Source organism: Microbacterium sp. NPDC055521 (assembly GCF_053619695.1).
Window position 1 is genome coordinate 173015 of the sequence record NZ_JBSHJX010000005.1, and the last position, 51729, is coordinate 224743.

43 protein-coding genes (1 of these 43 running past the window's edge) are annotated in these 51729 nt (G+C 69.8%); 31 read left to right on the plus strand and 12 right to left on the minus strand.

From position 1 onward, the window contains the following. The 3 genes in view from ACWGSM_RS07400 to ACWGSM_RS07410 are tightly spaced (at most 40 nt apart) and all read right to left on the minus strand, a layout consistent with a single transcriptional unit that may run on beyond the window. Nucleotides 1-507, minus strand: partial view of an ABC transporter ATP-binding protein gene (locus ACWGSM_RS07400; RefSeq protein ID WP_452322280.1) — the 5' portion only. Its footprint begins 468 nt before the window's first position; only the first 507 of its 975 coding nucleotides appear in the window; it begins with the start codon at nucleotides 505-507; its stop codon lies off the left edge, out of view. 40 nt (nucleotides 508-547) lie between these two features. After that, complete coding sequence (locus ACWGSM_RS07405; protein WP_313356595.1) at nucleotides 548-1525, minus strand: branched-chain amino acid ABC transporter permease; 978 nt, start codon at nucleotides 1523-1525, stop codon at nucleotides 548-550. Between the two features lies 1 nt (nucleotide 1526). Then, nucleotides 1527-2876 (minus strand): ABC transporter permease subunit, encoded by a 1350-nt coding sequence (locus ACWGSM_RS07410; protein ID WP_452322281.1) that lies wholly within the window; start codon nucleotides 2874-2876, stop codon nucleotides 1527-1529. Nucleotides 2877-3150: 274 nt separating this feature from the next. Here ACWGSM_RS07410 and guaB point away from each other — a divergent pair, with 274 nt between their 5' ends. The 5 genes from guaB to ACWGSM_RS07435 all read left to right on the plus strand — a co-directional run bounded on the left by guaB (nucleotide 3151) and on the right by ACWGSM_RS07435 (nucleotide 8691). After that, on the plus strand, nucleotides 3151-4653 hold the full coding sequence (guaB, locus tag ACWGSM_RS07415) for an IMP dehydrogenase (protein ID WP_452322282.1): 1503 nt from the start codon (nucleotides 3151-3153) through the stop codon (nucleotides 4651-4653). A 182-nt stretch (nucleotides 4654-4835) separates the two neighbouring features. Then, nucleotides 4836-5111: a DUF2277 domain-containing protein gene (locus tag ACWGSM_RS07420; protein WP_313356592.1), complete on the plus strand. Its 276-nt coding sequence runs from the start codon at nucleotides 4836-4838 to the stop codon at nucleotides 5109-5111. An 88-nt stretch (nucleotides 5112-5199) separates the two neighbouring features. After that, the gene (locus ACWGSM_RS07425) at nucleotides 5200-5751 is read left to right on the plus strand and encodes an OsmC family protein (RefSeq protein ID WP_452322283.1); all 552 of its coding nucleotides are present in this window, start codon (nucleotides 5200-5202) and stop codon (nucleotides 5749-5751) included. 142 nt (nucleotides 5752-5893) lie between these two features. Beyond that, complete coding sequence (locus tag ACWGSM_RS07430) at nucleotides 5894-7249, plus strand: MFS transporter (RefSeq protein WP_452322284.1); 1356 nt, start codon at nucleotides 5894-5896, stop codon at nucleotides 7247-7249. Continuing rightward, a complete protein-coding gene (locus tag ACWGSM_RS07435; protein ID WP_452322285.1) occupies nucleotides 7246-8691 on the plus strand; it encodes a pyridoxal phosphate-dependent decarboxylase family protein in 1446 nt (481 codons plus the stop codon). Before ACWGSM_RS07430 ends, ACWGSM_RS07435 begins: the two co-directional genes overlap by 4 nt. A gap of 242 nt (nucleotides 8692-8933) precedes the next feature. Here ACWGSM_RS07435 and ACWGSM_RS07440 read toward each other — a convergent pair whose 3' ends face one another. Beyond that, nucleotides 8934-9779: an endonuclease domain-containing protein gene (locus ACWGSM_RS07440; protein WP_452322286.1), complete on the minus strand. Its 846-nt coding sequence runs from the start codon at nucleotides 9777-9779 to the stop codon at nucleotides 8934-8936. Between the two features lie 320 nt (nucleotides 9780-10099). Here ACWGSM_RS07440 and ACWGSM_RS07445 point away from each other — a divergent pair, with 320 nt between their 5' ends. From ACWGSM_RS07445 to guaA, 5 genes are all read left to right on the plus strand, one after another. After that, nucleotides 10100-11218, plus strand: a complete 1119-nt coding sequence (locus tag ACWGSM_RS07445; protein ID WP_452322324.1) for a GuaB3 family IMP dehydrogenase-related protein — start codon at nucleotides 10100-10102, stop codon at nucleotides 11216-11218. After that, the gene (locus ACWGSM_RS07450) at nucleotides 11215-12018 is read left to right on the plus strand and encodes an SURF1 family protein (RefSeq protein ID WP_452322287.1); all 804 of its coding nucleotides are present in this window, start codon (nucleotides 11215-11217) and stop codon (nucleotides 12016-12018) included. The genes ACWGSM_RS07445 and ACWGSM_RS07450 overlap by 4 nt, the downstream gene beginning before the upstream one ends. 158 nt (nucleotides 12019-12176) lie before the next feature. Further along, nucleotides 12177-16790, plus strand: coding sequence for an ExeM/NucH family extracellular endonuclease (locus ACWGSM_RS07455; RefSeq protein ID WP_452322288.1), 4614 nt, complete (start codon nucleotides 12177-12179; stop codon nucleotides 16788-16790). Nucleotides 16791-16870: 80 nt separating this feature from the next. Continuing rightward, entirely contained in the window at nucleotides 16871-17353 is a 483-nt protein-coding gene (locus ACWGSM_RS07460) for a DUF3817 domain-containing protein (protein ID WP_452322289.1), read from the plus strand. Further along, nucleotides 17350-18936 (plus strand): glutamine-hydrolyzing GMP synthase, encoded by a 1587-nt coding sequence (guaA, locus tag ACWGSM_RS07465; RefSeq protein ID WP_452322290.1) that lies wholly within the window; start codon nucleotides 17350-17352, stop codon nucleotides 18934-18936. The genes ACWGSM_RS07460 and guaA overlap by 4 nt, the downstream gene beginning before the upstream one ends. 300 nt (nucleotides 18937-19236) lie before the next feature. Here the strand turns inward: guaA and ACWGSM_RS07470 are convergent, their stop codons facing one another. Together ACWGSM_RS07470 and ACWGSM_RS07475 are read right to left on the minus strand one after the other, a co-directional pair. Next, nucleotides 19237-19509 (minus strand): GlsB/YeaQ/YmgE family stress response membrane protein, encoded by a 273-nt coding sequence (locus ACWGSM_RS07470; RefSeq protein ID WP_452322291.1) that lies wholly within the window; start codon nucleotides 19507-19509, stop codon nucleotides 19237-19239. A gap of 174 nt (nucleotides 19510-19683) precedes the next feature. Next, complete coding sequence (locus ACWGSM_RS07475; RefSeq protein WP_452322325.1) at nucleotides 19684-20616, minus strand: Bax inhibitor-1/YccA family protein; 933 nt, start codon at nucleotides 20614-20616, stop codon at nucleotides 19684-19686. An 87-nt stretch (nucleotides 20617-20703) separates the two neighbouring features. Here ACWGSM_RS07475 and ACWGSM_RS07480 point away from each other — a divergent pair, with 87 nt between their 5' ends. Then, nucleotides 20704-21705, plus strand: coding sequence for a glycerophosphodiester phosphodiesterase family protein (locus tag ACWGSM_RS07480; protein WP_452322292.1), 1002 nt, complete (start codon nucleotides 20704-20706; stop codon nucleotides 21703-21705). On the opposite strand, the gene ACWGSM_RS07485 is transcribed toward ACWGSM_RS07480, so the two are convergent. Continuing rightward, on the minus strand, nucleotides 21695-22087 hold the full coding sequence (locus ACWGSM_RS07485) for a YccF domain-containing protein (protein WP_452322293.1): 393 nt from the start codon (nucleotides 22085-22087) through the stop codon (nucleotides 21695-21697). The two genes, ACWGSM_RS07480 and ACWGSM_RS07485, sit on opposite strands and share 11 nt — an antisense overlap. Nucleotides 22088-22137: 50 nt before the next feature. On the opposite strand from ACWGSM_RS07485, the gene ACWGSM_RS07490 reads away from it, so the two are divergent. Beyond that, nucleotides 22138-23103 carry an ABC transporter ATP-binding protein gene (locus ACWGSM_RS07490; protein WP_452322294.1) on the plus strand — a complete coding sequence of 322 codons (966 nt, stop codon included), beginning with the start codon at nucleotides 22138-22140 and terminating at the stop codon, nucleotides 23101-23103. Further along, the gene (locus ACWGSM_RS07495; protein WP_452322295.1) at nucleotides 23100-24119 is read left to right on the plus strand and encodes an ABC transporter permease; all 1020 of its coding nucleotides are present in this window, start codon (nucleotides 23100-23102) and stop codon (nucleotides 24117-24119) included. Before ACWGSM_RS07490 ends, ACWGSM_RS07495 begins: the two co-directional genes overlap by 4 nt. 23 nt (nucleotides 24120-24142) lie before the next feature. Here ACWGSM_RS07495 and ACWGSM_RS07500 read toward each other — a convergent pair whose 3' ends face one another. Next, nucleotides 24143-24541 (minus strand): pyridoxamine 5'-phosphate oxidase family protein, encoded by a 399-nt coding sequence (locus ACWGSM_RS07500; RefSeq protein WP_452322296.1) that lies wholly within the window; start codon nucleotides 24539-24541, stop codon nucleotides 24143-24145. Between the two features lie 71 nt (nucleotides 24542-24612). Between ACWGSM_RS07500 and ACWGSM_RS07505 the strand changes: the two genes are divergently transcribed. The 3 genes from ACWGSM_RS07505 to ligD all read left to right on the plus strand — a co-directional run bounded on the left by ACWGSM_RS07505 (nucleotide 24613) and on the right by ligD (nucleotide 29655). Further along, a complete protein-coding gene (locus ACWGSM_RS07505) occupies nucleotides 24613-27090 on the plus strand; it encodes an ATP-dependent helicase (RefSeq protein ID WP_452322297.1) in 2478 nt (825 codons plus the stop codon). A gap of 64 nt (nucleotides 27091-27154) precedes the next feature. Then, on the plus strand, nucleotides 27155-28294 hold the full coding sequence (locus tag ACWGSM_RS07510; protein WP_452322298.1) for an SseB family protein: 1140 nt from the start codon (nucleotides 27155-27157) through the stop codon (nucleotides 28292-28294). A gap of 299 nt (nucleotides 28295-28593) precedes the next feature. Continuing rightward, complete coding sequence (ligD, locus tag ACWGSM_RS07515) at nucleotides 28594-29655, plus strand: non-homologous end-joining DNA ligase (RefSeq protein ID WP_452322299.1); 1062 nt, start codon at nucleotides 28594-28596, stop codon at nucleotides 29653-29655. Between the two features lie 42 nt (nucleotides 29656-29697). Here the strand turns inward: ligD and ACWGSM_RS07520 are convergent, their stop codons facing one another. Continuing rightward, a complete protein-coding gene (locus ACWGSM_RS07520; protein ID WP_452322300.1) occupies nucleotides 29698-30732 on the minus strand; it encodes an ATP-dependent DNA ligase in 1035 nt (344 codons plus the stop codon). A gap of 85 nt (nucleotides 30733-30817) precedes the next feature. Here ACWGSM_RS07520 and ACWGSM_RS07525 point away from each other — a divergent pair, with 85 nt between their 5' ends. After that, nucleotides 30818-31321 (plus strand): hypothetical protein, encoded by a 504-nt coding sequence (locus ACWGSM_RS07525; RefSeq protein WP_452322301.1) that lies wholly within the window; start codon nucleotides 30818-30820, stop codon nucleotides 31319-31321. Between the two features lie 14 nt (nucleotides 31322-31335). Here the strand turns inward: ACWGSM_RS07525 and ACWGSM_RS07530 are convergent, their stop codons facing one another. Next, a complete protein-coding gene (locus ACWGSM_RS07530; RefSeq protein WP_452322302.1) occupies nucleotides 31336-31995 on the minus strand; it encodes a TetR/AcrR family transcriptional regulator in 660 nt (219 codons plus the stop codon). A 141-nt stretch (nucleotides 31996-32136) separates the two neighbouring features. On the opposite strand from ACWGSM_RS07530, the gene sucC reads away from it, so the two are divergent. The 5 genes from sucC (at nucleotide 32137) to ACWGSM_RS07555 (ending at nucleotide 36875) form a co-directional block, all read left to right on the plus strand. Then, on the plus strand, nucleotides 32137-33303 hold the full coding sequence (sucC, locus tag ACWGSM_RS07535) for an ADP-forming succinate--CoA ligase subunit beta (protein WP_452322303.1): 1167 nt from the start codon (nucleotides 32137-32139) through the stop codon (nucleotides 33301-33303). A 32-nt stretch (nucleotides 33304-33335) separates the two neighbouring features. Next, nucleotides 33336-34238, plus strand: coding sequence for a succinate--CoA ligase subunit alpha (gene sucD / locus ACWGSM_RS07540; RefSeq protein WP_452322304.1), 903 nt, complete (start codon nucleotides 33336-33338; stop codon nucleotides 34236-34238). 99 nt (nucleotides 34239-34337) lie between these two features. Beyond that, nucleotides 34338-34943, plus strand: a complete 606-nt coding sequence (locus ACWGSM_RS07545) for a hypothetical protein (RefSeq protein WP_452322305.1) — start codon at nucleotides 34338-34340, stop codon at nucleotides 34941-34943. A 118-nt stretch (nucleotides 34944-35061) separates the two neighbouring features. After that, nucleotides 35062-35634 (plus strand): copper chaperone PCu(A)C, encoded by a 573-nt coding sequence (locus ACWGSM_RS07550; RefSeq protein ID WP_452322306.1) that lies wholly within the window; start codon nucleotides 35062-35064, stop codon nucleotides 35632-35634. Continuing rightward, nucleotides 35634-36875: a Dyp-type peroxidase gene (locus ACWGSM_RS07555; protein ID WP_452322307.1), complete on the plus strand. Its 1242-nt coding sequence runs from the start codon at nucleotides 35634-35636 to the stop codon at nucleotides 36873-36875. The genes ACWGSM_RS07550 and ACWGSM_RS07555 overlap by 1 nt, the downstream gene beginning before the upstream one ends. 78 nt (nucleotides 36876-36953) lie before the next feature. Here the strand turns inward: ACWGSM_RS07555 and ACWGSM_RS07560 are convergent, their stop codons facing one another. Next, nucleotides 36954-38393, minus strand: coding sequence for an NCS2 family permease (locus ACWGSM_RS07560; protein WP_452322308.1), 1440 nt, complete (start codon nucleotides 38391-38393; stop codon nucleotides 36954-36956). A 92-nt stretch (nucleotides 38394-38485) separates the two neighbouring features. Here ACWGSM_RS07560 and ACWGSM_RS07565 point away from each other — a divergent pair, with 92 nt between their 5' ends. The 8 genes from ACWGSM_RS07565 to ACWGSM_RS07600 all read left to right on the plus strand — a co-directional run bounded on the left by ACWGSM_RS07565 (nucleotide 38486) and on the right by ACWGSM_RS07600 (nucleotide 48877). Continuing rightward, a complete protein-coding gene (locus ACWGSM_RS07565; RefSeq protein WP_452322309.1) occupies nucleotides 38486-39754 on the plus strand; it encodes a cell division protein PerM in 1269 nt (422 codons plus the stop codon). Between the two features lie 4 nt (nucleotides 39755-39758). Next, complete coding sequence (gene purN / locus ACWGSM_RS07570) at nucleotides 39759-40340, plus strand: phosphoribosylglycinamide formyltransferase (protein WP_452322310.1); 582 nt, start codon at nucleotides 39759-39761, stop codon at nucleotides 40338-40340. Nucleotides 40341-40379: 39 nt separating this feature from the next. Beyond that, nucleotides 40380-41987, plus strand: coding sequence for a bifunctional phosphoribosylaminoimidazolecarboxamide formyltransferase/IMP cyclohydrolase (gene purH / locus ACWGSM_RS07575; protein WP_452322311.1), 1608 nt, complete (start codon nucleotides 40380-40382; stop codon nucleotides 41985-41987). 94 nt (nucleotides 41988-42081) lie between these two features. Next, nucleotides 42082-43596 (plus strand): DNA-3-methyladenine glycosylase 2 family protein, encoded by a 1515-nt coding sequence (locus ACWGSM_RS07580; protein WP_452322312.1) that lies wholly within the window; start codon nucleotides 42082-42084, stop codon nucleotides 43594-43596. Further along, nucleotides 43593-44132 carry a methylated-DNA--[protein]-cysteine S-methyltransferase gene (locus ACWGSM_RS07585; RefSeq protein ID WP_452322313.1) on the plus strand — a complete coding sequence of 180 codons (540 nt, stop codon included), beginning with the start codon at nucleotides 43593-43595 and terminating at the stop codon, nucleotides 44130-44132. Before ACWGSM_RS07580 ends, ACWGSM_RS07585 begins: the two co-directional genes overlap by 4 nt. Before the next feature lie 211 nt (nucleotides 44133-44343). Next, entirely contained in the window at nucleotides 44344-46224 is a 1881-nt protein-coding gene (locus tag ACWGSM_RS07590) for an ABC transporter ATP-binding protein (protein WP_452322314.1), read from the plus strand. Beyond that, the gene (locus ACWGSM_RS07595) at nucleotides 46221-48029 is read left to right on the plus strand and encodes an ABC transporter ATP-binding protein (protein ID WP_452322315.1); all 1809 of its coding nucleotides are present in this window, start codon (nucleotides 46221-46223) and stop codon (nucleotides 48027-48029) included. Before ACWGSM_RS07590 ends, ACWGSM_RS07595 begins: the two co-directional genes overlap by 4 nt. 86 nt (nucleotides 48030-48115) lie before the next feature. Beyond that, nucleotides 48116-48877, plus strand: a complete 762-nt coding sequence (locus ACWGSM_RS07600; RefSeq protein ID WP_452322316.1) for a hypothetical protein — start codon at nucleotides 48116-48118, stop codon at nucleotides 48875-48877. A gap of 12 nt (nucleotides 48878-48889) precedes the next feature. Here the strand turns inward: ACWGSM_RS07600 and ACWGSM_RS07605 are convergent, their stop codons facing one another. Beyond that, nucleotides 48890-49348 (minus strand): GNAT family N-acetyltransferase, encoded by a 459-nt coding sequence (locus ACWGSM_RS07605; RefSeq protein WP_452322317.1) that lies wholly within the window; start codon nucleotides 49346-49348, stop codon nucleotides 48890-48892. A 128-nt stretch (nucleotides 49349-49476) separates the two neighbouring features. Between ACWGSM_RS07605 and ACWGSM_RS07610 the strand changes: the two genes are divergently transcribed. Further along, nucleotides 49477-51693: an NADP-dependent isocitrate dehydrogenase gene (locus ACWGSM_RS07610; RefSeq protein WP_452322318.1), complete on the plus strand. Its 2217-nt coding sequence runs from the start codon at nucleotides 49477-49479 to the stop codon at nucleotides 51691-51693. Nucleotides 51694-51729: the final 36 nt, after the last annotated feature.

Genomic DNA, 51729 nt, shown 5'->3' on the forward strand with positions numbered 1-51729 from the left:
CTCCTTGGCGTCGAGCTTGAAGCGGCGCAGCAGCTCGCGGGCGCGCTCCTCGATCTCCGCCTCCTGCCGGCGCCAGAGCGCCGGGATCAGGCTCGTCCAGAAGCCCTCGCCGCGCTGCTTCGTGGCGCCGAGCTTCATGTTCTCGAGCACCGTCAGCAGCGACAGCGACTTGGTGAGCTGGAAAGTGCGCACCTGACCCATCCGGGCCACCTTGAAGGAGGGGATGCCCGACAGGTTCTTCCCGTCGAAGCTCCACGTGCCGCTGTTCGGCTTGTCGAAGCCGCAGAGCAGGTTGAACAGGGTCGTCTTGCCTGCACCGTTCGGGCCGATCAGCGCCGTGATGGCGCCCCGGGGCACTTCGACGTGCTCGACATTCACCGCGGTCAGTCCGCCGAAATGCCGCTCCACGGCATCCACGACCAGGATCGGGTCGACCTTCGCCACACCGGGCGCGGCCGGGCCCTTCGCGAGCCCGGTCGTCTTCGGACGCCGGACGCTGCCGGTCACCGGTGCCGCATCGGCACCGGAAACCTGCTCGGGGGTGTTCTCACTTGACAAAGGTCATCTCCCTCTTGTCTCCGAGGATGCCCTGCGGGCGGAAGATCACGAGCAGCATCAGCGCCACGCCCACGAAGATGAACACGAGGGTCGACGCCTGGCTCGACGACATCGGCAGGATGCCGGTGCGGGCCATGCTCGGCAGCACGTTGGCGAGGAACGCGAAGACGACCCAGAACAGGATCGCGCCCAGCGTCGGGCCGAAGACGGTCGCGGCGCCGCCGAGCAGCAGGATCGTCCACAGGAAGAAGGTCAGCGAGGTCGTGTAGCTGCCGGGCACGACGGCCGAGGGGAGCACGAAGACGATGCCGCCCGCGGCGCCGATCACACCGCCGACCACGAGCGCCTGCATCTTGTACGCGAACACGTTCTTGCCGAGCGAGCGCACGGCGTCCTCATCCTCGCGGATGCCCTTGAGCACGCGACCCCACGGGCTGCGCATGAGCGCCCAGACCAGCAGCACGGCGACAGCCAGCAGCACCACGCCGAACACCCGGTTCCACAGGTCGTTCGCCGTGTACGTCCACGGGCCGAAGCCGTAGGTGCCGTCGGGGAACGGGTTGGCGTCGCGGAAACCGCCGTTGTACTGCGCGAGACCGTCGGCCGAGTTCGTCCACTCGTCGAACACCTGCGTGGTGAACAGCAGCCGCACGATCTCGCCCGCCGCGATGGTCGCGATGGCGAGGTAGTCGGCGCGCAGACGCAGGGTCGGGATGCCGAGCAGCACGGCGAACAGGGCGCCGCCGAGCAGGCCGATCAGCATGCCCACCCACCACGGCAGGCCGAAGCTGAGCACCGAGATCGCGTACCCGTAGCCGCCGACCGCCATGAACGCCGCCATGCCGAAGTTCAGCAGGCCGGCGTAGCCGAAGTGCACCGCCAGGCCGGTCGCGGCCAGCGCGTACGCGATGGTGACAGGGCTGAACAGATAGACGGCCGTGTTGGAGAAGATGCTTCCGAAGTCCATGTCAGCCCAGCCTTTCCTTGCGTCCGAGCAGACCCTGCGGCCTGACCAGCAGGATCACGATGAGCACGACGAGAGCGCTCGCGTACTTGAGGTCCGACGGGATCCACAGCGTCGACACCTCGACCGCCATGCCGACGATCAGTGAGCCGACCAGAGCGCCGAACGCGGTGCCGAGACCGCCGAGCGTGATCGCGGCGAAGATGAGCAGCAGCATCTGCATGCCCATGTCCCACTTCACGCCGGGGCGGAAGTACGCCCACAGGATGCCCGAGATGGCCGCCAGCAGACCCGACAGGATCCACACGTAGCGGATCACCCGGTCGACGTCGATGCCCGAGGCCGCCGCGAGCTGCGGGTTGTCGGAGATGGCCCTGGTCGCCTTGCCGATGCGCGTGCGGGTGAGGAACCATGCGACGGCGAGGATGACGACGATGCTCACGCCCATCGCGACGAGGTCGATGTACGACAGCGAGACCGGGCCGAACTGGATCGGCGCGGGGCTCGAGCCGGGCAGCTGGCGGGTTCCGCCGCCGATGAGGTACTGGAAGAGGTACCGCAGCGCCAGCGAGAGGCCGATGCTCACGATCATGAGCTGCACGACGCCGAGACCGCGACGGCGGAGAGGGCGCCACAGGGCGGCATCCATTCCCCAGCCCAGCAGCCCGCCCGCGATCACCGCGGCGATGATGCCGATCCAGAGTGGCGCCTGCCACACCGTCGTCGTCACGAGCGCGACCAGGCCGCCCCACGTCACCATCTCGGCGTGCGCGAAGTTCGACAGGCGCGTCGTGCCGTAGATGAGCGCCGCGCCCATGGATGCCAGTGCGAGCAGCAGTCCGAAGTTCAGGCCGCCGACCAGGCGCGAGAGCAGCTGGTCGAGCAGCGACACCGTGATGCGCTCGCCCTCGCCGAGGAACAGGTTGACGATCTTCGTGCCGGTCAGGCCGAACTCCGCCTCGAACTCGCCGCTCGTGCCGGCCACCGGCTCGACGCCGTCGGGCAGGTTCTCGGCATCGACGATCGCGCCTTCCGGAAGCGTGTCCTCGTCGACCGCGATCGTGTACTTGTCCTTCTCGGGCACGTACAGCCGCCACTTGCCTTCGGCGTCGGTCTCGGTCTCGCCCTCGAAGCCGCCGCCCTTCACCGACAGTCCGACGCCCTCGATGGGCTCGTCGTCGTAGGTGATGTTGCCGGCGAAGTAGAAGTCGGTGACCTCCTGGCCGTCCGGTGTCGTCTCCGCGTGCGCGGCACCGGCCGGCGCACCGAAGACGAGGAAGGCGGCGAGCAGCGTCGCGAGCAGCGCGAGCACACCGTTCCGGGGGCGCTGAAGCGCCACAGTTCTGAGTCCCACGCATCCTCCACATCGAGTGCATCGAGCGACTTCGGGTCGTCGCTCCGCTTGGACGTCGCACTGAGCGTATCCCCTCGTCGGCACGGAGCACAGCATCCGTGTCCTGATCGGAATGTCGGGAGTGTCACCTCGACGGCGTTCACGGCGTTCTCGGAATAACACGGCCCCCGGCGCGCTTAGAATCTATACACCGCGGGTCACGCCACCTCCGGTCGCAGACGTCCCCGCGAACTCGCCATTCGATCGCGCCTCCGGCGCAGAGGAGCACGCTTCCATGCAGCAGCACGACCCGTTCGGTTTCGTCGGACTCACCTACGATGACGTGCTTCTCCTTCCCGGGCACACGGACGTCATCCCCAGCGAGGCCGACACCTCGTCGCGGATCACGCGGCGCATCTCGGTGGCCACCCCGCTGCTCTCCAGCGCGATGGACACCGTGACCGAGGCGCGCATGGCGATCGCGATGGCGCGTGAGGGTGGTATCGGCATCCTGCATCGCAACCTGTCGATCGCCGATCAGGCGTCGCAGGTCGACCGTGTCAAGCGCAGTGAGTCGGGCATGATCACCGACCCGATCACGACCACCCCCGACGCGACGGTCGAAGAGGTCGACAACCTGTGCGCCCGCTACCGCATCTCCGGTCTGCCGGTCGTCGACGAGGCCGGGCACCTGGTGGGCATCATCACCAACCGCGACATGCGCTTCGTGTCCGGCTTCGAGCGTCAGACCACCCTCGTCAAGGACGTCATGACGAGCGAGAACCTCGTCACCGCTCCGGTCGGAGTCGCCGCCGGCGAGGTGATCGCCCTGTTCGCGAAGCACCGCGTCGAGAAGCTGCCGCTGATCGACGCCGACGGAACGCTCGCCGGCCTCATCACGATCAAGGACTTCGACAAGAGCGAGAAGTACCCGCTCGCCACCAAGGACGACCAGGGCCGTCTGCGCGTGGGGGCGGCGATCGGCTTCTTCGGCGACGCGTGGGAGCGCGCCGAGGCGCTTCGGGATGCCGGTGTCGACATCCTCGTCGTCGACACCGCCAACGGCCAGTCGCAGGGCGTCATCGAGCTCGTCAAGCGGCTCAAGGCCGACCCGACCTTCGAGCACATCGACGTCGTCGGCGGCAACGTCGCGACCCGCGAGGGCGCGCAGGCTCTCGTGGACGCCGGTGTCGACGCCGTCAAGGTCGGCGTGGGCCCGGGCTCGATCTGCACCACGCGGGTCGTCGCCGGCGTCGGCGTGCCGCAGGTGACCGCGGTCTACGAGGCATCCCTCGCCGCCGGCCCCGCTGGCGTGCCGGTGATCGCCGACGGCGGTCTGCAGTACTCCGGTGACATCGCCAAGGCCCTCGTCGCCGGTGCCGACGCCGTCATGCTGGGCTCGCTGCTCGCCGGCACCGACGAGTCGCCGGGCGAGATCGTCTTCCAGTCGGGCAAGCAGTTCAAGCAGTACCGCGGCATGGGCTCGCTGGGCGCCATGCAGACGCGCGGCAAGCAGACCTCGTACTCGAAGGACCGCTACTTCCAGGCCGACGTCCCCAGCGATGACAAGCTGATCCCCGAGGGGATCGAGGGCCAGGTGCCGTATCGCGGGCCGCTCTCGGCCGTGGCGTACCAGCTGATGGGTGGTCTGCGTCAGTCGATGTTCTACGTCGGCGCCCGCACCATCGACGAGCTCAAGACCCGCGGCCGCTTCGTGCGCATCACCGCCGCCGGGCTCAAGGAGTCGCACCCGCACGACGTGCAGATCGTCGTCGAGGCGCCCAACTACAAGAAGTGAGCCGACCGCGGGTCACGGCCGCGAAGCGAACGTGACGCTGGTCGGCTCCGGCTGGGCGAGCGGAGCGAGTCGACACTCTCATTCCGCACGAAGCGAGTCGACGCGTCGTCTGACGGAAGGGGGCGGATGCCACGGCATCCGCCCCCTTCCGCATGCGCGGACGCGGGCGTACCGTGAACGACATGTGCCGCAGCATCCACACCCTCCACAACTTCGAGCCGGCGGCGACCACTGACGAGGTGCACGCCGCAGCCCTGCAGTACGTGCGCAAGATCGCCGGTACGACGAAGCCCTCGAAGGCCAACCAGGAGGCCTTCGACCGCGCCGTCGCCGAGATCGCGCACGCGACCAGGCATCTGCTCGACGACCTGGTCGCGACCCGCCCTCCGAAGAACCGCGAGGAGGAGGCGGCGAAGGCCCGCGCGAAAGCCGTCGCGTCCGGCCGCTACGCCGCCTGAAGGACTGTCATGACGCCGGGTGACGCCATGTTGCCCGGTGTGACGGGCGACGTGGCGGGGCATCCGGATGCCGGATTACGGTCGCCGCATGACTCTTCTGCGCGACCAGCCCACGACGATCTCCGATGTCACCGCCGACGAGCGCGCCGAGCGTCTCGCCCGGGCGGGCGCTGCCTGGAGCGAGCGCATCGCCCGCGACGCGGCGAACGCCGCCCTCACCTCGACGGTGACCGGACGCGGAGTGGGCGCCGTGGGCACCGAGATCCGGGCAGGCCGGCACCGCTTCCTCGTCGACGAGCCGGCCGGGCTGGCGGGCGACGACGCCGGGCCGAGCCCCGTCGAGTATGCGCTCGGAGCGCTCGTGTCGTGCCAGGTCGTGGTCTTCCGCCTCTACGCCCAGGCTCTCGGTCTGACCATCGACGACATCGAGATCACCGCCGAGGGCGACCTCGACGTGCGCAAGCTGTTCGGCATCGACGAATCCGGGCGTGCCGGCTTCCACGACGTCCGGGTGCGGGTCGACATCACCGGACCGAACACCGCTGAGGAGTACGAGCGGCTGCGCGCTGTCGTCGACGAGCACTGCCCCGTGCTCGACCTGTTCGCGAACACCGTCCCGGTGCGGGGCGCCCTCGTCTGAGGCCGGCCCTCCGGCTCGGGTGGGCCCGATCGGCTGCATCCGGGCGCGGGAGGCGGCCATCTGGGCCCACCCGACGGGTCAGGTGCAGCCCCGCGGGCTGCGCGGCCGAAGTGTGCCGCGGCCCACCACTAGAGTGAGCCGCATGCGCTCAGCGTCGAACACGCTCACTCGCGGCCAGATCACCCGCTACTCCGCCGGCTCGCTCGGCACAGGGGGATTCGCCACGCTGCCCGGACTCGTGCTGGTCTACTACCTCACCGACTCGCTGGGCGTGACGGCGCTCGCCGCCGGAGCGATCGTCACCGGTGCCAAAGTGTGGGACGTGCTGATCGACCCGGTGATCGGCGGACTCAGCGACACGGCGCTGGCCCGGACGGGATCGCGTCGCGGGCTCATGCTGATCGGCTCGATCGGGCTGCCGGTCGCGTTCGTGCTGACCTTCGCCGTGCCCGCGGGAATCGGTCCGGTGGCATCGGCCATCTGGGTGCTCGTCGCGTTCATGCTCGCAGCGACATGCTTCAGCCTCTTCCAGGTGCCATACATCGCGCTGCCCGCCGAGCTGACCGACGACTATCGCGAGCGCACGCGACTGCTCACCTGGCGCGTGGTCGTGCTGACCGTGGCGATCCTGCTGTTCGGCGCGGGCGGGCCCGAGATCCGCGGCATGTTCGACGACGACCCGCTGCTCGGCTACCTCGTGATGGCGGCGGTGGCCGCCGTACTGCTCGGCGTAGGGCTGTTCGTCGCCTCGACCGTCGCCCCCACTCGTCCGATGCTGCCGGTGCGCCCCGGCGCGTCGGTCGCGACGCACTACCGCGACGGGATCGACGCGCTGCGCGAGAGTCAGCCGTTCCGCGTGCTGCTCGGCACCTTCATGCTGCAGGGGCTCGCGACGGGGCTCATGCTCGCCGCGGCTCAGTTCGTGGCGCGCTGGGTGCTGGGCGACGAGGGCGCGGTGACACCGCTGTTCGTCGCGCTGATCGCTCCGGCCCTGCTGATGGCCCCGGTGTGGAAGCTCGTCGCCGACCGCGTCGGCAAGGAGCGCGGGTTCCGGGTCGCGAGCTCGATGTTCCTCGCCGCCACGGCGGTGCTCGGGCTGATGGTCTGGATGCCCGGATGGTGGATCCTCGCGCCGGTCGCTCTCGCCGGCGCGGCGTACGCCGGCATGCAGACCCTGCCGATGGCGATGCTGCCCGACGTCATCGCGCACGATCGCACGGCCGGCGGTCGCGACAATCGCTCCGGGGTGTTCAGCGGCGTGTGGACGGCGGGTGAGACGACGGGCATGGCGCTCGGCGCGACCGTGCTGTCGATCGTCCTCGCGGTGACCGGATACATCGAGACCACGGCCACGGTGGAGGTCGCGCAGCCGGACGCCGCCGTGACCGGGATCGCCGTGGCGTTCAGCCTGCTGCCCGCGGCGCTCATGCTGCTCAGTCTCGTCGCCCTCGCCCGCTACCGGCTGCGGGAGCACGACATCGTCGGGACGTCTGCGTGAGCGACATCCTCGATCGGCTGCGCCGGATGCGCGCCGGCGACGCGCCCACGCACGGCGGCCGCGTGCTGTCGTACGTGTACGACTCAGGCCTCGGCGAACTCGATGAACTGGCCGATGCCGCCGCCCGTCTCGCGCGACCGCTGAACGGACTCGACCCCACGGTGTTCCCCTCGATCGCGGCCATGGAGCGCGACGTGATCGGCTTCACCCGCCGGATGCTGCACGGCGACCGATCCGTCGTCGGCACCGTCACCAGCGGCGGAACGGAGAGCTGCCTGCTCGCCGTGAAGACGGCACGCGACCTGTGGCGACGCGCTCATGCCGGGTCGGTCGGCCGTCCGCGGCTCGTGGCTCCGGCCACCGCGCACGCCGCGTTCATCAAGGCGGCGCAGCTGTTCGATCTCGAGTTCGACGCGGTGCCGTGCTCGCCGGACGGCGTGGTCGCGGCATCCGACCTGATCGACCGTCTCGACGACGATGTCGCCCTCGTCGTCGTGTCGGCGCCGTCGTACCCCACCGGCATGCTCGATCCGATCGCGGAGGTCGCAGCCGCGGCATCCGCTCGGGGCATCTCGTGCCATGTCGACTCGTGCTTCGGCGGATTCGTGCTGCCGTGGTGGCCGGGCCTTACGGCGTGGGACTTCCGGGTGCACGGGGTCACGAGCATCTCGGCCGATCTGCACAAGTTCGGCTACGCACCCAAGGGCGTGTCGGTGCTGCTGCAGCGCGGTCGGCGCCGCCACCGCGCGCAGTTCTTCGCCACGACCGGCTGGGCGGGCTATCCGGTCGTGAACCCGACTCTGCTCGGTTCACGTTCGGCGTCCCCGCTCGCGGCGGCATGGGCGATCACCCAGCATCTCGGAGACGACGGGTACCGGCGCCTCACGGGCTCGATCCACCGGCTCGCGCTCGCCGTCACGGCCGCGGTCGACGGCATCCCGGGTCTGCGGGTGATCGGCGACCCGATCGGGCCGGCGATCGCACTCGGCTCGGACGACGGGGTGCCCGAAGCCGAGCGGGTCGACCCGCACCGAGTCGCCGACGCGATGGTGGGGCACGGATGGAAGATCCAGCCGCAGCCGGGACTCGTGCAGACGGACGGGGTGCGCATCGCGCACAGCGCGCACCTCACTCTCACGCCGGTGCTCGAGCCGCAGGTGCGCGAGTTCACGCGCGCACTCGTGGAAGCCGCGGCCGAGGTGCGCGGCCGGCCCGCCGCCGATCCGAGGATGATGCTGGCGGCGCTGCGCGTGCTGGGGTACGGCGAAGGTGGGCGCGTTCCCGGACCTGCTGCGGCGTGGCGGCTGCTGCGGCTCGCGGGCGCGGGGTCGGTGTCGGCGGATCGGCCGATGGCGATGCTCATGGCGCTGGTCGAGCGGGCGCCACGACCCGTGGCCGAGGCGCTGCTGACCGAGCTGCTCGCGCGCCTGTCCGAGCCGTGAGGTGGGTGCCTGTCGCTGGGGGACGACCGGGCCGGCCTCGGCGCGCTGGCTGGCCACGCTGCGGAGGTAGGCGACCGCGCGCAGGTAGGCGAATATCCGCTGAATCGGCCTACGTCGGTGTGTTCGCCTGCGTTGGATGCCCTGGATGCCCTGGATGCGCCGGATGCGCCGGATGCGCTGGAGGCGCCGGATGCGCGGGATGCGCTGGATGCCGGATGCGCTGGAGGCGCCAGAGGGGTCGCTCAGCGACGGGATGCGAGATGCAGACCCTGCGCGATCGCATTCATGAGCGTTTCCATCACGTATCGCGCGTCGAACATGATCTGCTGGTAGTCGAATCGGAGCACGGTGTAGCCCAGCAGCGCGAGCCGGGCATCCTGGCGCAGATCGCGCCGCCTGTCCTTGGCCTTGCTGTGGAACTCGAAGCCGTCGAGCTGCACGACGAGTCGCTCGCCGATCAGGGCATCCACCGGATGTCCGTCGATGACGACCTGCTGGCGCACCTCGACGCCGCAGGTCAGCGCGATCCGCACGAACGTCGTCTCGACGCCCGAGTCCGACAGCGCGCCGACCATCTCGAGCACCTGCGCCGGTCGCAGGGCTCCCCACTGCGTCCGCCGCAGCTGGGTGAGGGTCACCGATCCGGCTCTCAGCGCCGATTCCCACACCGTGGCCGCTTCGGCGGGGTCGAGGCATCTCGCGACGTGGAAGAGCACGTTCAGCAGCGGCTCCTCGGTGCTGAACCGCGCGACTGGCAACGGGCCCTGCGCCCAGTGCACCTGCAGGCCCTCGCGTGCGTGGCGGGATGCCGTCGGCGCGACGGCGACGTGAGTCTTCTCGGCAGCCGGAACCCAGAGTCCTTTCTCGCGCGCTGCAGTGACGCACGTGATCCGGCCACCGGCCCGCGCGGCCGCGCGGCGCTGCGGTGTGCAGTCGGCGCTGACCAGCCACGACCGGCGCACCCGTTCGAGGGTTCCCGCCTCGATCGTGGCGCGCACGGTCCAGGCGGAGTAGCCCGCCGCGCGCACCTCCGAGCTGTGCGCGACGCCATGCCGCTGTTCCATCCACGTCAGCAGAGGAGTTCTCATGACGTATGACCCTGCCCGCCTCGGGCATCCGACGGCCCCGGAAAGGCCGAATGTGGACGGAATGCGCGTACGCGGCTGTTGTGCAGGAAGAGTGGGCCCCCGGTGCACTCGGCCGAGGTAGGTGAACACCCCGGCGCAGGTGGATGAGCCCTCCCTGCGACCGACCTCCGCGTGTTCGCCTACCTCCGGCGGGCGGCGGGCGGCGGGCGGCGGGCGGCGGGCGGCGGGCGGCGAGAGGCGGGCGGCGGTCGCGGCGGGCCCGGCACACGTCGGCCCACACCGGGCCACCCTGGTGCCACCGGTAGGCTGGACGGGTGAGCATGGACATCGAGATCGGCCGAGGCAAGCGCGCGCGCCGCGCGTACACGTTCGACGACATCGCGGTGGTCCCATCGCGACGCACCCGCAACCCCTCCGACGTCTCGACCGCGTGGACGATCGACGCGTTCTCGTTCGACATCCCCGTGCTCGGCGCCCCGATGGACTCCGTCGTCAGCCCGGCGACCGCCATCGCGCTCGGCAGGCTCGGCGGCCTCGGCGTGCTCGACCTCGAAGGTCTGTGGACCCGCTACGACGACCCGCAGCCGCTGCTCGACGAGATCGCCGCCCTTCCGGCCGAGACCGCGACCGTGCGCATGCAGCAGCTGTACTCCGAGCCGATCAAGCCCGAGCTCGTCAAGCAGCGCCTCGCCGAGATCCGCGAGGCGGGCGTCACCGTCGCGGGCTCGCTCACCCCGCAGCGCACCCAGGAGCTGTACGAGACCGTCGTCGCCGCCGGCGTCGACCTGTTCGTCATCCGCGGCACGACCGTCTCGGCCGAGCACGTCTCCAGCGCCGTCGAGCCGCTGAACCTGAAGAAGTTCATCTACGACCTCGACGTGCCGGTCATCGTCGGCGGCGCCTCCACCTACACCGCGGCCCTGCACCTCATGCGCACCGGCGCCGCGGGCGTGCTCGTCGGCTTCGGCGGGGGAGCGGCGTCGACCACGCGCGTGACCCTGGGCATCCACGCCCCGATGGCGACCGCCGTGTCGGACGTCGCCGCAGCCCGCCGCGACTACCTCGACGAGTCGGGCGGGCGGTACGTGCACGTCATCGCCGACGGCGGCGTCGGCACGTCAGGCGACATGGTCAAGGCGCTCGCGATGGGAGCGGATGCCGTGATGCTCGGTGTCGCGCTTTCGCGCGCGACGGATGCCCCTGGACAGGGCTTCCATTGGGGCGCCGAGGCGCACCACCCCGAACTCCCCCGCGGGCGTCGCGTCGCCGTCGACCGCGTCGCCGACCTCGAGCGGATCCTGTTCGGCCCGGCCCCGGTCGCCGACGGGACCGCCAACCTCATCGGCGCACTGCGCAAGTCGATGGCGACCACCGGGTACTCCGACCTGAAGGAGTTCCAGCGCGTCGAGGTCGTGCTCGCGCCGTACGAGCTGGGATGACCGAGCAGCAGTCCGCCGCGGCGCAGGAGTTCCCGCCCACGCTGCGCGAGGTGATGCTGCGGGGGCGCTGGATCGGCGTGCTCCTGCTCTGCCTGGTGATCGCCGGTGTCTTCGCCTGGCTCGGACAGTGGCAGCTTGCTCGCGCGATCGACACCGATCCGCCGCCCCCCGGTGCGACCGAGCAGGTGCGCCCGCTGAGCGACGTGATCGAACCGGGCCAGTACCTGCCCGAACCGCTCGGCGGACAGAAGGTCACCACGAGCGGCGAGTGGATCGCCGAGGACTTCATCGTGATCTCGTCCCGGTTCAACGGCGACGACGAAGAGGGGTACTGGGTCACCGGTCAGCTGCGGGTGACCGAGCGCACGTCGCTCGCCGTCGCGCTCGGCTGGGCGCCGACCCGCGAGCGGGCGGTTGCCGCTGCCGACGCCCTCGCACGGCAGGATGCCGCCGAGGTCGAGCTCACGGGGCGGCTGATCGACGATGAGGGTGTCGAGCTGCCGCCTGCCGACGACATCCACGCACTGACGCGGATGTCTCCCGCGGCGCTTCTCGGCCAGTGGCACGATGTCGACCGGCTCGACGTGTACCGCCCGTACCTGGCATCCCTCACCGCTCCCGCCGGACTCGTCGACATCGACTCCCCGGCCCCCGAGGAGAAGTCGCCGGTCAACTGGCTGAACGTCTTCTACGCGGCCGAGTGGGCGATCTTCGCCGGCTTCGCCTTCTACCTCTGGTACCGCCTGGCGAAGGATGCCTGGGAGCGCGAGGTCGAGGCCTTCGAGGACGCGCGGGCCTGAGGCGACGGAGCGGTGACCATCCGACGACGCTCGGGTGAATCCTCTTGCCGGATGTCGCACGTGCGGCCTATGGTCGCATTCATGCGCGAGCACTGGCTCGCGCGTCTGACGGCCGATCCACAAGATGTCAGGCCAACCCAGAATGAGGAGACGCATTCATGATGCACACCCCTGCCGATCGGAACGCCGCTGTTCCGGTCGCCCACAAGAGGAAGCGGGGGCGCATCGCCGCGCTCGCTCTGACCACGGCGTTCACGATGAGCATGGGCACGCTCATCGCCGCGCCGGCCTTCGCGAACACCGCCGGCACCGGCGTGGTCATCAACGAGGCCTACCTGTCCGGCGGCAGCGCCGGCGCCGCGTTCAAGAACAAGTTCATCGAGCTGTACAACCCCACCGACAAGGATGTCGTCCTCGACGGGATGTCGCTGCAGTACCGGTCCGCGACCGGCAGCGGTGCGTCGAACAGCGTCGTGGCGCTCACCGGCGCCATCAAGGCCGGCGGATACTTCCTGGTGCAGGCGCCCGGCAACGGCACGACCCCAGCCGGGGCTGCACTGCCGACACCCGACCAGAGCACCACATCGCTGAACCCGAGCGGAACCACCGGCACGATCGCCCTCGTGCAGGGCGCCTCGGCCGTGACCCTGCCTGTCGGCAACGCCGCCGGCGCGCAGGGTATCGTCGATCTGCTCGGCTACGGCTCCTCGAACACGTTCGAGGGCACGGCCGCCGGTGCGCCGGCCGGCAACACCGACGTGAAGTCGCTGAACCGGGCCGATGGCAAGGACACCGACGACAACAGGGCCGACTTCGCGCTCTCCGCGGCGATCACGCCCACGGGCTCCGGCGGAAGCACCGATCCCGACCCCGAACCGGAGCCCGGTCAGAAGGTCGCCATCGCTGACGTGCAGGGCACCGAGGACGTCTCCCCGTACCAGGGCAAGACCGTCACCGTCGAGGGAGTCATCACCGCAGACCACCGCACCGGCGGCTACAAGGGCATCGTCGTCCAGACCGCAGGATCGGGCGGAGCGGACGACAAGACGCCGAACGCATCCGACGGCATCTTCGTCTTCCTCGACGGCAAGACCGTTCCCGGTGCGATCGGCGACCTCGTTTCGGTCACCGGCGTCGTCGACGAGTACTTCGGGCAGACGCAGATCGCTCCCGCGTCGGCATCCGGCGTCTCCGTGGTGACCGCGGGAGTCGGCGTGCCCGCTCTCACACCGCTGCCCACGAGCGTCGTCGGCACGGCGCGCGAGGCGTACGAGAACATGCTCGTGCTGCCCACCGGCGACTACCTCGTCGCCTCCAGCCACCAGCTGTTCAACTTCGGCACGCTCTGGCTGAACCCCGGCGAGCTCAACGTCAAGGGCACCGAGCTGAAGCGCCCCGGTCAGGAGGCGGATGCCGTCGCCGCGTCGAACCGCGCCGACCGGATCCTGCTCGATGACGGATTCAACATCCAGGTGACCAACAAGGACCACCTGAACGACCAGCCGTACTTCACGAAGGACACCGTCGTGCGAAACGGCGACGCGGTCGACTTCGGCGGCAAGGGCCTCGTGCTGCAGTACGGCTTCGACGACTGGCGTCTGCAGCCGGTCACACCGCTCGACAGCGCATCGCCGGCGGCCGAGAAGTTCGGCTTCACCACGAAGAACCCGCGCCCCGAGGTGCCCTCCGTGGGCGGCGACGTGAAGATCGCGTCGTTCAACGTCTACAACTACTTCACCACGTTGGTCAGCGAGAACGCCGACGCTCGCGGGGCGAAGACCGCGGCGGAGTTCGCGATCCAGAAGTCGAAGATCGTGTCGGCCATCAACAAGCTGGATGCCGATGTCGTATCGCTCATGGAGATCGAGAACTCGGTGAAGCTGGGCAAGCCGGCCGACACCGCACTCGCCGACCTCGTCGACGGGCTGAACGCCGAAGCAGGCAACGGCGTGTGGGCGTACGTGCCCACGCCGAAGTCGCTGCAGAACGCGTCGACCACCGACTTCATCACGAACGCGATCATCTACAAGGCGAAAGAGGTGAAGACGGTCGGCGATGCGCAGACCATCGACGACGAGACGGTGTGGGGCAACGCCCGCGAGCCGATCGCTCAGGCCTTCGACGCCGACGGCCGCACGGTCACCGTGGTCGCCAACCACTTCAAGTCGAAGTCGGGCAGCGGCACGCAGCCGGCCGACGGACAGGGATTCTTCAACGCCGACCGGGTGAAGCAGGCGCAGTCGCTGCTCGCCTTCACCGACGGGCTGAAGAGCGCCCACGGCGACGACATGCTGCTGATCGGCGACTTCAACGCCTACGGCCACGAGGACCCGATCGACGTGTTCACGTCGAAGGGCTGGGTCGACACGGTGCCCGCGCATTCGCCGGGCCGCTACACCTACACGTTCGACGGCGAGCTGGGCTCGCTCGACCACGTGATCGCCTCGCCGTCGCTGGCCCGCTCGATCACCGGTGCGGATGCGTGGACGATCAACTCGCCAGAGTGGAGCGACCGCGGCTACGCGTTCGGCGCCACCGAGACCGGCACCCCGTACCGCTCGAGCGACCACGACCCGATTCTCGTCGGCGTCTCGGCGACAGAGCCTCCGGTGAGCATCGACATCGCCACGATCAACGACTTCCACGGTCGCATCGAGGCAGACGGCAAGGCGGCCGGCGCAGCGGTGCTGGCAGGTGCGGTGAAGGCGGTGCGCGATGCCAACCCGAACACCATCTTCGCCGCGGCCGGCGACCTGATCGGCGCGTCGACGTTCACCTCGTTCATCCAGGACGACAACCCGACCATCGACGCCCTCAACGCCGCCGGTCTCGAGGTGAGCGCCGCGGGCAATCACGAGTTCGACCAGGGCTGGGCCGACCTGCGCGACCGCGTGCAGCCGCGTGCCGACTGGGAGTACATCTCGTCGAACGTGTTCCTCAAGGGCACCGATGAGACCGCCCTCGCCCCGTCGTGGGTGAAGGAGGTCGACGGCGTGCGCGTCGGCTTCGTCGGGGCCGTGACCGAAGAGCTCGACTCGCTCGTGTCGCCGGCCGGGATCGCCGACCTCGACGTGCGCGACATCGTCGACTCGGTGAACACTGCAGCGGCGAATCTCCGCGACGGCGACGCCGTCAACGGCGAGGCCGACGTGATCATCCTGCTCGTGCACGAGGGCGCGACCACCGTCTCCGTCGACAGCATCACTCCCGACTCGGCACTGGGCAAGATCGTCTACGGCGTCGGCGACGACGTGAACGCGATCGTCTCGGCGCACACCCACCTCGCCTACAACCACGTCATCGACGGCCGCCCGGTCGTCTCGGCGGGCCAGTACGGCGAGAACATGGGCGTGATGAACCTGAAGGTCGACCCGAAGAAGAACGAGCTCATCTCGATCACCAACGAGATCCGTCCGCTGGCGGGCAACTACCAGCCGGTCGCCGAGGTGCAGGCCATCGTCGACGCCGCCAAGAAGGAGGCCGACGTGCTCGGCGCCATCAAGGTGGGCGACATCACGGCGGACTTCAACCGCGCTCGACAGGCGGACGGCAGCGAGAACCGCGGTGGCGAGTCGACGATCGGCAACTTCGTCGCCGACGTGCAGAAGTGGGCCACCGGTGCCGACCTGGCGCTGATGAACCCGGGCGGCATCCGCGCCAACCTCACCTACGCCTCGTCGAACGCGAACGATCCCGACGGCAACGTCACCTACCGTGAGGCGGCGACGGTGCAGCCGTTCGCCAACACTCTCGTCACCACCCAGCTCACCGGTGCGCAGCTCAAGGCGGTGCTCGAAGAGCAGTGGCAGCCGGCGGGTGCGAGCCGTCCGTTCCTCAAGCTCGGCGTCTCGGAGGGGCTGTCGTACACGTACGATCCCACCGCGGCGCAGGGCGCGCGGATCACCTCGATCACGTTGAACGGAGCGGCTGTCGACCCGGCCGCCTCGTACACGGTCGCCGCCAACTCGTTCCTCGCCGCCGGTGGAGACAACTTCGCCACTCTGGCGAAGGGCACGAGCCCCAAGGACACCGGCAAGATCGACCTGCAGTCGATGGTCGACTGGTTCGACGCCAACAAGACGGCGAGCCCCGACCTCGATCAGCGCGCCGTGGGCGCCTCGATCACGCCTGCGCCGGGCGCGGAGGGACACACGGCGGGCGACGTGGTGACGGTGTCGCTCTCGTCGCTCGCGTTCAGCGCTGGGGAGCAGGTGCCCACGACGGTCGAGCTGTCGCTCGGCGGCGTCTCGGTGGGATCGGCCGCGGTCGACTCGACCATCGTGAGCACCACTGACGAGACCGGCCGGGCGAGCATCGCGTTCACGGTCCCTGTGGGGTCGGCGGGCCAGCCGCTCGTCGCGACCCCGAACGTCGGCGCACCGGTGACGCTGCCGTTCACGGTGGCGGCCGACGAGCCCGAGCCGGGACCGTTCGAGGGCACCATCCAGACGGGTTCGTCGAAGGTCAGTGCCGGCGGCACCCTTGCGGTGACGGGCGAGCGCTTCACCCCCGGTGAGACCGTGACCGTCGAGCTGCGACCCAAGAAGGGGCAGGCCGTGCAGGTCGGTACCGTGCAGGTCGCAGACGACGGAACGTTCTCCACGACCGTGCGGGTGCCGAAGAGCATCCAGCCGGGCAAGTACACGCTGGTCGTGATGCAGGCAGACGGCGACGCGGCCACCGCCACGGTGCACGTCAACCGCGCCGGCGGTCTTGGCGGCATCATCCAGCAGATCTTCGACTGGATCTGGGGCCTGATCACCGGCTGGTGAGCACGACTCTGACAGCGGAGGCCGTCGGGCATGAGTCCGGCGGCCTTCGCCGTATCGGCGCGGCGGCTAGAATGTAGGGCATGCCCGAGCCCAGAGTCGCCAGCTTCCCGGCGATCCGCGGAGCACTGAAGTTCTACCAGATCGCCTCGATCATCACCGGCGTCATGCTGCTGCTGCTCGTGACCGAGATGGTGCTGAAGTACACGCCGATCCACCTCGAACTCTTCCTCGGCGGATCCGGTGGTCCGCTCTGGTTCGCCGACGTCGTCGAGACCGCCCACGGGCTCGAGTCGACCGGCGACGGATTCAACGTGTCTCAGGGCATCCTCATCGCGCACGGCTGGTTCTACGTCGTCTACCTGTTCGCCTGCTTCCGGATGTGGAGCATGATGCGCTGGCCGTTCGTGCGCTTCATCCTGCTCGCCCTCGGTGGCGTCATCCCCCTGCTGTCGTTCTTCATGGAGGTGCGCGTCGCGCGCGACGTGAAGGCCTATCTCGCCCAGCGCGAGGCCGCGGACCCCGCCGCGACGCCTGCGCCCACCACCACGGAAGGTGTCCGTTGACCGAGCAGACCGAGACCCAGCAGCGCCCCGCGCTGGTCGTCGACTTCGGAGCGCAGTACGCGCAGCTGATCGCCCGCCGCGTCCGCGAAGCCGGCGTGTACAGCGAGATCGTGCCGCACACCGCCACCGCGGAGGAGATCGCGGCGAAGAACCCGGTCGCGCTCATCCTCTCGGGTGGGCCCTCATCGGTGTACGAAGACGGCGCTCCGCAGCTCGACCCGGCCGTGTTCGAGCTCGGCGTTCCGACGCTGGGCATCTGCTACGGGTTCCAGTACATGGCGCAGACGCTCGGCGGCGAGGTCGCGCACACGGGCCTGCGCGAGTACGGCGCGACCGACGCGCACATCCCCGCCACTGACAGCACGCTGCTCGCCGGTCAGCCCGCCGAGCAGAACGTGTGGATGAGCCACGGCGACCAGGTGTCACGCGCCCCCGAGGGCTTCGAGGTGCTCGCCACCACCGAGGCGACGAAGGTCGCCGCGTTCGCGAACGAGGAGCGCAAGTTCTACGGCGTGCAGTGGCACCCCGAGGTCAAGCACTCCGACCACGGTCAGGCCATCATCGAGAACTTCCTGCACCGCGGCGCGGGACTTCCCGCCGACTGGAACAGCGGCAACGTGATCGCCGAGCAGATCGAGCGCATCCGTGAACAGGTCGGCGACGCCCGCGTCATCTCGGCTCTCTCCGGCGGCGTCGACTCCGCCGTGTCGACCGCCCTCGTGCACAAGGCCATCGGCGACCAGCTCACCGCCGTCTTCGTCGACCACGGTCTGCTGCGCAAGGGCGAGCGCGAGCAGGTCGAGAAGGACTACGTCGAGTCCACCGGCGTGCGCCTGATCACCGTCGACGCCGTCGACACCTTCCTCGGTCACCTCGCCGGCGTCACCGACCCCGAGACCAAGCGCAAGATCATCGGCCGAGAGTTCATCCGCGCGTTCGAGCAGGTGCAGCGCGACCTCGTCGAAGAGGCGAAGGCCACCGGCGGAGCGCCGGTGAAGTTCCTCGTGCAGGGCACCCTGTACCCCGACGTCGTCGAGTCGGGCGGGGGAGCGGGCACCGCGAACATCAAGTCGCACCACAACGTGGGCGGCCTGCCCGACGACCTCGACTTCGAGCTCGTCGAGCCGCTGCGCGCACTGTTCAAGGACGAGGTCCGCGCGATCGGACGCGAGCTCGGCATCCCCGAGGCCATCGTCGGCCGCCAGCCGTTCCCGGGCCCCGGCCTCGGCATCCGGATCATCGGCGAAGTGACCCGCGAGCGTCTCGAGATCCTGCGCGACGCCGACGCGATCGCTCGTGAGGAGCTCACCAGGGCGGGCCTCGACCAGACCATCTGGCAGTGCCCGGTCGTGCTGCTCGCCGACGTGCGCTCGGTGGGCGTGCAGGGTGACGGCCGCACCTACGGCCACCCGATCGTGCTGCGTCCCGTCTCCAGCGAAGACGCGATGACCGCAGACTGGACCCGTCTGCCCTACGACGTGCTCGCGAAGATCTCGAACCGCATCACCAACGAGGTGCGCGAGGTCAACCGCGTCGTGCTCGACGTCACCTCGAAGCCGCCGGCGACCATCGAGTGGGAGTGAGAGAAGGGGCCGCGAGAGCGGCCCCTTCTTCGTCTCCCGTGCGCCCTGACGCGGACGCTCAGCCGAGGTGCTTCAGCGCCTCGCGTCGCGACAGCGCAGACAGCTCCGGATGCTGCGACACGAACCTCCTGACCTAGTCCGAGAGCGAGTGCGGGTCGGCGGTCGCACGAAGCGCCTCCCTGATCTGCTCGACGAGTGCCATCGGACAAGAATCTCAGAGAAAGCCCGGTCCGTCATCGATCGGTCCCCGCACAGGAAAGAGGCCGCTGCCCGAAGGCAGCGGCCTCTTCTCTGGGGAGGTCAGACGCGGCGACGATCTCCGCGGCCGACGATGAGGCCGTAGATCAGCAGCACGATGATCGAGCCGCCGATAGCCAGCAGCCAGCTGCCGAGGTCGAAGAAGCCCTCGACACCCTTGCCGAACAGCACGCTGCCCAGCCAGCCGCCGAGCAGTGCGCCGACGACTCCGAGGATGAGGGTGACGATCCAGCCGCCGCCCTGCTTGCCCGGAAGGATCAGCTTCGCGATCGCACCAGCGATGAGTCCGAGGAGGAGAAAGGCGAGGAAGCCCATGAGTGTCTCCGATCTGTGAGTGATACCCGGGGTTCCGGATTCCTCTAGCCTGCCCGATCGCTACGAATATGCGGCACACCCTTGTGCGCGATGCGCGAATGCGGTAAAAGTGCGCGCCAACGCGGAACGGGCCGCCCTCCGAAGAGGGCGGCCCGTTCGCGAAACACCTGCTGATCAGTCGTTTCCGCGCAGAATCGCGAGGATGCGCAGGATCTCGACGTACAGCCAGACGACGGTGACCATGATGCCGAACGCTCCAAGCCAGCCGTACTTGCGCGGTGCGCCGTTGCGGACGCCCTGCTGGATCTGGTCGAAGTCCATCACCAGCGAGTACGCGGCCATGAAGACGACCAGCACGCCGATGATGAGACCGAGCGGGATGCCGAAGATCTCTGCGCTGTAGAGGCCGAAGGCCTGGCCGGCGGGGAGAACGCCGGTCCACATGAGCACGAGGTTGAGCACCGAGAACACCAGGTAGCCGAGCATCGCGATCATGACGATCTTGGTCATCTTGGCGCTGGCGCGCACCTTGCCGCTGGCGAACAGCGCGAGGGTGACGCCGACGACGGCGATGGTCGCGAGGGTGGCCTGCATGACCACACCCGGCCAGATGATCTCGAAGTAGGCCGAGATGGCGCCGACGAACAGGCCCTCGAACGCCGCGTACGCCCAGATGAGGGCGGGGCGCACCTTCTTGCGGGAGGTGAACGTCACGACCATGGCGAGCACGAAGCCGCCCAGCGCGCCGACGATCCAGGGCGTCATGTCGGCATTGCCGCCGGAGTTGACGAAGCTCGTCGCGGTCCACACCCATCCGGCGACGGCGGTGACGAGCAGGATGGCGAAGAGTCCCGCGGTCTTCCAGACCGTGTCCTCGACCGTCATCCGGTCGGTCTCGAGGGCGCCGGCGGACGGCGAGGTGTACATGCCCTCCAGCTGCGCGTTGGCGGCGGCATCCATTCCGGCGTGCTGGAAGGATGCGGTTCCGGCGGCGGCGCCCGGCGCGGGCGGCGGCGTGTACGTCCCCTGAGACGAACCGGGATAGGACGCGACATTGCGCGGATCCTGCTGCTGGAACGCCGGGTTGTTGAATGCGAAGTTGCTCATGGTGGCCTCTGCTCCCGAGGGATCGGTCATCTCTTTCCTCAAAGATACTCGTGGCAACCTATGGAACGGGTGCTTTACGCTGTGAGCGTGCCCAGGAGAAGAACGCTCGTCATCGGGCATCGCGGAGCCCCCGGCTATCGCCCCGAGCACAGCCGATCGTCGTACGAACTCGCGCTGGCGATGGGGGTGGATGCCGTCGAGCCCGACGTCGTGGCGACGAAGGACGGCGTGCTCGTGCTGCGGCACGAGAACGAGATCTCGGGCACGACGGATGTCGCTGAGCACCCGGAGTTCGCCGACCGCCGCATGACGAAGCGGATCGACGGCGTCTCGCTCACCGGCTGGTTCACCGAGGACTTCACCTGGGCCGAGCTGTCGACTCTGCGCGCCCGTGAGCGGCTGCCGAAGATCCGCCGGTCGAGCGCCACATTCGACGACGGCCAGCCCATCCTGCGCCTGCCCGACCTGCTCGACCTCGTGCGCGCCGGGTCTGACGAGCACGGCCGCGAGATCGGCATCGTGCTCGAGATCAAGCACGCCACCTACTTCGAGAGCGTCGGGCTCGATCTCGCGCCGCTCATCGAGCGTGACCTGCGTGCGGGCGGCTGGGCGGACGGCGACCTGCCGCTGATCATCGAGTCGTTCGAATCGACCATCCTGCATCGGCTGCAGCAGACGGGCATCGCGGCATCCTTCGTCTACCTGATCGAGGCGGCGGGCGCGCCGTTCGATCTCGTCAGCGCCCTGGGCAGTGACGCGCCCGACTACGCGTCCGCCGTCACGCCCGGCGGTCTGGACCGGCTGGCGGGTGCGGTCGACGGCATCAGCGTCAGCAAGAGGATGCTGCTGGCGCCGGGGAACACGATCGTCGCCGACGCGCATGCGCGCGGCCTGCGGGTGTTCACCTGGACGTGCCGCCCCGAGAACGCGTTCCTCGACCCGCGGTTCCGCGTCGGCAAGGGCAAGTCGGCGTTCGGCGATTACGAGGCCGAGTGGCGCGAGATCGCCGACACCGGCGTCGACGGCGTTTTCGTCGACCACCCCGACCTGGGCGTCGCGTTCTTCGCCGAATCCGCGGTCAGCTCCTGAACGCGCCGCCGCGGCTGGGCACGATCTCCTTGCCGAGCGGCATGAGCGAGACGGGCACGAGCTTGAAGTCGGCGATGCCCATCGGGATGCCGATGATCGTGATGCACAGCGCGACGCCCGACAGGATGTGTCCGAGCGCGAGCCACCAGCCGGCGAGGACGACCCACACGATGTTGCCGAGGATCGACCCGAGACCGGCCTTGGAGTGATCGACCACCTGACGCCCGAACGGCCAGAGCGAGTATCCGGCGATGCGGAACGACGCGATCGCCCACGGGATGGTGATGATCGGGATGCACAGCAGGATGCCGGCCAGGATGTACCCCAGCCACAGCCAGAACCCGGCGAAGATGACCCAGATGATGTTGAGGATCGTGCGCATGGCCTGATTCTGTCACCTCTGCCCTGGGCTCGCTGCCCTAGGCTCGGGTCATGGTGGGAGTGGTCGCGCAGGGTGTCAAGCGGTCGTTCGGGTCGGTGGATGCTGTGGTGGATGCCACCTTCCACGCGCTACCCGGTCGCGTCACGGGGCTGGTCGGTCCGAACGGTGCGGGGAAGACGACGTTGCTTCTCATGCTCGCGTCGCTGCTCGCCCCGGATGCGGGGCGCATCAGCATCGACGGCGTGGATCCCGTCGCCGATCCGGCGGCGGTGCGGCGGATGCTGGGCTGGATGCCCGATACCCTCGGCGCCTGGCCGTCGCTGACGGCGCGGGAGAGCATCGTCACGACAGCACGGCTGCACGACATGCCGCCGGCGGATGCCCGATCGCGCGCCGACGAGCTGCTCGCGCTGGTGGGACTCGCCGACCACGCCGCGTCGCCCGCACGGGTGCTGTCCCGCGGGCAGAAGCAGAAGCTCGGCCTCGCCCGTGCTCTCGTGCATCGTCCGCGGGTGCTGCTGCTCGACGAGCCGGCATCCGGACTCGACCCCGAGGCGCGGGTGCAGCTGCGCATACTGCTGCGCGACCTCGCCGCGCAGGGGACGACCATCCTCATCTCCAGCCACGTGCTGTCCGAGCTCGAGGAGGTCGTCGACGACACCGTCTTCCTCGTCGCGGGCTCGGTCGTCGCCGCCGCGCCCGCTCCGGCCACGCGCACCTACCGGGTGCGGCTCGCGGCAGGTGACGCGCCGGTGGCGGTGGCTGATGCGCTCGGCGTGCCGCGCGAGCAGGTCGGCGCCGACCGCGGCGACGCCCTGCTCGTCGTGCCTGACGACGCGGCCGCCGTCGGTACGCTGCGCACCCTCGTGTCCGCCGGTCTGCCGGTTCTGGAGTACGGCCCCGCGCAGAGTGCCCTGGAGGCGTCGTTCCTCGCCCTCCGGCATCCGGGATCGCCGCCGGCGTCGACGCCTGCACCACCGCCGGCGGCGGCACCGCAGGAAGGAGCCGCGTCGTGAGTGCTTCACGCATCCTCACCATCGCCCGGCTCGAGCTGACGCAGCGGCTGCGCAGCGTGGGCTGGTACGTGCTGCTGGGCATCTTCGCCGTGCTGCTGCTGGGCATCACCGCCCTGTCGTTCCTGGTCTTCTCGAACAACGAGCTGCCCGGCGCGGGCGTCTTCTCGATCATCGTCAACTTCGTGCTGCTGCTCGTGGTGCTCGTGTCGCCGACGCTCAGCGGCAACGCGATCAACGGCGACCGCGACGCTGCGACCCTCGCGCCGATCCAGGTGACCGCCGCGACGACCGGCGACATCATGCTGGGCAAGCTGCTGGCCGCCGTCGCGACCGGGTGCGCGTTCCTGCTCATCGCCGTGCCGTTCCTCGCCGCCGGGCTGGTCGGCGGCGGCGTCTCGCCGGGGATGTTCTTCGTCTCGTTGCTCGTGCTGCTGGCCGAGACCACCGTGGTCGCCGCGATGGGGGTGGGACTCAGCGGGCTCATCGCGCGCCCGCTGTTCTCGATCGCCGCCACCTACCTCGTCGTCGCGGCGCTGGTGATCGGCACGCTCATCGCGTTCGGACTCGGCGGAGCGGCGCTGCGCACCGAGTACACGCAGCAGGAGCGCATGTGGGACGACTCGGGCGAGCCGATCTGCGACGAGTGGCAGGAGTACACCTATGAGCAGCCGCGGTTCGACCTGGTCTGGGGCTTCCTCGCGGCGAACCCGTTCGTCGTGCTGGCCGACGCCACGCCGACCCCGTTCGTCGACGGCTATCCGCAGGACCTGTTCGGGCAGGTCAAGTACGGCGTGCGGATGGCGCAGGTGCGACCCGAGCCGCAGGGCTGGGATCCGTGCGAGAGCGGCGGACCGGTGGGCTCACCGACCCCCGAGGAGCAGATGCGCGGCACGGTGCCGAGCTGGTTCGTCGGGCTCGGCATCCAGCTGGTGATCGCCGGAGGACTCTTCGCCGGCGCCTGGTCGCGCACGCGCACGCCCGCCCGACGGCTTCCTCCGGGAACACGCATCGCCTGAGGATCGGCGCCGCGCCGTGATGCTCAGTGGCGCCGGCGCACGCGTCGGCCCGAGATCGAGCTCGGCGTGAAGCGCAGCGGCAGCGATCGGTCGCCCTCGGCCCAGGGGCTGCGCCGCGAGGCGCCGGGCACCGCGGCCAGCTCGTCGTCCGTCATCTCGGAGACGGTCCCGCCCAGCAGCACGCTCCAGCCCGAGCCGGCGAGATCGTCATGATGATCCACCTCGAAGGCCACCCGCAGGGTGCTCTCGGTCAGCGCACGGAGCAGGCCGGTCGGCGCGGTGCGGATGACCACGTCATGGCCGTCGACGAGGTAGTTCACGGGGATGATCTGCACGCGGTCATCCGCCACGAAGCCGACCCGTCCCACGGTCGTCGCCCTGAGCAGCTCGTGACATTCCTGCTCGCTCAACTCGGTCATCATCTCGGCACCGTCCTCCCGGCTCGCTCCGAGCGTACCCCGGTGTCGGATGCCCCGAATAGACTCGAAGTGCCATGACCGACGCCCCTCTCATCGTCCCCGCATCCTCCGGCCCCCGCCCCTCCGACGGCCGCGACGAGCTGCTCGCCGGACTCAATCCGCAGCAGCTCGAGGCGGTGACCCACCGCGGCAGCGCCCTGCTCATCGTCGCCGGTGCCGGGTCGGGCAAGACGAGCGTGCTGACCCGCCGGATCGCCCTGCTGCTGCGCCAGCGCGAGGCGTGGCCGAGCCAGATCCTCGCGATCACGTTCACGAACAAGGCTGCGGCCGAGATGCGCGAGCGCGTCACGGATCTCGTGGGCGACGTCGCCCGCGGCATGTGGATCTCGACCTTCCACTCCGCGTGCGTGCGGATCCTGCGGCGAGAGGCCGAGCAGTTCGGCTTCACGAAGTCGTTCACGATCTACGACTCGGGCGACTCCCGCGCGCTGCTGAAGAGACTGGTGAAGGACCACGACGCCGATGCGTTCGGCATGACTCCCGGATCGGTGCAGTCGCGCATCTCGAAGCTGAAGAACGAGCTGACGGATGCCGAGGGCTTCGCCCGTCAGGCGAATCTCAGCGACCCCGGCGAACGCAAGTTCGCCGACGTCTTCGCCGACTACCAGCGTGCACTGCAGAAGGCGAACGCCTTCGACTTCGACGACCTCATCGGCCAGACCGTCTACCTGTTCCGAGCCTTCCCGCACGTCGCCGACGTGTATCGCCGTCGCTTCCGGCACATCCTCGTCGACGAGTACCAGGACACGAACCACGCGCAGTACGCCCTGATCCACGAGCTGACCCGCCCGGTCTCGGGCGAGGGAGCGGAACCCGAGCCGTATGCGCTGAACGGCATGATGATCTTCGAGCCCGACCCTTCGACGGGCTCAGGGCCCCAGGGCACCGCTGATGCCGAGGGGGCGTCGCTGACGGTGGTCGGCGACTCCGACCAGTCCATCTACGCCTTCCGCGGCGCCGACATCCGCAACATCAGCGAGTTCGAGCGCGACTTCCCCGGAGCGAAGGTCGTGCTGCTCGAGCAGAACTACCGATCGACGCAGAACATCCTGTCGGCGGCGAACGCCGTGATCGGCAACAACTTCGATCGCAAGGCGAAGAACCTGTGGAGCGACCGCGGACCCGGCGAGAAGATCGTGGGCTTCACCGGCTACTCGCAGCACGACGAGGCCCAGTTCGTCACCGATGAGGTCGAGGCGCTGCGGCGCGCGGGCATCCCGTACTCCGAGATGGCCGTCTTCTACCGCACCAACTCGCAGTCGCGTGCACTGGAAGAGATCTTCATCCGCTCGGCCGTGCCGTACAAGATCATGGGCGGCACGAAATTCTACGAGCGCGCCGAGATCAAGGACGCCCTCGCGTACCTCGTCGCCGTCGCGAACCCGGCTGATGAGATGGCCGTCCGTCGCATCCTGAACAGGCCTCGGCGCGGCATCGGCGACGTCACCGAGACGTCGATCGCGCGCTTCGCGGAAGAGCACGGGCTCAGCTTCCGCGATGCGCTGCGCAATGCCCCACTGCTGGGTGTGGGCCCCAAGATCCAGGCCGCGATCATGCAGCTCGACTCGGTGCTGAACCAGGCGGGCGAGATCCTCACCCCGTCGTCGGGTGAGGTGCCACCGGCGACTTCCGTCGCCGAGGGGCTCACCGTGCTGCTGAACGGCAGCGGGTACTTCGACATGCTGCGCGCCAGTCGCGACCCGCAGGATGAGGCGCGGCTCGAGAACCTCGACGAGTTCGTCGCCGTGGCGCGCGACTTCGCGCGCAACAACCCCGACGGTGCGATCGCGGACTTCCTCACCGAAGTGGCGCTGGTGTCGGATGCCGACGATCTCGATGACGAGTCGGGGGTGGTGTCGATGATGACCATGCACACCGCCAAGGGGCTGGAGTACGACGCGGTGTTCGTGACCGGCGTCGAGGAAGACCTCATCCCGCACCGGATCTCTGCGGGCGAGCCCGGCGGGCCGCAGGAGGAGCGCCGGCTGTTCTACGTCGGCCTCACCCGCGCCCGCAAGCGGCTGCACCTGTCGCTGGCGATGACCCGCGCGCAGTTCGGCGAGGTCTCTGTCGCCATGCCCAGCCGGTTCCTGCAGGAGATCCCCGGCGATCTCGTCGACTGGCGCCAGTCGCCGGGCGACGTGAACTCCCGCGGAGGGATGCAGTCGCGCGCGTTGAACGCGCGCCGACCCGGCGGCGGCTTCGGTGGGCGCACCACCGACCCGTTCGCGCCGAAGTCACTGCCCAAGGGCGGCGGGCTGAAGCCGCTGGCGACGGCGATGGACCGCTTCCCGAACAAGGTCACCGGCAAGGTCCGCGACAACGGTGAACTCGAGCTGGCATCGGGCGACCGCATCCGTCACGATGACTTCGGTGAAGGGCGCGTCGAGGCCGTGACCGGCGAAGGGGCCAAGCGCATCGCGCACGTGCGTTTCGACTCGGCAGGGCAGAAGAAGCTGCTCATCAAGATCGCACCGATCACGAAGCTCTGAGACCTCCGGGAGCCCTGTGGCGCCGGGCGGCTCGCGCGCATTCCGTGCGGTTAGGCTGGCTCACATGGCCCTCTTCTCTCGCCGCAAGAAGTCCGACGACCAGCCGACCGCCCCCGCGGCACCCGCAGCTGAGGCCGAGACCGTCGACGAGCCCGCGGCCGAGGTGGCGGCCGAGTCGGTGCCGGAGGTCAGCATCTCGGTGCAGGCCTTCCGCGGGGTCGGCGCCGACGCCGGTCCCGAGGTGAGTCTGCCCACCGAGAGCACTTCCGAGAGCGCGCCGGCCCCCGCACGCCCCTCGTCCCCCTCGGCTCAACGGCTCCCGGGGGAACAGCAGGATCTCCCCGGCGCCGAGCAGACGGTGCCGCGCCTTCCGCTCGCGCCGGCGATGCCGCCCGAGCAGACCCACACCGTCGACGGACTCACCGACAACGTCCTGCTTCGCGAGGCGCTGGCCGAGCTGCAGGAGGGGGCGACGAACGAGCAGCTGCTCGGCGTGATGCGTCAGTCGCTGCAGGGGCATCTCTACCTGCGCGTGCACGGAGACGCCCGCGAGCAGATCAGCTCGGGCAAGCCGCTCTCGGTCGGGGTCGTCCGCGATGGCGAGCGCTCGTTCATGCTCGCCTACAGCTCCGGCCGCGCCCTGCAGCAGTCGCTGGAGGGGGTCGAAGACGCGGCGGCGACCTCGGCGATCGCCCAGCCGACGACAGCGGTCTACCAGCAGGTGATCGCCGGCGGATTCACCGGCATCATCATCGACAACTCCTCCGCGCCGCATCGTGCGGTGTTCCCCACCGAGCTGCTGCAGAAGGCCGTCGAGCAGGCGGACGAGAACATGGCGGTGAAGAGCGCGCTGGCCGCAGCCCGCGACGAGCAGAGCGCCGTCCGCGTGGCGGAGGCGCTCGCCGGCACCCGCTGCTGGGTGGCCGTCAACGACGGCTCGAACGGTCAGCCCGTCGGCATCGCCGAAGCCCACGCGACCGACGGACGCCGGTTCCTGCAGGTGTTCTCGCACCCGCTCGAGGTCGTGGCCCTCGGCCGCAAGGAACAGCCGCTGCCGTTCCAGCCCGAGCAGCTGGCGAAGGTGCTCGGCGAGCACTCCGGGCTCGCGGGCGTTCTGGTCGACATTGCGGGCCCGTCGATCGCGATCGAGCGTGATGCGCTGAGTGCCGTGCTGGTGCTCGGAGTCGAGATCGGCGACGAATGACGACACCCTCATCACCGCCGTCACCCGGCACATGAACGCGGAGCAGCTTCTCGACGATTCCCGCTGGGCTGCGCTGCATCCTCCTGCTCTGCGCCGAACCGCCGCTGGACCGGGACCTGACCCTCCTGGTCGGGGCGGACTGGCGCGAGCGGGTGGGGCCGTGCCCGCCACGGCGGCCTACGCCCAGCGCATCGACGAGGTCGCCCGAGAAGGATGGCTCGGCGGAGTCCGCCCTGCCACCCGAAGGAGATCGCCGCAAGGTGCTGTCCGGCCGACAGCAGGCGCTCTAGTGTCGGAGCATGGCCTCTGAGCGAGTGAAGCTGACTGTGCAGGATCCCGACGGCGAACGCGTGGTCGACCTGTCGAGCCCGAACAAGGTGGTCTGGCCCACAGACGACGGCGAAGGCATCACCAAGGCCGAGTACGCCGACTACGTGCAGCAGGTGGCGGGGGCGTTTCTGACATCCACCGGCCACCGACCGGTGTCTCTCGAGCGGTTCCGCGACGGCATCCGGGGCGAGCAGTTCTTCTCCAAGAACCCGCCCAAGGGCACGCCCGACTACGTCGAGTCGGTGATGTGCACGTACAACAGCGGTCGCCGGCATCCGCAGCTCGTGCTCACCCGCCCGAGCGCGATCGTGTGGGCGGTGCAGATGAACACCGTCGTGTTCCACCCCTGGGCATCCCTCGCATCGAACACCGACAACCCGGTCGAGCTGCGCATCGACCTCGACCCGCAGCCGGGCACCGGCATCGAGCAGGCCATCCCCGCCGCCGTCGGGCTGCGCGAGGTGCTGCGCGAGGCGGGGCTCGATCCGTTCATCAAGACCAGCGGCAACCGCGGCCTGCACGTGTTCAGCCCGATCGTGCCCGAGTGGGAGTTCCTCACGGTGCGTCACGCGGTGATCGCCGCCGGGCGAGAACTCGAGCGCCGGATGCCGGATCGAGTCACGACCAACTGGTGGAAGGAGGAGCGCGGCGAGCGGATCCTCGTCGACTTCAACCAGGCGAACCGTGACCGCACCATCGCCGGGGCCTACAGCCCACGGGCCAAGCCCAACGCGCCGGTGTCGACTCCGATCCACTGGGAGGAGCTCGACGACCTCGACCCGGCACGGTTCACGGTGCGCACCGTGCCCGCACGCCTTGCCGACATCGGCGACCCGTGGGCGAGCATGCAGGACTCGCCCGCCCGGATCGACACGCTGCTCGCGTGGTGGGAGCGCGACGTCGAGAACGGGCTCGGCGAGCTGCCGTTCCCACCCGAGTTCCCGAAGATGCCGGGCGAGCCGCCGCGCGTGCAGCCGAGCAAGAAGGTCGCCGAGAACTGGGACGAGAACGGCGAGCGCGCCGACGACTGACGGCGGCCGCCCTGGCGCTCCAGTAGCGCCCGAGCTCGCCGGCTACTGGAGCACGTCCGCCAGGTCGTACCCTTCGACCGTCTCGAGCTGGCCGTACGTGCACGAGCGGGCGTCGCGGTCAGGCCGCCAGCGCTCGAACTGCACGGTGTGCCGGAACCGGTCGCCCTCGAGTTGGTCGTAGCGCACCTCGAGCACGCGCTCGGGACGCAGCCGCACGAACGTCATGTCCTTCGCACCCGTGAACCGCGAGCGCTCGCTCTCGCCGGTCACCGCGCCGCCCGACTCGTCGCGCACGACGAGCGGGGCGAGGTCGTCGACGAGCTTCCGGCGCATGGCATCCGTCCAGGCGGCGACGCCGCCGACCTGACGCAGGATGCCTGACTCGTCGTACAGCCCGACCAGCAGCGACCCGACGCCCGAGCCGCTCTTGTGCAGGCGATAGCCGAGCGCGACGACGTCGGCGCTGCGGGCGTGCTTGATCTTGATCAGGGCGCGCTTGCCGGGTGCGTACGGGTCGTCGAGCGGTTTCGCGACGACGCCGTCCAGGCCCGCCCCCTCGAACTCCGCCAGCCATCGACGGGCGAGGTCGGGATCGTCGGTGGTGCGGGTCAGGTGCAGCGGATGCGGGGCATCCGACAGCATCCGCTCGAGTCGCGCCCGCCGCTCGCGGAACGGATGCTGCTGCAGATCCTCCTCGCCGTCGGCGAGCAGATCGAAGGCGATGAACATCGCGGGGGTCTCAGCGGCCAGCTTCGCCACTCGCGAGGCGGCCGGGTGGATGCGCTGGCTGAGCGCCTCCCAATCGAGGCGCTGCGCGCCCGCGGGCCCGGTCGCCACGACGATCTCGCCGTCGAGCAGGCACGGCCCCGGCAGGATGCCGGCGAGCTGCTCGACGAGCTCGGGAAAGTAGCGGGTCAGCGGCTTCGCCCCGCGCGAGCCGATCTCGAGGGTCTCGCCGTCCCAGGCGACGAGCCCGCGAAAGCCGTCCCACTTCGGCTCGTACAGCAGCGGGCGCTTCGCCGGGTCGGGGATGGATGCCGCCGCCTTGGCGAGCATCGGAGCGGGGATGTCGTACATGTGCCGGTCCTCCCGTGTCGGATCACACGAGTCTGGCACGAGAGGACCGGCGACACGGGGCGTTGCGGATGAGAGAATGAGAGCAATGAACGAAGTACAGGGCCCGACCCCCGCAGGAACCTCCCGTCCGTATCGATCTCTCGCGGAGGCGCTGCGCGCGCACCGGATCCCCGTCGAGAATCACGAGTTCATCGCCGCGGTGACCGAAGCCGTCGGAATCAGCAGCTACATCGATCGCGGCAGGTACGTCGAGGCGATCCGCCGCACGTCCGCAGCCCCCCTGCACATCGGCCGGACGTACATCAACGGCTTCGCCGAAGACGAGCAGGTGAGTGTGGGGGGCCGGATGCTGCCGCTGCTGGCCAGCGAGGGACGCGCGCCGTACTTCTACGTGACTCAGCCCAGCGCGCTGCCGGCCACCTCGGCGGCGAAGCGCCCGGCATCCGCCGCCCGGACCCGTGCGGCATCCCGCACCGCACCCGAGCCGCGTGCGCCCAAGGCGACGAACCTCGCCGAGCGCGACTACGGCGTGTGCGACGTGTGCTTCATGGTGAAGAACGCGTCGGGCAGGTGCGGCTGCGACGAGTGACGTCGACCGCCGCGTCAGGACAGCTGAGCCTGCACGCGCCGTGAGATCTCGGCGACCGGCATCGACCGCGGGAACACGGCGACGACGACATCGTCGTCTGCCGGGGTGATCGCCTCGGGCAGCACGCCGTAGCGGCGGCGCACATCGTCGAGGGCGTCCTGCAGCACGCTCAGCTGCACGCGGCTGCCGCGCAGCAGCTGACGCAGCACATGGTTGTGCACGGCGGTGATCAGGGCCGAGAACCCGACGGCGTCGATGGGCGCGATGCCCGGCAGGGAGTCGCGCAGGTACTCGTCGAACAGCCGCTCGTACCGGAACACCGTGACGATCTCGCGATCGCGCAGCACGGGCACGTCGCGCACGATCTCGTACCGTCGACGGGCGAGCTCGGGATCCCGGGCGAAGTGCGTGAACACGCGCTCCGACGCCTCGCACACCGCGGCCCACGGGTCGTCGTGCGATTCGGAGAGGAACTGCCGCAGCTCATCGAGCAGGGCCTCGTGATCGATGAACACCACGTCCTCCTTGCCGCCGAACTGGCGGAAGAAGGTCGACCGCGAGACGCCCGCGGCCTTCGCGATCTGCTCGACGGACGTCTGATCGAAGCCCTGGGCGCTGAAGAGTTCGAGGGCCGCGGCGACCACGCCGGTGCTCAGATCTGCGGATTCGTGCATGGCGAAAGCCTAGACCGCGGCGTCCGTGCGCGCCGGTCGACGTCACGGGGCGCTCAGATCGCGGTAGTAGGCTGGGGGACTGGTCGATGTCTCGACATCGAGGGAATCACCAGACCAGAGCAGCCCAGTGAAGGAACCACAGTGGATCTGTACGAGTACCAGGCACGAGACGTTTTCGAGAAGTACGGAGTGCCGGTCCTCGCCGGCATCGTCGCCGACACACCCGAGGAGGTGAGGGCGGCCGCCGAGAAGATCGGCGGTGTCGTGGTCGTCAAGGCACAGGTCAAGACCGGTGGTCGCGGCAAGGCCGGCGGTGTAAAGGTCGCCAAGACCCCCGACGAGGCATACGAGGCCGCGAAGGCCATCCTCGGTCTTGACATCAAGGGCCACGTCGTCAAGCGCGTCATGGTCGCGCAGGGTGCCCGCATCGCGGAGGAGTTCTACTTCTCGGTGCTGCTCGACCGCGCCAACCGCTCATACCTGTCGCTGTGCAGCGTCGAGGGCGGCATGGAGATCGAGCAGCTCGCCGTCGAGAAGCCCGAGGCTCTCGCGCGCGTCGAGGTCAACCCGCTGACCGGCATCGACAAGGCCAAGGCCGTTGAGATCGCTCAGGCGGCGAACTTCCCCGACGAGCTCGTCGAGAAGGTCGCCGACGTGTTCGTCAAGCTCTACGAGGTCTACAAGGGCGAGGACGCCACCCTCGTCGAGGTCAACCCGCTCGTGCGCACCGAAGACGGCGACATCATCGCCCTCGACGGCAAGGTCACCCTCGACGACAACGCGTCCGAGATCCGTCACCCCGAGCACGAGGCCCTCGCCGACAAGGACTCCGAGAACCCCCTCGAGGCGAAGGCCAAGGCATCCGGCCTCAACTACGTCAAGCTCGACGGACAGGTCGGCATCATCGGCAACGGCGCAGGCCTGGTCATGTCGACCCTCGACGTCGTCGCCTACGCCGGCGAGAACCACGGCGGCGTGAAGCCGGCGAACTTCCTCGACATCGGCGGCGGCGCGTCCGCCACCGTCATGGCCGCCGGCCTCGACGTCATCCTCGGCGACGAGCAGGTCAAGAGCGTGTTCGTGAACGTCTTCGGCGGCATCACGTCCTGTGTCGCGGTCGCCGAAGGCATCGTGAAGGCCCTCGAGATACTCGGTGACGCGGCGACCAAGCCGCTCGTCGTGCGCCTCGACGGCAACCAGGTCGAAGAGGGTCGCGAGATCCTCGCCGCAGCCAACCACCCGCTGGTCACCCTCGCCGCGACCATGGACGAGGGCGCCGACAAGGCCGCCGAGCTGGCGAACGCCTGACCCTTCGACGGGACCGGATTTAAGGAACAGACATGTCGATCTTCATCAACAAGGACTCCAAGGTCATCGTCCAGGGCATCACCGGCGGTGAGGGCACCAAGCACACCGCCCTGATGCTCAAGGCTGGCACCAACATCGTCGGCGGCGTGAACGCTCGCAAGGCCGGCACCACCGTCGCGCACACCGACAAGGACGGCAACGCCGTCGAGCTCCCCGTCTTCGGCTCGGTCGCCGAGGCCATGGAGAAGACCGGTGCCGACGTCTCGATCGCCTTCGTGCCCGGCGCCTTCACCAAGGACGCCATGGTCGAGGCCATCGACGCCGAGATCCCGCTGCTCGTCGTCATCACCGAGGGCGTGCCCGTCGGCGACAGCGCTGAGGCGTGGGCGTATGCCACCGAGAAGGGCAACAAGACCCGCATCATCGGCCCGAACTGCCCCGGCATCATCACCCCGGACGAGTCGCTGGTCGGCATCACCCCGGCGAACATCACCGGCAAGGGCCCGATCGGTCTCGTGTCGAAGTCGGGCACGCTGACCTACCAGATGATGTTCGAGCTGCGCGACCTGGGCTTCTCGACCGCCATCGGCATCGGCGGCGACCCGGTCATCGGCACCACGCACATCGACGCGCTCGCCGCGTTCGAGGCCGACCCCGAGACCAAGGCGATCGTCATGATCGGCGAGATCGGCGGCGACGCGGAGGAGCGCGCGGCCGATTACATCAAGGCCAACGTCACCAAGCCGGTCGTCGGCTACGTCGCGGGCTTCACCGCTCCCGAGGGCAAGACCATGGGCCACGCCGGCGCCATCGTGTCGGGCTCGGCGGGAACCGCGCAGGCCAAGAAGGAGGCCCTCGAGGCCGCCGGCGTCAAGGTGGGCAAGACCCCGTCCGAGACCGCCGACCTGATGCGCGCCATCGTCGAGGCTCTCTAGTCGCGAAGCACGTCCAGCACACGCTCGATGGCCCCGGGATCCGATCCCGGGGCCATCGGCGTCTTCGCCCACCGGGGGCACACATGGCAGGATTGAGACATGCGCTCCTCGAGACTTCCGCAGCTGCTGCGCGGAACATCGTCGGCGCTGGTGGCCACCTTCACCGCACTGCTCGGTCACGTCTCGGCCGGGGGAGCGATGCCCGGCGTCCTCGGTGTCGTCGTGCCGCTTGTGCTGTCGAGCATGGTCAGCGTGCTGCTCGCCGGACGACGGCTCTCGCCCGCACGGCTGCTGCTCGCCGTCTCGGCCAGTCAGTTCCTGTTCCACGAGCTGTTCGTCCTGGGCTCCTTCACCCCCGTCGGCGGCCTCACCGTGCACCAGCACGGGCTGCCGGCGGTGCTGCCCGGCGGTGAGTCGAGCATCGCGGCCCCGGCCGCGGGGATGTGGCTCGGTCACGTGCTCGCCGCTCTCCTGACCACGGCGGCACTGCACCGCGGTGAAGTGCTGCTGACGAGGCTCGGGCGGCTCGCCGGACGGCTGACGACCTGGCTCGTCTCCGCCCTCGTCAGGCGTCTGCCTGCGGTGACGCCCCGGCCCGGTCTGCGCTTCCCCCTGCGCGCCGCCGACGACGGAGCGCTCGACACGGGCATCCGCTTCATCCGTGTCCGGCCCCGTCGGGGACCACCGCTGCCTTCCCGCATCTGAGAGGCGTCGTCCATCCGGATGACGCCGTCCGCGCCTGCGCGCGGACCGCGCACCCGCCACCGAGGCGGGCGTGCATCGTCGTGCGTGCACGGCGAGAACAGATCTGAAAGGCATCACCATGCACACCACTGACCGTCGATTCACCCGCCCGGCCCTCGCCCTGGCCGCCGCGCTGCTCGTGCTCACCGGCTGCGCCCCCTCCACCGCGGGGCCGAACCCGAGCGCGTCCGCCCTGCACGGCTCCGACGCGGCCGGGCAGGCGGTGACCATCGAGGACGCGTGGGTCAAATCGGCCGCCGACGGCATGACCGCCGGTTTCGGCATCCTGTCGAACCCCACCGACGGAGACATCACGCTGGTGTCGGCGCGCTCCGACGCCGCCCAGCGCATCGAACTGCACGAGACCGTCGCCGACTCGGCCAGCGGCGGCACCACCATGCGGCAGGTGCAGGGCGGGCTGGTCATCCCCTCCGGCGGCACCCTCGCGCTCGAGCCCGGCGGGGACCACCTCATGCTGATGGGGCTGACGGCAGCGCTCGAAGCCGGCCAGGAGGTGCGGTTCACGCTGACGTTCTCGGACGAGTCGACCATGTCGTTCGCTGCGGACGTGAAGGACTTCACCGGCGCACAGGAGCACTACGAGTCCGATCACGACGACCACGACGAGCACGATTCGGATCAGGGCCACTGATGACCGCGCGCAGCGATCACGCCGCGCGCGCAACAGGGCCGACCTCCCGCCCCACGCGGCGGCAGCTCCTCTTCGGAGGGGCTGCCGCCGGGGCGGGGGCGCTCGTCGCGCTCGGCGCCGAGCGGCTCTCGATCCCCGCATCCGCGCCATCGGCCGCCGCACCCGCGTTGCACGGCCGCGCCGTCGTGCCGTTCCACGGAACCCATCAGGCGGGCATAGCCACCGATGCCCCCGCACACGCGACGCTCATCGTGCTCACCCTGCACCCGCAGACCGACCGCGAGCGGATGCGCCGCATGATGCGCGTGCTCAGCGACGACGCCGCCCGGCTCACCGCCGGGCTGCCCGCTCTCGCCGACACCGAGCCCGAGCTCGCCCGCGAACCCGCACGGCTCACGGTGACGTTCGGGTTCGGATCGGAGTTCGTCGCACGCGCGGGCGGCAGCGCGCCGACGTGGCTCGCGCCGCTGCCGCCGTTCTCGATCGATCGGCTGCGCCCGGAGTTCACCGGCGGCGATCTGCTCATCCAGATCGCCGCCGACGATCCGATGTCGGTCGCGCACACCGCCCGGATGCTGCTGAAGGACGCCCGCAGCTTCGCCGCCGTGCACGGGGTGCAGCACGGGTTCCGGCAGGCGCACGGCACGGTGGCGCCAGGCACCACCATGCGCAACCTGTTCGGTCAGGTCGACGGCACGGCCAACCCGCGGCCCGGCGACGCCGACTTCGACACGGTGGTGTGGAGCGCCGACGGATGGCTGGCAGGGGGCACCGGGATGGTCGTGCGGCGCATCCGGATGAACCTCGACACCTGGGACGAAGTCGACCGCGGGGCACGGGAGTTCGCCGTCGGGCGAAGGCTCGACACCGGGGCGCCGCTGACCGGAGATGAGGAGCACGATGAGCCCGACTTCGCCGCGAAGGACCGGCTGGGCTTTCCGGTGATCCACGACCTGGCGCACATCCGCCGTGCGCGCTCAGCCGACCCGGGGGAGCGGATCTTCCGCCGCGCGTACAACTATGACGTCCCCTCGACCGACCCCGACTCGGTCTCGGAGTCGGGCCTGATGTTCATCTCGTTCCAGGCGGACGTCGCGCGTCAGTTCACGCCGATGCAGGAGCGGCTCGCGAAGGCGGATCTGCTGAACATCTGGACCACGCCGATCGGCAGTGCGGTGTTCGCCGTGCCGCCCGGCTGCGCACCGGACGGATACATCGGCGAGACGCTCCTCGAGGGGTGAGCGACCCCTCGAGCGACCCGCTAGACTGATGCGCGAAGGCCCCGGGCTCCACCCCGGGGCCTTCGTCATGCTCGCGGCTCAGCTGAACAGCATCTCCACCGGTCCGCGGGCGAAGTAGATCACGAAGCCGCCGGTGACGATCCACAGCAGCGGGCTGATCTCACGTGCCTTGCCCGAGAGCCCTCGCGCGGCGACCCAGCCGATGAAGCCCGCGCCGATGCCGTTCGCGATCGAGTAGGTCATCGGCATGACCGACACGGTGAGGAAGACGCCGAACAGCGCCGAGAAGTCGGTGAGGTCGATGAACCGGATCTGGCTCATCATCAGCGCGCCGACGATCACCAGCGCGGCCGCGGCGACCTCGGTGGGCACGATCGACACCAGGGGGGTGAAGAACATCGCGATCAGGAACAGGCCTCCGGTGATGAGGTTCGCGAAGCCTGTGCGCGCGCCCTCGCCGATGCCTGCTCCCGACTCGATGAACACGGTGTTCGACGATCCCGAGGTGGCCCCTCCCATGACGGCGCCCACGCCCTCCACGATCAGGGCCGACTTCAGGCGCGGGAAGTTGCCGCGCTCGTCGGCGAGATCCGCCTCCTTCGCGAGGCCGGTCATGGTGCCCATGGCGTCGAAGAAGTTGGTGAACACCAGGGTGAAGACGAGCATGAGAGCGGCGAGCGCGCCGATGCGGCCGAAGGCGCCGAACAGGTCGACCTGGCCGATCAGCGAGAGGTCGGGCAGACTGACCAGCTGCGAGGGCAGGGCGGGCACCGAGAGGCCCCAGCCGCCGAGGTTGTCGTCGCCCTTGGCGCCGATGTGCCAGATCGCCTCGACGAGGATGGCGAGCACGGTGCCCGAGACGAGCCCGATCAGGATGCCGCCCTTCACCTTCCGCGCCACGAGCACCCCGGTGAGCAGCAGCGTGACCACGAAGATGAGCGTGGGAACCGTCGCGACCGAGCCGCCGACGCCCAGCGCCACGGGCGGCGACGCGCTGGCCGTCACGAACCCGGCGTTGACGAAGCCGATGAACGCGATGAACAGGCCGATGCCCACGGTGATGGCGATCTTCAGCTGCATGGGAACGGCGTCGAAGATCATGCGGCGCAGACCCGTGGCGCTGAGCAGCACGATGATCAGGCCGTTGATGACGACCAGGCCCATGGCCTCGGGCCAGGTGACCTCGCCGACGACCGAGAACGCGAGGAACGCGTTGATGCCGAGCCCGGCGGCGAACCCGAACGGCAGGCGCGCCACGAGACCGAACAGGATCGTCATGACCGCGGCGGTGAGGCCGGTCACCGCGCTCAGCTGCACGAAGTCGAGCTGGGATCCGGCGACGTCGGTTCCGCTGGAGAGGATGATCGGGTTCAGGATGACGATGTACGCCATCGTCACGAACGTGACCACACCTCCGCGGATCTCGGCGGCGAAGGTCGAACCTCGTCGGGTGATCTCGAAGAAGCGGTCGATCGCGTTGCGCGGTTCGGTGTCAGGGCGCACAGGGGCATCAGTCATCGGGTGGACCTCCGAAGAGAATCTACCGGCTTCACCGCACCGCGCGTGGCCACAGCATGCGGTGCGGATGCACGTCGTAGGCTCGATCCGTCATGCAACGCCTCATCGTCGCGCTTCTCGCCGCCCTCGACGCCGCCATCGCGGTCGCCGTCGGGCTCGCCGTCGTGCTCGCGCCCTTCACCCTGCTCTGGGTGCTGGCGTTCGGGCTCGACGCCGACTGGGGCGCGCTCTGGCCGGTGAGCGGCACGCTGTGGCAGTTCGGACACGGGGTGCCGCTCGAGGTGGTGCTTCCGGATGCCCTGCTCTCGGGCCTCGCCATCCCGAAGGACGCGGCCCGGTTCGCGCTCTCGGTGCCGCCGCTCGCGCTGCTGGTGTTCACCCTGCTCTTCGCCGCACGGTCCGGCCGTCGCGCCGCGGTGGCCGACCGGTGGGTCTCGGGCGTCACCGGGGGAGTGCTCGCCTTCGCCGCGCTCTCCGCCGCCGTCGCCGTGAGCTGCCGCTCGGACGTGCTGCGCGCCGCGCTGTGGGGCGCGATCCTGCTTCCCGCCGCGGTCTACGCGGTCGGCGCGCTCGCCGGCGCGCTACGCCATGCGTGGGAGGAGGGCGACGACGGGCCGATCGATCGGCTCCGCGATCTCATCGACTCGTGGGGCGACTGGGCGGCTGTACCCGGCGAGGCGGTGCGGGGCGCCGCGGTCGCCGCCATCGCGCTGACGGGTGCATCAGCCGTGGGCATCGCCGTGATGACACTGCTGCGCGGCGGGGAGGTCGTGGCGCTGTTCGAAGCGGCGCACGTCGACGCGCTCGGCGCCGCCATGCTCACCGTCGGGCACCTGGCCTACCTGCCGACGCTGATCGTGTGGGCGGCGAGCTGGCTCGCCGGCCCCGGGTTCGCCCTCGGCGCGGGCACCGCGGTCTCGCCCGCGGGCACCGAGCTCGGCGTCGTCCCCGGCATCCCCGTGCTCGGACTGGTGCCCGAGAACTCGTCGATCTGGATGCTGGTGAGCGTTCTCGTGCCGATCGCCTGCGGCGCGGTGGCGGGCTGGACGGTGCGCTCGCGGCTGGTCTGGGAGAACACGGCCGTCGGGTACGGACCCCGGGCCGCCATCGCCGTGGCCATCGCGGCTCTGGCGGCCGGCACGGCCGCGCTGGCCGCGGTTCTCGCATCCGGTTCGATCGGACCCGGCCGACTCGCCCAGGCCGGGCCCGCACCCGGAGCATTCGCGCTCGCGATCGGCATCGAGGTGCTCATCGGCGCCGGCATCCTGCTGCTCGCCCCGCGGCATCGCGACGAGCTCGCCGAAGAGCGCACCGACCGGTGGAACGAGGAGATGGCGGGGCTCACCGCCCCGGTAGACTGACCGGGTGCTGACGCTCGCCGTACTCATCTCCGGTACCGGCTCGAACCTTCGAGCCCTCCTCGAGGCGGCGAGTCACCCCGATTTCCCGGCCAGAGTCATCGCCGTCGGCGCCGACCGTGACGCCGCAGGGCTGGCGCACGCCGAGGAGTTCGGCATCCCCACCTTCACCGTTCCCTATGCCGCCTACCCCAGTCGCGAGGAGTGGGGCCGCGAGCTGGCCGCGCAGCTGGACGCCTGGCAGCCCGACCTCATCGTGCTCAGCGGGCTGATGCGCCTGCTGCCCCCGGCCGTCGTCGAGCGCTACGCGCCGAACATCATCAACACGCATCCCGCCTACCTGCCCGAATTCCCCGGGGCGCACGGCGTGCGCGACGCGCTCGCCACCGGCGCCGCCGAGACAGGAGCGAGCATCATCGTCATCGACGACGGCATCGACAGCGGACCGATCCTCGCCCAGGAGCGCGTGCCGGTGCTGCCGGGCGACACAGAGACGACCCTGCACGACCGCATCAAGCCCGTCGAGCGACGCCTGCTGATCGATGCCGTCCAGCGCATCGCCACCGGAGAGCTGACGCTCTCACGCTGACACCCACACACGACCTCGCCCGAACGAAGGAGCACCCTCATGGCCGGCCCCAGCCTCGACCCCTCGCTGTACCGCGATCGCGACCTCGTGCCGGTGAAGCGCGCCCTGGTCTCGGTGAGCGACAAGTCCGGTCTCGTCGAACTCGCCGAGGCGCTGACCGAGGCGGGCATCGAGATCGTCTCGACCGGCTCGACCGCGCAGACCATCCGGGACGCCGGTCACGAGGTCACCGACGTGGCGTCCGTCACCGGGGTCGCCGAGATGCTCGACGGGCGGGTCAAGACGCTGCACCCGAAGGTGCACGGCGGTCTGCTGGCCGACCTGCGCCTCGAAGACCATGAACGTCAGCTCGAGGACTTCGGCATCGAGCCGTTCGAGCTCGTCGTGGTCAACCTCTACCCGTTCGTCCAGACCGTGGCATCCGGCGCCGAGCCGGACGCCATCGTCGAGCAGATCGACATCGGCGGACCGGCCATGGTGCGCGCTGCGGCGAAGAACCACGCGAACGTCGCGATCGTCGTGTCGCCCGAGTCGTATCCCGCCATCATCGAGGCGGTCGCCGAGGGCGGCACCACGCTCGTGCACCGGCGCGAACTCGCCGCACGCGCCTTCGCGCACACGGCCAACTACGACTCGGCCGTCGCGCAGTGGTTCTCGGAGCGCACCCTCGCCGAGAGCGGGGACCTGCCGGCCCACCTCACCGTGAAGGCCGAGCGCCTGGCCACCCTGCGCTACGGCGAGAACGCGCACCAGCGCGGCGCGATCTACACCCGCGCCGGCGGCCACGGCATCGCCCAGGCGACCCAGCTGCAGGGCAAGGAGATGTCGTACAACAACTACGTCGACGCCGACGCGGCGCTGCGCGCCGCGTACGACATGGTGCAGCCGGCCGTGGCGATCATCAAGCACGCGAACCCGTGCGGCATCGCGACCACCGCTCGCAACGCGCTCGACCCGATCGCGAGCGCGCACCTGCGCGCTCACGAGTGCGACCCGGTGTCGGCCTACGGCGGAGTGATCGCCGCAAACGGCACCGTGACCCTGAAGATGGCCGAGAACCTGAAGGACATCTTCACCGAGGTCATCGTGGCCCCCTCGTTCGAGCCGGCCGCGCTCGAGGTGTTCAAGGCGAAGAAGAACCTGCGTCTGCTGCAGCTGCCCGCCGACTGGCGGCAGGAGCGGATGGACGTGCGTCTCGTCTCGGGCGGTCTGCTGCTGCAGGATGCCGATCGCTTCCCCGACGACATCGTCTCGGTCGCGACGAACTGGGAGCTCGTCTCGGGCGAGCGGCCCGACGACGTCGAGATGGAGAACCTCATCTTCGCGTGGAAGGCGTGCCGCGCGGTGAAGTCGAACGCGATCGTGCTGGCCAAGGACAACGCGACGGTGGGCGTGGGCATGGGGCAGGTCAACCGGGTCGACTCGTGCCGTCTCGCCGTCGAGCGGGCGGGAGACCGCGCCGCGGGCTCGGTTGCCGCATCCGACGCCTTCTTCCCCTTCGCCGACGGCGTGCAGGTGCTCATCGACGCGGGCATCACCGCGATCGTGCAGCCCGGCGGCTCGGTGCGCGACGAAGAGGTGGTGGATGCTGCCCGCAAGGCCGGCGTGACGATGTTCTTCACCGGAGAGCGTCACTTCTTCCACTGATTCCCACGACGCACTCCGGCACCATCCGGCGGGGGTGCACTGTCGTGTCCGATTTCCGCCAGCCGGGCGCCCGCGGACGTGACAGCATGAAGACATGAGCTTCACAGCCGAGCACGACGAGCGCTACCGTGCGATCAGCGCACGCGACACCCGTTTCGACGGGCAGTTCGTCACGGCTGTGCGCTCCACCCGCATCTACTGCCGTCCGAGCTGCCCCGCCCGCACCCCGAAGCCCGAGAACGTCACCTTCTATCCCACGAGCGCCGCGGCGCACGAGGCCGGATACCGGGCCTGCAAGCGCTGCCTGCCCGAGGCTGCCCCGGGCTCTCCGGCCTGGGACATGCGCGGAGACGCGGCCGCCCGCGCGATGCGACTGATCACCTCAGGCGTCGTCGAGCAGGAGGGGGTCCCCGGCCTCGCCCGCCGCCTCGGCTACTCGCCTAGGCACCTCACGCGGCTGCTGACCACCGAGCTGGGCGCAGGCCCGCTGGCACTCGCCAGGGCGCACCGCGCCCACACCGCGCGCATGCTGCTCGTCGGCACCGACATGCCGGTCTCGGAGGTCGCGTTCTCGGCCGGGTTCTCGAGCATCCGCCAGTGCAACGACACCATCCGCGAAGTCTTCGAGATGACCCCGGGACAGCTCCGCGCGACGCGCCGCTCGTCCGCCCACAGGTCGCAGGGCGCGGCGGCCGACGGCGCGACGCAGGGCATCGTCGACCTGCTGCTGCCGCACCGCGCCCCGATCGACAGGTCGGACCTGTTCGCCTGGATGGCCGCGCGCGCCCTGCCCGGGGTGGAGAGCGCCACGGTGACGTCGTTCGGTCGTCACCTGCGGATGCCCGGCGGCCCCGCGCATCTCGAGATCCGGCAGACGCCCGAGGGGCAGCTTCGCCTGCGCGCGAAGGTCACCCGACTCGCCGACCTCGCCCCGCTCGTCGCGACTGCCCGTCGGCTGTTCGACCTCGACGCCGACCCGCAGGCGATCGACGACGCGCTCTCGGCGCATCCCGAACTGGCGCCGCTCGTGGCCGCCGTGCCCGGCATCCGGGTGCCGGGCACCGCCGACCCGCACGAGATGCTCATCCGCGCCATGGTGGGACAGCAGATCACCGTCGCTGCAGCGCGCACCGCTCTCACCGCGCTCGCCGAGCAGCTGGGGGAGCGCACGCCCGACGGCGGGCTGCTGTTCCCCACGATGGCGGCGATCGCCGAGCACGGCGCCGAGGTGCTGCGCGGGCCGGCGGCGCGCATCCGTGCCGTCACCGGCGCCGCCGCGGCGCTCGCCGACGGGGCGCTCACCCTGACCGTCGGCGACGATGCCGCAGCGCAGCGGGCGGCTCTGCTGGCGATGCCCGGCATCGGGCCGTGGACCGCCGACTACGTGCGGATGCGGGTGATCGGCGACCCCGACGTCTTCCTGCCGGGCGACGTGGCCGTGCGCGCGGGGGCCGTGGCGTCCGGGCTGCCCGGCGATCCGGCATCCCTCACCGCGTGGGCGGCGCGCACGGCGCCCTGGCGCAGCTACCTCACCGCCCATCTGTGGCGCGCGGTGCCGGCCCGGCCGCCGCGCCGCTCCCCGCGCTCAGCACCCAAGGAGAAGTCATGACCGCGCTCGTCCAGACCGTCCCGACCCCCGACGGGCCCCTCACGATCCTCGTCGACGAGGCGCAGCGCGTGCTCGCCTCGGGCTGGACCGACGACCAGGCCGCGATCATCGCGCGCGTGCATCCCGCGCTGCGGCCCGCCGCAGTCGCGGAGGGGGAGACGGATGCCGCGCCCGCGGCCCGCGCGTACTACGCCGGCGACCTGCACGCCATCGACGAGGTGGTCGTCCGCCAGCGCGGCACCGCACTGCAGTCCGCCGGCTGGGAGGCGCTGCGCCGCATCGAACCCGGCCGCCCGCTCAGCTACAGCCAGTTCGCTGTCGAGCTCGGCAGCCCTCAGGCCGTGCGCGCGGCGGCGTCGATCTGCGCGCGCAACGCGCCCGCCCTGTTCGTGCCCTGCCACCGCGTGCTGCGTTCGGACGGGTCGCTGGGCGGCTTCGCATGGGGGCTGCCGGTGAAGCAGAGCCTGCTCGCCCGCGAGCGCGGCGAGAATATGATCGGCGGCGCACTCTTGCGCGCGGCGCTCCCGTCGCAATAGGCTCGAAGGCTGTCGCGCCGACCGGGCGATGAAGCCGAGCCAGGAGGACACCATGATCACGACGACTCTCACGTCCCGCCTCGGCTCGCGCGCACTCCGTCAGCGCGACTGAGCACGCGACGCGCGACTCCGGTCGCCCACGTCGCCCTCGCACCGGACGCCACGGCATCCGCCTTCCCTTCGTCACCCGCTCGCCACGCAACCGAGAGTCATGTCTGTCAGCTCGTCTTCGTCCCTGTCCACGTTCGCCGCGCTCTGGCGGCTGAAGCCCTTCGTGCAGCCGATCCTCGGCCGCCTCATCGGCGGCGCGCTCAGCGCGCTCGCCGCCGCCGTGATCGCCCTGATGATCCCGATCGTTCTCGAGCAGGTCGTGAAGGAGTTCGATCTGGGAGCGGGCGCCGACGGCTCGGTCGGGTTCATCCTCGTCGGCGCGTTCGGCGTGCTGGCCCTCTCCCTCGGCGAGGCGGTGATGGTGTGGCTGCGCCGCTGGTTCGTGCTGACCCCGGCCACCGAGGTCGAGTATCAGATGCGCTCGGAGCTGTACTCGCGACTGCAGGGCCTTCCCGTCGCCTTCCACGACCGCTGGCAGTCGGGTCAGCTGCTCAGCCGCATGATGCAGGACATCAACATCATCCGGCGGTGGCTGGCGTTCGGTCTGATCCTGCTGGTCGTCAACATCCTCACCATCGCGATCGGCGCGGTGCTGCTGTTCCGCTGGCACTGGCTGCTCGGCGCGATCTTCCTCGTCACCGGCGTGCCGATGTGGATCCAGGGGTACCTGTTCGAGAAGCGCTACGGCGCGCTCGCCAGGCGCAGCCAGGATCAGGCCGGTGACCTGGCCACCAGCGTCGAGGAGAGCGTGCACGGCATCCGCGTCCTCAAAGCGTTCGGGCGGGGCAAGCACGCTCTCGTGCGGTTCAGCCGCCAGGCCGAGACCCTGCGCGAGACCGAGCTGCGCAAGGGGCGCGCGATCGCCGAGATCTGGTTCTGGCTCGACCTCATGCCGCAGATCGCGTTCGGGCTCAGCCTCATCTCGGGCATCTGGCTGATCGTGCAGGGGCAGATCGACGTGCCGCAGCTGTTCGCGTTCTTCGCGATGGCCGCCGTGCTGCGCTGGCCGATCGAGTCGATCGGCTTCTTGTTCTCATTCATGCTCGACGCGCGCACCGCGACCGACCGGGTGTTCGAGATCTATCAGGAGACGAACACGATCACCGACCCCGCGCAGCCGGTGCGGCTCGACGAGCCCCGCGGCGAGCTGGCGTTCGAGGGCGCCCGGTTCCGCTACCAGGACGCGGGTGCGCACGAACGAGACCTGCTCGACGGGATCGACCTCGTGCTGCGCCCGGGCGAGACCATGGCACTCGTCGGCCTCACCGGGTCGGGCAAGACCACCCTGACCACGCTGCCGGCCCGCCTGTACGACGTGACGGGCGGTCGGGTCACCCTCGATGGCGTCGACGTGCGCGACCTCGAGCTGTCCGAGCTGCGCCGGCACGTGGCGATGGCGTTCGAGGACGCGACGCTGTTCTCGGCATCCGTGCGTGAGAACGTGCTGCTCGGCCGCGCCGATCTCGACATCCACGGCGCCGAGGGGGAGCGGGTGCTGCGCGAGGCGCTGGATGTCGCCCAGGCCGGGTTCGTCGACACGCTGCCCGAGGGCGTCGAGACGGTCATCGGCGAAGAGGGGCTGAGTCTGTCGGGCGGCCAGCGTCAGCGCCTGGCGCTGGCGCGTGCCGTCGCCGCAGACCCGAAGGTGCTCGTGCTCGACGACCCGCTGTCGGCTCTCGACGTCGACACCGAGGCGCTCGTCGAAGAGGCCCTGCGTCACGTTCTCGCCGAGACGACCGCGCTTATCATCGCCCATCGCCCGTCGACGGTCGCGCTCGCCGACCGGGTCGCGCTGCTCGAGCGGGGACGCATCACCGCGGTGGGGACCCACTCCGAGTTGCTGCGCACCAGCACGCACTACCGGCATGTGATCTCGAGTCTGGAGGCCGAGGAGGCGGCGCGCACCGGCGCGATCGACATCATCACCGACGCTTCCGCGGGCCCAGCGACCCAGATCGACGAAGAGGAGGTGCAGGCATGAGCATCGCAGGCACCCAGGGCGAAGACCGCTCCGACTACACGAAGGCCGAGAGCCGCGCGATCCGGCAGCGGTCGCTGCGTCTGCTCGGCTCGCTCATCGCTCCGCTGCGGCTGCGCATCGTCATCGCCGCGCTCGTGCTCGTCGTCTCGACGGCGCTGCAGGTGGCTGGTCCCATCCTCATCGGCATCGCGCTGGACCGGGCCCTGCCGCAGCTGCTGCAGACGGCCGACTGGATGCCGGCGATCACCGTCACCATCGTCTATCTCGTCGCCGGCATCCTGGCCTCCGCGCTGATCGGGCTGTACGTCGTGCTCGCGGCCCGCATCACGCAGGCCGTGCTGCTCGACCTGCGCAAGCGGATCTTCCTGCACACCCAGCGCCTCAGCCTGGAGTTCCACGAGTCGTACACCTCCGGCCGGATCATCTCCCGTCAGACGAGCGACCTGGATTCCATCCGGGAGCTGCTCGACGGCGGTCTGAACAACCTCGTCTCGGGCCTGCTGTTCGGGCTGTTCACGTTCATCGCGCTGGTGATCGCCGACTGGCAGTCCGGTGTGATCCTGCTGCTCGCGGGCATCCCGCTGGTGGTGCTGATGCGCTGGTTCTACAGCCGCTCGCAGGCCGTCTATCGCGAGTCGCGGGTGATCAGCGCGAAGGTGATCGTGCAGTTCGTCGAGACGATGACGGGGATCCGCGCCGTCAAGTCGTTCCGCAAGGAGCCTCGTAACGACGCCGCCTTCCGCGCGGTGGCCGGTGACTACCGCGACGTCAACCGCCGCTCCATGGTGCTGTTCGGCACGTTCGAGCCGGGGCTGATGGGCATCGCGGCGCTCACCCTCGCGGCCGTGGTGCTGTGGGGCGGTCTGCGCGTCGCCGACGGCGTGCTGGGCGTCGGCGTGCTGCTCGCGACCGTGCTGTACGTGCGCAACTTCTTCGCGCCGATGCAGGAGATCGCGATGTTCCTGAACTCCTACCAGTCGGCCACCGCGGCGCTCGAGAAGGTCTCGGGCGTGCTCGATGAGCAGCCGACCGTGCCCGACCCGGAGAAGCCGGTCGACCTGTGGGAGTCACGCGGAGCGATCCGCTTCGACGACGTCACCTTCGCGTACAACGACGACAAGACGATCCTGCCGGACTTCTCCCTCGACATCCCGTCGGGGCAGACGATCGCGCTCGTCGGCACGACGGGTGCGGGCAAGTCGACCCTCGCCAAGCTCGTCTCGCGCTTCTACGACCCGACCGCCGGGCGGGTGACACTCGACGGCGTCGACCTGCGGATGCTGCACCCGAAGGATCTGCGACGCGCCATCGTGATGGTGACGCAGGAGGCGTACCTGTTCAGCGGCACGGTCGCCGACAACATCGCGCTCGGCCGGCCCGATGCGACGTTGGAGGAGATCCGCGCCGCCGCACGTGCCGTCGGCGCCGACGGGTTCATCTCGTCGCTGCCCGACGGGTACAACACCGACGTCAACAAGCGCGGCGGGCGCGTGTCGGCCGGGCAGCGTCAGCTGATCTCGTTCGCGCGGGCGTTCCTCGCCGATCCCGCGGTGCTGATCCTCGACGAGGCGACGGCGTCGCTCGACATCCCGTCCGAGCGACTCATCCAGGAGGCGCTGCAGACCCTGCTCGCCGACCGCACGGCGATCATCATCGCGCACCGCCTGTCGACGGTCGCGATCGCCGATCGCGTGCTGGTGATGGAGCACGGGCGGATCATCGAGGACGACACCCCCGCCGCCCTGATCGGCGGCACGGGGAAGTTCGCGCAGCTGCATGCGGCCTGGCAGCAGACGCTGGTCTGAGAACCGGTGCCCTGGCAGCGGGGCTCAGGTCTGAGAATAGATTGATGTCCTGGCAGCAGACGCTGGTCTGAGAATAGGTTGATCACGTGGATCCGATCCTGCTCCTTGCCGCCGAGTGGTGGTGGGTCGCTCCGGCGGCAGCCGGAGCGGGTGCGACCGGGTACGCGATGGCGCGAAGGCGGGGGACGGTGAACGGCAGACGACTCGGCTACGACGCGGCCCGGCTCGAATTCCGGCGCGCGCAGCTCGATGCGCGGGCCGCGGCGGACGCGGCCCGCGTCGCCAGGGCGGATCTTGCGAGGGTCGCCGCCGACAGGGCGGCAGCCCGAGCGGATGCCTCGGCCGTGGCATCCGCTCGCCGCGCGCTGCGCGACGCCCAGCTGGCGGCGCGCGCCGCCGCCGCTCGCGTGAAGGCGAGCCGGGTGCGGATCTCGACGGAGCGGTCGTCGATGTCGGCCGGCGTGCTGCCGCTGGAGCGGCTGCGCAGCCGCCACGACGCGCTGCTCGCACGCTGGATGGAGTACGAGACCGACCCGGCACGGGCGATCGCCTTCCCGCAGATGAGCGACGGACGTCAGCCGGCGACGGCGGCGTTCCTCGTCGCGCTGCAGCGTGCGCGCGACGCCAGGCCGAGACCCGACTCGCGGATGAGTCCGGAGGAGTTCGGCGCGTACCGGGTGGCCGTCGAGGATCTGGAGCGTGCCTTCGACATCGCCGAGCGGGCAGCCCGCGGCGAGCGGGTGGAGCCCGAGCTGCCGGATGCCCTGTGGGATGCCGCTCGCACGATCGCGATCCGCACGTCCGACTCGGTCATCGCCTGGACGACGAGGAAGCGCCGCCGGTCCTGACCGGACGACTCGTCAGCGGTCGACGCGGATCTGCGCGATGACCTCGGAGTACTCCGTCTCGCCGATGGGCTCGAACCCCACGCGACGGAAGAACGCCTCCGGGCCGTCCTCGCCGGCCTCGTAGATGACGTTCACGTGGTCGACGCCACGGGCACGGGCCTCGTCGACCAGCACCTGCACCGCGAAGCTGCCGACGCCGCGGCGCTGGTCGTCTGCGTCGACGTTGATGCGCCAGAGCACGCTGCGGAAGTGCTCGTCAGGGGTGTCGGCGTCGAAGCTGGCGCTCACGAACCCGACCACCTGATCACCGTCGAGCACGACTCGCTGCCACGACGTCTGAGGGTTCACGACCGTCGCGGCGATGCCGTACGACACCGGAGCCAGGAACTGCTCCTGGCCCGGACGCAGCGACAGCTTGTTCACGGCGACGATCGTCGCAGCGGAGAGTTCTTCTACGCGCAGTTCCGTCATGACCCCAGGCTAGCGCGTCACCCCCGATCCGTGGCAGAGCGGAGTCACGGGGCGTGACCGGGGCTCGCGGAGAAGACTCGGGTATCTTGGTATCGAGATAAATCTGCCCCCGCGAACGGAGATCCCCGGTGACCGACGACGCCATCATCTACACCTACACAGACGAGGCGCCGGCTCTGGCCACCGCCTCGTTCCTGCCCATCATCAAGGCCTACACCGGTCAGGCGGGCATCGAGGTGGAGACCCGCGACATCTCGCTGGCGGGTCGCATCCTCGCCGCCTTCCCCCAGAAGCTCGCCCCCGAGCAGCAGGTGGGCGACGCGCTCGCCGAGCTCGGCGGCCTCGCCACGCTGCCCGAGGCGAACATCATCAAGCTGCCGAACATCTCAGCATCCATCCCTCAGCTCAAGGCCGCCATCGCCGAGCTGCAGGAGAAGGGCTTCGACGTTCCGGACTACCCCGACGAGCCGCAGTCGCTCGACGAGAAGGACGTCCGCGCCCGCTACGACAAGATCAAGGGCTCGGCCGTGAACCCGGTACTGCGCGAGGGCAACAGCGACCGCCGCGCCCCGCTCGCGGTGAAGAACTACGCCAAGAAGCACCCGCACCGCAACAAGCCCTTCGCCGAGGGAACGAAGACGCGCGTCGCCACCATGGGTCACGACGACTTCAAGAGCAACGAGCGCTCGTGGGTCGCCGCCCACGACGACGTGCTGAGCTTCCAGCACGTCGCCGCCGACGGCACCATCACCGTGCTGAAGGAGGGGCTCAAGGTCCTGCCGCGCGAGATCATCGACGCCACGTTCCTGTCGGCGGCGCACCTCGACGCCTTCCTCGCCGAGACCCTCAAGCAGGCCGAGGCCGACGACGTGCTCTACTCGGTGCACCTCAAGGCGACCATGATGAAGGTCAGCGACCCGATCATCTTCGGGCACGTCGTGAAAGCCTTCTTCAAGGACGTCTTCGCCCAGTACGGCGACCAGCTCGCGGCGGCCGGTCTCAGCGCCAACGACGGGCTCGGCTCGATCCTCGCCGGACTGTCGACGCTCGCCGGCGGCGAGGAGATCGCCGCGGCCTTCGAGCGCGCGATCGACAACGGCCCCCGCCTGTCGTACGTCAACTCCGAGAAGGGCATCACCAACCTGCACGTGCCCAGCGACGTGATCGTCGACGCGTCGATGCCGGCGCTGGTGCGCAACGGCGGAAAGCTGTGGGGCAAGGACGGCGGCGAGGCCGACACCATCGCGGTCATCCCCGACTCGTCGTACGCCGGGGTCTACCAGGCCGTGATCGACGACGTCATCGCGAACGGGCCGCTCGACCCGGCGACGATCGGCACCGTGCCGAACGTCGGCCTCATGGCTCAGGCCGCCGAGGAGTACGGCAGCCACGACAAGACGTTCGAGATCGCGTCGGACGGCATCGTGCAGGTGCTCGACAGCGAGGGAACGGTGCTCATCGAGCACACCGTCAGCAGGGGCGACATCTGGCGTGCGACGCAGACCAAGCACATCCCCGTGATGGACTGGGTCAAGCTCGCCGTGACGCGCGCACGCGCCACCGGCGTCCCGGCCGTGTTCTGGCTCGATGCGAACCGCTCGCACGACGCGCAGATCATCGCCAAGGTGCACCAGGGACTCGCGACGCTCGACACGACGGGCCTGACGATCACGATCCTCGCGCCCGAGGAGGCGACCCGGTACACGCTGGCGCGCATGCGTCACGGCCTCGACACCATCTCGGTGACGGGCAACGTGCTGCGCGACTACCTGACCGACCTGTTCCCGATCCTCGAGGTCGGCACGAGCGCGAAGATGCTCAGCATCGTGCCGCTGCTGGCCGGCGGCGGTCTGTTCGAGACCGGCGCGGGGGGCTCGGCGCCGAAGCACGTGCAGCAGCTGGTCGGCGAGAACTACCTGCGCTGGGACTCGCTGGGTGAGTTCTTCGCCCTGGCCGCCTCGCTCGAGCACTTCGCCGACCGCACGGGCAACGAGAAGGCACGGATCCTCGCCGAGACGCTGGATGCCGCGACCGGCACGTTCCTCGAAGAGGACCGGTCACCCGGGCGTGCGCTGGGCACCATCGACAACCGCGGCAGCCACTTCTACCTCGGCCTGTACTGGGCGCAGGAGCTGGCGAAGCAGACGAAGGACGCCGAGCTGGCGGCCGCATTCGCACCGATCGCCGAGACGCTCGCCGCGAACGAGCAGACGATCGTCGACGAGCTGAACGCCGTGCAGGGGCAGCCGGTCGACATCGGCGGCTACTACCGTCCCGACGCCGACAAGGTCGACGCCGCGATGCGCCCGTCGGCGACGTTGAACGGTGTGATCGACGCGCTCTGACGCCGGAGACGGAAGAGGCCGGATGCTCAGCATCCG

What these genes read in the sequence shown, in the direction of transcription:
- ACWGSM_RS07440 (WP_452322286.1), bottom strand. Translation starts at nt 9,779, where the DNA reads ATGAGAACTCCTCTGCTGACGTGGATGGAACAGCGGCATGGCGTCGCG.
- ACWGSM_RS07525 (WP_452322301.1), top strand. Translation starts at nt 30,818, where the DNA reads ATGAACGAAGTACAGGGCCCGACCCCCGCAGGAACCTCCCGTCCGTAT.
- ACWGSM_RS07550 (WP_452322306.1), top strand. Translation starts at nt 35,062, where the DNA reads ATGCACACCACTGACCGTCGATTCACCCGCCCGGCCCTCGCCCTGGCC.
- sucD (WP_452322304.1), top strand. Translation starts at nt 33,336, where the DNA reads ATGTCGATCTTCATCAACAAGGACTCCAAGGTCATCGTCCAGGGCATC.
- ligD (WP_452322299.1), top strand. Translation starts at nt 28,594, where the DNA reads ATGGCCTCTGAGCGAGTGAAGCTGACTGTGCAGGATCCCGACGGCGAA.
- ACWGSM_RS07530 (WP_452322302.1), bottom strand. Translation starts at nt 31,995, where the DNA reads ATGCACGAATCCGCAGATCTGAGCACCGGCGTGGTCGCCGCGGCCCTC.
- ACWGSM_RS07450 (WP_452322287.1), top strand. Translation starts at nt 11,215, where the DNA reads ATGACCGAGCAGCAGTCCGCCGCGGCGCAGGAGTTCCCGCCCACGCTG.
- ACWGSM_RS07510 (WP_452322298.1), top strand. Translation starts at nt 27,155, where the DNA reads ATGGCCCTCTTCTCTCGCCGCAAGAAGTCCGACGACCAGCCGACCGCC.
- ACWGSM_RS07585 (WP_452322313.1), top strand. Translation starts at nt 43,593, where the DNA reads ATGACCGCGCTCGTCCAGACCGTCCCGACCCCCGACGGGCCCCTCACG.
- ACWGSM_RS07425 (WP_452322283.1), top strand. Translation starts at nt 5,200, where the DNA reads ATGACTCTTCTGCGCGACCAGCCCACGACGATCTCCGATGTCACCGCC.
- ACWGSM_RS07455 (WP_452322288.1), top strand. Translation starts at nt 12,177, where the DNA reads ATGATGCACACCCCTGCCGATCGGAACGCCGCTGTTCCGGTCGCCCAC.
- ACWGSM_RS07560 (WP_452322308.1), bottom strand. Translation starts at nt 38,393, where the DNA reads ATGACTGATGCCCCTGTGCGCCCTGACACCGAACCGCGCAACGCGATC.
- ACWGSM_RS07420 (WP_313356592.1), top strand. Translation starts at nt 4,836, where the DNA reads ATGTGCCGCAGCATCCACACCCTCCACAACTTCGAGCCGGCGGCGACC.
- ACWGSM_RS07485 (WP_452322293.1), bottom strand. Translation starts at nt 22,087, where the DNA reads ATGCGCACGATCCTCAACATCATCTGGGTCATCTTCGCCGGGTTCTGG.
- ACWGSM_RS07460 (WP_452322289.1), top strand. Translation starts at nt 16,871, where the DNA reads ATGCCCGAGCCCAGAGTCGCCAGCTTCCCGGCGATCCGCGGAGCACTG.
- ACWGSM_RS07590 (WP_452322314.1), top strand. Translation starts at nt 44,344, where the DNA reads ATGTCTGTCAGCTCGTCTTCGTCCCTGTCCACGTTCGCCGCGCTCTGG.
- ACWGSM_RS07520 (WP_452322300.1), bottom strand. Translation starts at nt 30,732, where the DNA reads ATGTACGACATCCCCGCTCCGATGCTCGCCAAGGCGGCGGCATCCATC.
- ACWGSM_RS07595 (WP_452322315.1), top strand. Translation starts at nt 46,221, where the DNA reads ATGAGCATCGCAGGCACCCAGGGCGAAGACCGCTCCGACTACACGAAG.
- purH (WP_452322311.1), top strand. Translation starts at nt 40,380, where the DNA reads ATGGCCGGCCCCAGCCTCGACCCCTCGCTGTACCGCGATCGCGACCTC.
- ACWGSM_RS07505 (WP_452322297.1), top strand. Translation starts at nt 24,613, where the DNA reads ATGACCGACGCCCCTCTCATCGTCCCCGCATCCTCCGGCCCCCGCCCC.
- ACWGSM_RS07605 (WP_452322317.1), bottom strand. Translation starts at nt 49,348, where the DNA reads ATGACGGAACTGCGCGTAGAAGAACTCTCCGCTGCGACGATCGTCGCC.
- ACWGSM_RS07475 (WP_452322325.1), bottom strand. Translation starts at nt 20,616, where the DNA reads ATGAGCAACTTCGCATTCAACAACCCGGCGTTCCAGCAGCAGGATCCG.
- ACWGSM_RS07545 (WP_452322305.1), top strand. Translation starts at nt 34,338, where the DNA reads ATGCGCTCCTCGAGACTTCCGCAGCTGCTGCGCGGAACATCGTCGGCG.
- ACWGSM_RS07565 (WP_452322309.1), top strand. Translation starts at nt 38,486, where the DNA reads ATGCAACGCCTCATCGTCGCGCTTCTCGCCGCCCTCGACGCCGCCATC.
- ACWGSM_RS07405 (WP_313356595.1), bottom strand. Translation starts at nt 1,525, where the DNA reads ATGGACTTCGGAAGCATCTTCTCCAACACGGCCGTCTATCTGTTCAGC.
- ACWGSM_RS07490 (WP_452322294.1), top strand. Translation starts at nt 22,138, where the DNA reads ATGGTGGGAGTGGTCGCGCAGGGTGTCAAGCGGTCGTTCGGGTCGGTG.
- ACWGSM_RS07430 (WP_452322284.1), top strand. Translation starts at nt 5,894, where the DNA reads ATGCGCTCAGCGTCGAACACGCTCACTCGCGGCCAGATCACCCGCTAC.
- guaB (WP_452322282.1), top strand. Translation starts at nt 3,151, where the DNA reads ATGCAGCAGCACGACCCGTTCGGTTTCGTCGGACTCACCTACGATGAC.
- ACWGSM_RS07555 (WP_452322307.1), top strand. Translation starts at nt 35,634, where the DNA reads ATGACCGCGCGCAGCGATCACGCCGCGCGCGCAACAGGGCCGACCTCC.
- ACWGSM_RS07470 (WP_452322291.1), bottom strand. Translation starts at nt 19,509, where the DNA reads ATGGGCTTCCTCGCCTTTCTCCTCCTCGGACTCATCGCTGGTGCGATC.
- ACWGSM_RS07500 (WP_452322296.1), bottom strand. Translation starts at nt 24,541, where the DNA reads ATGATGACCGAGTTGAGCGAGCAGGAATGTCACGAGCTGCTCAGGGCG.
- ACWGSM_RS07445 (WP_452322324.1), top strand. Translation starts at nt 10,100, where the DNA reads ATGGACATCGAGATCGGCCGAGGCAAGCGCGCGCGCCGCGCGTACACG.
- ACWGSM_RS07580 (WP_452322312.1), top strand. Translation starts at nt 42,082, where the DNA reads ATGAGCTTCACAGCCGAGCACGACGAGCGCTACCGTGCGATCAGCGCA.